Source organism: Actinoplanes lobatus (genome assembly GCF_014205215.1).
Classification (GTDB): Bacteria; Actinomycetota; Actinomycetes; order Mycobacteriales; family Micromonosporaceae; genus Actinoplanes; species Actinoplanes lobatus.
In genome coordinates, this window is record NZ_JACHNC010000001.1 from 6,522,825 (window position 1) to 6,577,905 (window position 55,081).

Consider the following 55,081-nt stretch of genomic DNA (forward strand, 5'->3'; position numbering starts at 1 on the left):
GGCGCGCTGACCCACCGGGAGCGGGGAGAACGGGGAGGATCGCTCATCTTTTATGGGTCTAAATTGGCGGGTTTCACCTTGACGAGTCCTTGAGGTCGGCTCACCGAGCTTGTATCGGGCCGCTAGGCTCGATCAGCATGGTGATGCCCATGCGCCAACCCGTTCCACCTCCGAGCCGCACGCTGCGGACGGTGGTGATCGTCGTCAGTGTTGTGCTGGTGCTGTGCTCATGTGTGGCAGCCGGGGGCTACTTCTTCATCAGTGGGATACGGCAGGCAACCGGACCGGCCAGTGAGGCCGTCGAAGAGTTCGTCGCCGATCTGGAATCGGGTGACGCTGATGCCGCTTATGGTCGGCTCTGTGCCAGTACGGCGAGCAATTTCACGCGCCAGGAATTTGCTCAGGGGATCAGCGGGCAGCCCGCCATTCGTAGCCACGAGATCGTGGGTGTGAACGTATCGAACGTCAATGGCCGGGTGTCGGCAACCGTTACCGCGAATCTCGCTCTCGATAGTGGGTTTGTCGACCGGCACACGTTCACGCTTGTCCAGCAGGATGGGCAGTGGAAGGTGTGTGGGCAGCCGTTCTGACTCCACTCGGCGGAAACGAGCGGTTGTCCAGGCGGACGTCGCCGATCTCGACCGTCCAGAGTAGGTCGGTCAGGTGGTCGAGCGCCTTCGCCAGGTAGCGCCGATAGGTGCTCAGCGGCAGCCCGAGGATCTGCGCGGCGGCCTCCTGGCTGGGCGCCGCCCGCAGGTACGTCCGGTCCAGCACCGCCCGCAACCGATCACCGCGGGGCTCCGCGCCCAGCCGTGCCACCCCGTCCTCGAGGACAGCCCGCAACCGGTCGACGTCCGGCCCGCCGGCGGTGGCGGCGAGCGCGGTGCCCAGCAACGGACTGCCGGCGAGACGGTCCGGCCGGTGCAGTATCGGCAGCGCCGCCCGCACCGCGGCGCCGAACCGCACACGGTCCAGCGGCGGCGGCCGCAGCAGCGCGGCGGGCGGCGGCCCGGTCGCTCCGGTGCGCCCACGCTCATGCATCAGGTCGAACCAGGTGTCGACCGGGATGCGCCGCCAGTCGATGCCGTAGACGACATGACGCCGGCCACCGAAGTCCACCTCGACCAGCCGGGCGAACGCCATGTAGTCGAAGAACGGCCCCCAGTGCTCAGCGTCGACGGTGACGATGAACGACCAGGCCAGCGGATGGGTCAACCATTCGACGATGCTGGAGACCGGACCGGCCAGCAGGGCGTACCGGTCACGTTGATGTTCGTCGGCGCCGGACAGGAAGCGGCAGATGTCGACGAGTTCGCCGGGCCGGGCGGGCGCCTCCCGTGCCACGTGGGCGAGCACCGCGCGTACCACCGGATCCCGTTCCTCCAGCCCGGATCCGGTGGGGCACAGCAGGTTGAGGGCCAGCCCGGTGACGCGGCCGGCGCTTCGTACCACGCTGAGCTGTTGGGGTTGCACCGTGAGCCACGCCCGGGCGAGGTCGGCGCTGGCCGGCCCCTCGAATCGTTCGATGACGTCGCACACCTGGTCGTGTTCGCCGGGCCGGGCGGTGACGACGCTGGTCGAGCCTTGCGCTCGTAGCCCGGCCAGCGTGCCGGCGAGAGGGCTGCTGCGCACCAGGAAGAACAGCTGTTGTGCGTGCAACTGCGCATCCGGGCCGGCGGCGGCGCGCAGCCGGGACACCGCCTCGACGTGGACCGTCCAGCGGGTCCGTCGCAACGGTTCCGGCGCGCGCCGTTCGAACTCGGCGTGCAGCACGTCCCGGACCAGGTCGTGGATGGACAGCCCGTGCGGGCCGCTGGTGATGAACGGCTGGCCCGCCAGCCATCGCCACACCGCGGGCGCGTCGTCGCCGACCAGGCGGCGCAGCAGATCCTCGGTGGTCAGCCAGGCCACCGCGCACGTGGCCAGGCCGGTCAGGTGCGTCTCACCGGGCACTTCACGCAGGAAGGACTCCAGCAACGCGGAGATCAGATCCGGGGCGTCGGCGAGGCTGCCGGGCACCCTTCCGGCAGCCGCCTGATCGGCCAGCAGCGCCATGGTCAGCGGATGTCCCCGCGCGAGTGTCAGCAGGTGCGGGCGCAGGTCCGGCGCCACTCCGGCGTGGGCGAGCAGATCGTCACCCTCGGCGGGGCCGAGCGGGCGGAGATGGTGCACCGCGGTCAGATCACCCCAGCCGGGGTCGGTCCGCCAGGGCGCGCTCGGCGGATCACGCCCGGCCAGCACCACGACGGCGTCCGCGCTCAGGGTGGGCAGCAGCGTGTCGCGCAGCCAGCCGTCGACCGGGCTCAACTGCTCATATCCGTCGACCAGCAGCACCACGCCCGCTGGAAGATCATCGCGATCACCGAGGGCGAGCCGGATCGCCGCGGCGACACCCGGCGGCGCCGCGTCGATGTCGCGACCGTCGATGTGTACGGGAGTGCGCCCGGCCACCCGCACCCGGGCCGCGAACTCGTGCAGCAGGGTCGTCTTGCCGATGCCGCCCTCGCCGTGCACGAACAGCACCCGGCACGCGCCGCGCCCGTGCAGGGCGTCGTCGAAGCAGGCGAGTTCCCGTTCCCGGCCGACGAATCGCCGCCGCCGCGCCGCCTCCAGCAGGTCACCGAGGTTCCCCGACATGCCCCCACTGTTCCCCCGTCGCACCGTTTTGGACAGCGTTTGACGCCGTTCTGACGTGGAAGGTGAGCGCCGATCCGGCCGACCCTCGGCACATCACTGCGACACGGAGGTGCCCGATGTCCCGGATCATCGTTCTCGGTGCCGGCCTGTGCGGCCTGTCCACCGCCCTGCTGCTGTCCCGCGACGGCCACCAGGTCACCGTTCTGGAACGGGACCCGGCGGAGCCGCCGCCCGCCGAGGAATGGGTGCGCTGGCAGCGGTCCGGCGTCAACCAGTTCCGGCTGCCGCACATCCTGCTGCCGCGCTGGCGCGACCTGATGGACCGCGAACTACCCGACGTCCTCGACCGTCTCGAAGCCGTCGGCGGGCTGCGGATCAACCTCCTCGACCTGCTGCCGGCGGCACAGCGCGGCCCGTGGCAGGCCGGCGACGAGCGCTTCACGACCGTCACGGCGCGCCGTTCCGTACTGGAGGGGGTTTTGGCCTCGATCGCCGCCGGCGCCGCCGGCATCCGGATCCGGCGCGGGGTCACCGTCACCGGTCTGCTCACCGATGATCAAACCTCGGATGTACGGATTCCGCGCGTGTCCGGTGTCCTAGCCGAGGGCGGGCGCACCTTCCGGGCCGACCTGGTGGTGGACTGCTGCGGCCGGCGCTCGCCGTTGAGCGCGTGGCTGTCCGCGGCCGGCGCCCGGCACCCGGCCGAGGAACGCGCCGACTGCGGTTTCGTCTACTTCAGCCGCGACTTCCGGACCCGCACCGGATCCCTGCCGCAGGGCCGTACCGGCGTCCTGCAACGCCACGAGTCGATGTCGATCCTGACCGTGCCCACCGACAACGGCACCTGGAGCATCGTCCTGATCGCGAGCAGCCGGGACCGGGCGATGCGGGCCCTGCGCGACCCGGCCCGCTGGGACGCCGCTCTCGCCCGGTATCCGCTGGCCGCGCACTGGCGCGACGGCGAACCGGGTCCCGGCGTGGACGTCATGGCCGGGATCGAGGACCGGCACCGGGATCTGGTCGTCGACGGTAACCCGGTGGCCACCGGCATTGTCGCCGTCGGCGACTCGTGGGCGTGCACCAATCCGTCGCTCGGGCGCGGCGCCACCATCGGCCTGCTGCACGCGGTCGGCCTGCGCGACGTGCTGCGCGACACGGGTACCGCCGACCACGACAAGCTGGCACGTCGCTTCCATGAGTGGACGGCGACGGTCGTCGAGCCGATGTACCGGGCGACGCTGTGGTACGACCGGCACCGGCTGGCCGAGCTCGACGCCGACGCCGCGGGAACGCCGTACCGGACCGACGATGTCCGTTGGGCGTTCAGCCTGGCCGTGTCCGCCGCGGCCGGCGCCGATCCGGAGATCGCCCGCGCCCACCAGTCCCTAGCGTCGCTGCTGGCCACTCCGGACGAGATCGTCGCCCGGCCCGGCCTGGCCGAGAAGGTCATGCGGCTGGGCGGCGGCAGCCCGCGCTACCCGCTGCCGGGTCCCGCCCGTCCGGAGCTGCTGGCCGCGATCAGCGCCTGACATCGATGGAAGAATCCGTCGCGAAAGGAGGTGGGCTCGTGCCACCCAGACTCACCGCGACCCTGGATTCGCTCGGTTGCCGGGCGGTGCCGGAGGTCCACATCGTCGTCGGCGAGTACCTCGGCGGATACGGGGTGCTCGACGATGCCTGGGAGATCGCCTCAGCAAGGCTCGGCGTCTCCGACCGCACCGACGACGAGGTCCGGGCCTGGTTGCGTTCCCTGCCCGTCGACGCCGACTCCGTGATCCGCATCGACTGGGCAAGGGACGGGATCGGCGCCGAACTCCCGTTCTCGGTGTTCGCCCAGCATTTCGACGACCTGTGGTATCCGTCCTCGGACGACGTGGTCGTCCTGACCCCCGACGGCGCCCTGCTCTACCTGGACCACGAGGAGAGATTCAGCTTCGTCCCGAGGCTTGAGGAGCGTCGCGAGGTGGCGTAGACAGAGACTGTCCTCAATGGGCTGTCGATGGGGGTGTCCGATGTGGCGCCGACTTCTGCTCGTGGCTCTCGCCGTGCTCGCCGGGGCGGCGCCGTCCAGTGCCGCCGTCGCCGCCGCTGATCAGTGGGTGGGTGAAGGGCTGCTGCCGTTTCCCAGCGACCGGTTCACGGTCGCCGACCGGAGCAGCCCGACCGGGCGGCGGGTGCACTTCCCGGCCGGGTCGCTTCCCGCGAACGTGGCCGGTACCCACATCGACCCGGCCGAGTGGAACCGGCAGGACGGGTTCAGCCCGGGCACGCCGATCCTGGTTCACGTGCCGGGTCTCGATCCGGTGGCCAGCGGCATCGCGCCGGTCACCGACATCGGGCGGTCACTGTGGCCGGACGCGCCGATCGTGCTGCTGAACACGCGGACCGGGCAGCGGACACCGTACTGGGCGGAACTCGACGCGCACGCCGCCGACGATCCGGCACGGCAGCTGCTCGTCATCCGGCCGGCGGTGGCGCTGAGCGAGGCGACCCGGTACGTGGTCGTGCTGCGGGGGCTGCGCGACCGTACCGGTGCGTGGATCCCCGCTCCTGGCCGGGGGATGTCACAGCACCTGGGACACCATCTCTACCTGGCGTGGGACTTCACCGTCGCGAGCGCGGCCGGGCTCACCGGGCGGGTGCTGCGGATGCGCGACGACGCGTTCGCCGCGCTCGGGCGGGCCGCTCCGGCGTACACGATCGGGCAGGTCACCGACTACACCGCCGAGCAGGACGCGCGGATCGCCCGCCAGGTGCGCGGCACGGTCACGGTGCCGAGCTATCTGACCGGCGCGGGCGGCCCCGGATCCCGGCTGAACTACCCGCCGGGCGGGGACCTGCCGGCCGCGTCGGGCGCCACCTACGCCGCCGGCTTCGTGTGCAACATCCCTCGTGGCGTGAGCGCGGAGAAGCCGGCTCACCTGTCGCTCTACGGTCACGGGCTGCTCGGCTCACCCACCGAGATCAACGCCGGAAACGTCAAACAGATGGCGTACGACCACGGCTTCCTGTTCTGCGCGACGAGCTGGATCGGACTGTCGTCGGCGGACATCCCGTTCGTGGCCGGCGTCTGGAGCGACCTGAGCGGCTTCCCCTCCGTACCCGATCGGTTGCAGCAAAGCTTTGTGAATTTTCTGTTCCTCGGACGGGCGATGGTGGCGAACGGCGGGTTCGCCGCGGATCCCGCCTTCCAGGACGGGCAGGGCCGCAGCCTGCTCGACCGGCGCGGTGGCCTGCACTACGACGGCAACTCCCAGGGCGGCATCAACGGGGGAGCGCTGACCGCGATCGCCCAGGACTGGACCCGTTCGGTCCTCGGCGTGCCCGGCATGAACTACAGCACGATGTTGCAGCGCAGCACCGCCTTCGCGCCGTTCCAGCAGCTGATGGACCGGTCCTACCCGGACAGGACCGACCAGCAGCTCATCTTCGGGCTGTTGCAGATGCTGTGGGATCGCGGCGAGGCCAACGGGTACGCCCAGCACCTCACCTCCCGGCCGCTGCCGGGCACACCGCCACATCAGGTGCTGATGCACGTCGCGTTCGGGGATCATCAGGTCTCCCCGGCGGCCGCGCAGGTGCAGGCCCGGACCATCGGGGCCCGCCTGCACCGGCCCGCGCTGGCTCCGGGCTGGTCCGACGAGGTGGTGCCGTTCTGGGGCATCGGCGCGATCCGGTCCTACCCGTACCGTGGCTCGGCGCTCGTGGTGTGGAACAGCGGCCAGGCCTACGCGCCGCCGCCGACCAACCTCGCACCCAGCGACCCCCGGTACGGGCCGGACCCGCACGAGTTCCCGCGCGCCCAGCCGGGCGCCCAGCAGCAGAAGGCGACGTTCCTGCTCACCGGCCGGGTGATCGACGTCTGCGGCGGGCCCTGCCCCTGACAACGACCCACCGAGCCGTGTCCGCAGATCAAGGACAGTACCGGCGACGCGGGCCGGAGCGGGCGGTATGACGAGGTGGAAGGAGGCGATGGAGATGACAGGCACATTGAGCCCGTGGCCCCAGGTCAGCCAGGGCGCCAAGGAGCATCCGGTTCCCACCCTGCAATACCTGCTGCGGGCGCGCGGCAAGACGGTGACGGTCGACGGCATCTTCGGGCCGCAGACCGACGCCGCGGTGCGGGCCTTCCAGCACGACCGGGGCCTCAAGGTCGATGGCATCGTCGGCCCGAATACCTGGGCCGCGCTGATCATCCAGGTCGAACAGGGCGCGCAGGGCGACGCCGTGCGCGGTGTGCAGGAGGAGTTCCAGTTCCGCAACCTCTCCGGTGATCCGTCGCAGGGCCTCGCGGTCGACGGCTTCTTCGGCCCGGAGACCGACGCGGCGGTACGCGGCTTCCAGTCCGCGATCCACGCCGACGTCCCGTCGATGGCGGTCGACGGCATCGTCGGCCCGATGACCTGGCAGGCGCTCGTCAGCGGAATGCTGTCGTTCTGACCAGGGCGGTCCGTGCCCGGCTCCGGGATCCTTGTCCGGAGTCGGGTGCCCGCCGGAAGATCACATCTTGTCCGATCAGGCGAAGTATGCTGCTGATCGGGCGATATCGGTAGCGCCGTCGGCGAGGGTGGCTCACGGTGAGGAAGGGAAGCAGACGGTCTTCGTGGAGCGGTCCGATGGCAGACGAACCCGGTTCACGGCGCCGCCCTGATCCGGCCGCCTATCGCTCACCGCTGAGAACGCCCACCCCGTACAAGGTGGCGATCGCGCTCGTCGTCTCCGGGGTCGTGGTGATCGCCCTGCTCGCGGCCGGGATCGTTGCGGAACGGGTGAGCCGGGGCCCGGTGGTGACCGCCGCGGACACGCCGGCGAGAACGGAAACGAACAAGACCAAGAAGCCGCCGGGAATCGGCGACCCGGTACGTGACGGCAAGTTCGAGTTCGTGATCTCCCGCGTCGATTGTTCACGCGACAGCATCGGGATCGAACATCTCCGGCGCACCGCACAGGGCCGGTACTGTGTGGTCACCCTGTCGGTGCGCAACATTGCCGACGAGCCGAAATACTTCCTCGGGCTCGCCCAGAAAGCACGGGACGTCAACGGCGCCGACTACGGATACGACGAGATCGCCGGCCTTTACGCCAACCGCGACACGAAGACGTTCCTGGAGAAGCTGGACCCCGGCGAACGGGTGACCGGCAAACTCGTCTTCGACATCCCGGACGGGGTCGGGCTCGCCGCCCTGGAACTGCACGACTCCCCGCTCTCCGGCGGCGTGATCGTCACCCTTTGAAGAAGAGGTATGTACGGTGAATGACTGGAATGCCAAGATCATTGACGAGTTCCGCGCCAACGACGGCCAGGTCGGCGGACCATTCACCGGGGCGCCCATGGTGCTGGTGCATCACCGCGGCCGCAAGACCGGCCGCGAACTCGTCAGCCCGATGATGTATCTGCCCCACGAATCCGACGACGGCGTCATCTACGTCTTCGCGTCGAAGGCCGGCGCACCGGAGAACCCCAGCTGGTACTACAACCTCGTCTCCGCCGGAGAGGCCACCGTCGAACGCGGCACGGAGAACTACCCGGTACGCGTCCGGGAACTGGCCGGCGAAGAGCGGGACCGGCGGTTCAACGAGCAGGCCGGCCGTTATCCCGGCTTCGCGGAGTACGAGGCGAAGACCGCCGGGATCCGTACGATCCCCGTCCTCGAACTCACTGCCGTGTGAGGTCAGCGGGGCCAGTCCGTGAAGCGTTTCCGCAGCTGGAGCACCTGCTCGGGGCCGACGCCGTAGGCGGCGAACGCCCGGTCGGGGGTCTCGTCCAGGCGGTGCCCGGCCGCGGCGACATCCTCGTCGAACAGGCCCGGATCCGCCGTTCGTGCCAGGTCCAGCAGTGCGCCGGGGGAGTGGTCCGCCAGGAACGCCGCCACATCGACGAAATCGCGGACCTCGGCCCGGTTGACCAGGGCGGCGACCTTCCACGCGATCAGATCGTCGACGGCCATCACCCGCCCGATGTCCAGCAGCACCGGCTCCCGGGTGCGCGACAGGTGCCCGAGGCTCAGCCGGACCATGCCGCCGTCCGGCCGGTACGCGACCAGCTCCGTCATCAGATAGTCCAGGCCGTCGACGACGTCGGAGGACGTGTGCACCTGGTCGACGCCGATCCCCGCCTCGGCCAGCGCCGCCGCTACCGCCGCGGTGGCGGCGGCCACGCTGCAGTGTTCCTCGCCGAACACGTCGACGTCCTCGGTGGGCCGGGACACGATGCCGTGCAGGATCAGCGCGAGGCCGCCGCCGAGGGCGAACCCGAACCGGTCGGCGACCGCCAGGGCGATCCGTGCCACCTGGAGGTGGAACGCGTCGACGGGGCCGGTCAAACGACGGCCACAGCGACAAGCACCGGATGAGCGGCTTCCCACGCCTGCCGTAGCCCGCGGGGCAGGTACAGGCGCGGCCACAGGGCCACCAGGAGTTCCCCGTTCAGCCAGGTCTGCAACTCGTCGTGACGGACCGCCTCGCGGAGCACGATCTCGTACATCCGCCTGCGGTCGAAACCGTCATCCAGGTCGAACCGGCCCGCGGGCGGGGGCGCCCACACCAGCCGGAACGGCAGGTCGACGATCCCGCTCACCGGGCCCCGCAGCGTGCTCAGATCGGCGGCGACGAGCGCGCGACGGCCCGGCCGGCTCTGCCAGCCCGCTGACGCCGTCGCACGGATACCCACGCCGACCAGGGTACGTGGTCCCGGGCGCCCTCGAACAGCGACGATGCGCGGAAGGCACGGCGTACCGGCCATTTCGGTAAACCCGGTCTTCTCGTGGTCGATTACCCGTGGCGAGTCGTTCGCCCCGGGGCCTGAGAACCCGCAACCGGGTGGCACCGGTACGGGCACTTGGTGTGCACCTGCCGCCCTGGAATCTCTTTCACATGCCCGGCCGACTTCGAGGCCGGACTAACGGGGGAGATTGTTTTGCGACGCGCCAAGCTGCCGATGATGCTGACAGCCTTGACCGCCGTATTCGCGGGTGGCACCGCTGTCGTGGCGCCGACTGCCGCTGTTGCGGCGCCGGCCAGCAAGTGTGTTACCGACGCCAACCTTGTCCCGTCCTGTGGCGTGTTGTGGGGTGGTGCGGCTGGTGGGTTCACCAGCAAGCCCCGCGACCTGGAGCACAAGAACTGGGAGAAGATGTCCGGGCGGACCGCGACGATCTTCCACACCTATCACAAGGGTGACGAGGAGTTCCCGACCAAGGCTGAGATCGCGATGACGCAGGACCCGGCGAACCCGCGGGTGCTGCTGCTGAACTGGAAGATCGCCTACGGCTCGTCGTGGGCGAAGGTCGCCAAGGGTGAGCAGGACGACCGGATCGACGCGTTCGCCAAGCGGATCAAGGCCTACGACAAGGACGTCTTCCTCGTGCTCAACCACGAGCCGGAGAACGACGTCAAGCCGAAGAAGGGCTCCGGCTGGGAGGCCAAGGACTTCAAGGCGATGTACCGGCACACGATCCAGCGGCTGGAGGCGCAGGGCGCCGACAACGTGGTGAACGTGATGGCCTACATGGGTAACGAGCGGTGGATGGCCCAGTCCTGGTGGAAGGACCTCTACCCCGGCGACGACGTCGTCGACTGGATCGGCCTGGACTCCTACGTGAGCGTGGAGAAGGGCTACTACCACTACGGCACGTTCGGTGATCTGCTGGACCGTAAGCCGAAGAACGGCGGCCCGGGCTTCTACGAGTGGGCGACCACCAAGCACCAGGGCAAGCCGATCATGATCGCCGAGTGGGGCGGGTACCACCGGATCGGTAAGAAGACCGACAAGTCGGCGGTGTACAACAGTGTGCTGCCGCAGCTGAAGAAGCGTCCCGCGATCAAGGCGATCGTGCACTTCGACACGAAGGCCGATGACCAGGGCAACCGGGACATCAGCATCAACAGCACCCCGGCCAGCCTCGCCGCGTTCAAGAAGCTTGCCGCCAACCCGATCTTCAACGTCAAGCTGAGCTGACCTGTCACAGACACCGAGCCGCCACCCCACCAGGGGTGGCGGCTCGTTCGTCTACGGGTCAGCCGGGCAACTGCACGGTGAAGACGGATCCGTGCCCGAGGGTGCTGGCGGCCGAGATGGTTCCGCCGTGCGCCTCGACGAGCCGGCGGGAGATGGCCAGGCCCAGGCCGGTTCCGCCGGTCGCCCGGTCGCGGGACTCGTCGGCCCGCCAGAAGCGGTCGAAGACCTTCGGCAGGTTCTCCTCGCTGATGCCGGCGCCGGTGTCGCGTACCTCGATGGTGTGTTCGTGGGCGGAGACCGTGACCACGCCGCCCGGCGGGGTGTGGCGCAGCGCGTTCGACACCAGGTTGCCGATCACCTGACGTAACCGGACCGGGTCGGCGGACACGGTCGGGTCGCCGGAGACGTGCGCCTCCAGACGTACCCCCGCGGTTTGTGCCGTGCCCCGATGGACGTCGGTGACCTGGTCGACGAGGTCTCGCAACCGGAGCGGCTCGGGGTGCACCCGAAGGGTGCCCGCATCGACGGCGGCGAGATCGGCGAGGTCCTCGATGAGGTGTTGCAGCAGCATCGCCTCCTCGTGCAGCAACGCCACCAGTTGGTCGTCGGTGGGCGCGAGGTCGTCCTGTGCGGCTTCCAGCCAGCTGCGGATGTTGGTGAGCGGCGTGCGCAGTTCGTGTGCCACGTCGCTGACCATGGCGCGCCGTTGCCGCGCCGAGGCGTTCAGGGCCCGGGCCAGGTGGGCGATCTCGTCACGGCCGGTGACGACCGCGGGTTCCGGTCCGCCCGCCGTCTCGGCCAGGGCGCGCAGTGGGCGGACCAGCCGGCGCCCGGCCAGGACGGTGACCACGATGGTGGCGAGCAGGACCGCGCCGGTGACGGTGACGATCCGGATGGTGTTCTCGCGGGTGAGGGTGAACGTGGTCCGGTCGGCGCCGGTGTCCGGGTCGGTGACGAACAGCAACGCCGGTGGGGCGACGTAGGGCTGGAGCTGGGTGCGGCGGGACTTCTCCAGGCAGGAGCGGGCGCGGGCGGTCGTCGCGGGGTCGGCGATCTGCTCGGCCGGGATCGGCGCGACCCGGAGGTCGGAGGCCTGCTTGGCGGACAGCACGTACGCCCGGAACTGCGGCGTCACCACGACGGTTGCGCTGTCGCGCCGGCCGAGGCAACCGGCCGTCATGGTGCCGAGCGTGCGCAGCGCCCTCTGTTCGGTGGCGGTCGGGTCCTCGTCCCAGCCGGCGCCGCACCTGATCATGGCGCCTTCGGTGTCGGTGCTGGTCAGCTCGATGGTGGGCCGGCCGCTCGGGGTGTCGACGATGCGGCCACTGACGCCGAGTTCGGACACGCAGTTCAGGGTCCTGCGGGCGGCGCTGCGCAGTGCGGCGCGTTCGGTGGCCGGCAGCAGGTAGGGGCCGACCGCCCGGGCGTCGATGCGGTCGGTGCCGCCGGTGAGCCCGAGGTCCAGGCCGAGCGGGTCGACGACGGCCGAGGGCCGGGCGGTCCGCAACGAGGGGCCGGGGCCGGAGTCGATGATCACCTGCCGGTCCTCGGTCATCAGCGTGATCCGGCGGCCGAGTTTCGCGGCCCGTTGCCGGATCAGTTCCGGAGCGCCCGACCAGTCCGGATGCCCGGCCGCGTAGGCGACGAGCATGTCGTAGACGCCCTTGTCGTCGGTGAGCGAGCGGCCCTGTTCCTGGGTGATCGCGCGGGTCGCGGTGCGGGTGGCCAGCCAGGCGGTGGCCGCGATCGCGGCGACGGCGATCAGCACCGAGGCGGCCAGCAGACGGGTCACCAGGCTGTGCCGCCACGGCACCCGGTTCACGCCGGTCCGGGGGAGAGGCGGTAGCCGACGCCGTAGACGGCGAGCAGGTGGACCGGCCGCTGCGGATCGGGTTCGATCTTGCGGCGCAGGTTCATCACGTGAACGTCGATGGTGCGCTCGGTCGAGCTGCGGTCGATGCCGCGGGTGTGGTGCAGCAGCTGGGCGCGGCTGAACACCCGGTCGGGCTGCTCGGACATGGCGGCCAGGATCGCGAACTCGCCCCGGGTGCACACGATCGGCTCACCGTCGACGGTCACCCGGTGCCGTACCGGATCCAGGGTCACCCGGCCGACCGTGCGCGCCTCGGACCCGGGCGTGGGCGCGGACCGGGTCGACCGGCGCAACAGCGTGCGCACCCGGGCCGTCAGCTCGCGGGGACTGTACGGCTTGGCCAGATAGTCGTCGGCGCCCAGCTCCAGGCCGAGCAGCAGGTCGTCCTCGCTGGTCCGGGCGGTGAGCATCAGCACCAGCACGTCCGACTCGGCGCGCAGTGTGCGGCACACGTGCAGGCCGTCCAGCTGCGGCATCATCACGTCCAGCACCAGCAGGTCCGGCCGTAGCCGGCGCGCCTGGTCGAGCGCGGTCCGGCCGTCGTGCGCCACGGTCACCTCGTGGCCGTCGGCGGCCAGATACCGGCGGACCACCTCGGCATGACGGGGATCGTCGTCGGCGATCAGAACGTGTGCGCACATGGCGGCGACTATAGGTGCCGGCGCAAGATCCGCCGGGTCGCCAGGAGATACCTGACAGCTTCCTAAAGATCTTCGCTGAGGCTGCCCGGCATGTCTGCTAACACTGACGCCCGGCCCTGGCGGTGGCTGGTCGCCGGAGCCGCTGTTCTGGTGGCCGTCGCCGTCGCCGTCCTGGTCCTCCGGCCGCGCGACCCCGGGACACCGACGCCGGCGGCCACCGGGGCGGTCACCACCACCGAGCTGCAACGGCGCGACCTGAGCACCTCGAAGAGCATTTCCGGGACCATCGGGTACGGGGGAACGCGTGCCGTGGACGGCCACAAGCAGGCGACCGTCACGTGGCTTCCGGCGCCCGGCACCACCGTGAAACGCGGACGGCAGCTGTACCGGGCCGACGACCTTCCGGTTCCGCTGTTCTACGGCGGCATGCCCCTGTACCGGACGATCACCGGCAAAGGCCTCGCCGGCCGGGACGTGCGGATCATCGCGGACAACCTGAAAGCGCTCGGCTATCCGATCGGCGTGCAGCCCGACACGAAGCCGGTCCAGGGGGCCGTGCTCACCCCGCAGCTCATCGCGGCCATCAAGAGATGGCAGCGTGACCAGGGTCTGCCGGAGACCGGTGCGATCGCGGTCGGTGACGTGGAGGTGCTCGCCGGGGCGGTTCGCGTCGAGTCGGTCGCCGTGCAACCGGGCGCCCCGGCCACCGGCCCGCTGATGTCGGTGACCGCCACCCGCAAGGTGATCACCGTGGCCGCCGACGTGTCGGAGGCCGCCTCGATCGAGCGCGGCGCCGCCGTCACGGTGGTGCTGCCCGACGAGCGTACGGTCCCGGGCCGGGTCCTGTCCGTGGGCCGTGTCCTGGCGGCGGCCGACGGCGCGGTCGCCGACGCCACCCCGAAACTGACGATCACCGTGACCCTGAAAGACCCGAAAGCCATCGCCAAGATCGACGCCGCGGAGGTGCGGGTCGACTTCGCCGGGAAGGTGCGCGAGAACGTGCTGGCCGCACCGGTCGAGGCGCTCGTCGCGCTGGCCGAGGGCGGCTACGCGGTCCAGACCACGACCGGTCTGGTCGCCGTCACCACCGGCATGTTCGCCCAGGGCTGGGTCGAGATCACCGGCGACGGCCTGACCGAGGGCACCAGCGTGGTGGTGGCGTCGTGACCGGCGAAGCGGTGCTGTCGATCCGCGGCGCCGGCATGGTCTACCCCGGCGGCGTGACCGCCCTGGCCGACGTCGACCTCGACATCCACGCCGGGGAGTTCGTCGCCATCGTCGGCCCGTCCGGGTCCGGCAAGTCGACGCTGCTCAACATCATGGGCACGCTGGACCGGCCTACCTCCGGCGCGGTCCGGATCGCCGGCCGGGACATCGCCGCCCTGCCCGACCGGCGGCTGTCGGCGCTGCGGGCCCGCGAGATCGGTTTCGTGTTCCAGCGGTTCCACCTGGCCGACGGCCTGAGCGCCACCGACAACGTCGCCACCGGCCTGCTCTACGCCGGTGTCGCCCGCCGCCACCGGGCCGCCCTCGCCCGGCAGGCCCTGGACCGGGTCGGCCTGGCCCACCGCGCCGGGCACCGCCCGGATCAGCTGTCCGGCGGTGAACGCCAGCGGGTCGCGATCGCCCGTGCCCTGGTCAACGGGCCGTCGCTGGTGCTCGCCGACGAGCCGACCGGCGCCCTGGACACCGCCAACGGCCAGGCCGTGCTCGCCCTGCTGCACCGGCTCAACGCCGAGGGCGCCACGATCGCGCTGATCACCCACGACCGGGAGATCGCCGCCGCCCTGCCCCGGCGCGTCGAGATCCGCGACGGGCGGCTGATCGCATGATCGACCTGCTTGCCCTCGGCGTGGTCGGGTTGCGTACCCGGCCGGTCCGGGCGGTGCTGTCCGGACTCGGCATCGCGATCGGCATCGCCACGATGATCGTGGTGACCGGCATCCCGGCCTCCAGCCAGGCCGCGCTCGTGCGCGAACTGTCGGCGCTCGGCACCGACACCCTCCAGGCGATGCCCGTTCCGGATCAGAATCCGCCGGCCCGGCTGCCGGAATCGGCGGTGGCGATGGTCCAGCGCATCGGCCCGGTCCGGGCGGTCAGTGCGATCGGCAACACCCACACTCTGGTACGGCGAAACGACCGCACCGACCGCAGTAACGGCAACGGCCTGACCGTCCTGGCCACCCGTCTCGACCTGCTTCCGGTGCTCGACGCCCGGATCGCGTCGGGCCAATGGCTGAACCCGGCCACCGCCGAGTTCCCCACCGTGGTCCTGGGCTCGGTCGCCGCCACCCGGCTCGGCATCACCACCCTGGTCCCCGGCGGGTCCGCGCCGCAGGTGATGATCGCCGACCGCTGGTTCACCGTGGTCGGCGTGCTCGCCCCGATCCCGCTGTCACCCGACATCGACCGGTCGGTGCTCGTCGGCTGGGAGGCGGCCCGTGCCGAGCTGCGTTTCGACGGCCGTCCCACGGTCGTCTACCTGCGCGCCGAGGAGAGCCAGCTGGAGACGGTACGGTCGGTGCTGGCCGAGTCGATCAACCCGGAGCGGCCCGGCCAGGTGCTGGTGACCCGCCCGTCCGACGCGCTCGCCGCCAAACGGGCCACCGAGAGCAGCTTCTCGGTGCTGTTCCTGGCGCTCGCCGCCGTCGCCCTGGTCATCGGCGGTATCGGCGTCGCCAACACGATGGTCGTCTCGGTCCTGGAACGCCGCTCCGAGATCGGCCTGCGACGGGCCCTGGGCGCCACCCGCGGTCAGATCCGGGGCCAGTTCCTCACCGAGTCGATCGTGCTGTCGGCCGCCGGTGGCCTGGCCGGAACCGTGCTCGGCCTGATCGCCACGATCGGTTACGCCCGCTGGCAGGACTGGCCGCTGGTGGTGCCGGCCGAATCGGCGGCGCTCGGCGTGGGCGGCGCCGTCGTCATCGGCGTCCTCGCCGGTGTCTATCCATGTGTGCGGGCCGCCCGTCTGCCCCCGGCGCAGGCCCTGACCAGCGCATGACGGAAGGCGGCGGCCGGGGAGTCCCGGCCGCCGCCTTCTCGTGGGTGCTATGACTTGGCCGCCACCTCACGTTCGCAGGCGGACATGTGCTCCATGCCGAGCCGGATCGACAGCGCGTCGTTGTGCTCGCCGCCCAGCGCGATCGAGATGCCGTCCTCGGACACCTCGACGAGCTTGACGCCCTTGCCCTTCAGGCACTTCACCACGCCGACCGCGAAGTCGCGCGCCTCCGGGTTGGCCGGGTCCTTCTCCCACGGCGGCAGCGGCAGGAACTGCGGCTCACAGATCCGGTTCGCCCGCACTGCCGCGTCGTCGTCGCCCGACTCGGCCACCACCGCCGCGTCGGCCGCCTTCTTCCTCGACTCCTGCGCGTCGAAACCCTGCTCCCGCATGCATTTGTTGTACGGCTCGAGCAGCGCCTCGTACTCCTCGGCGGTCATGCCGAGCTTCTCCCGGGGCCGTTCCGGCCGGGACGCGGCCGCCGACGGCCCGCCCTCCGGCGCGGCACTGCGCAACGTGGCCACCTTCGTCCCGCTGTCCGCCGTGGACGCGTCGCCGGGCGATCCGCAGGCCGACAGCACGAACACCGCGGCCACGGCACCCACCAGCACACACCGACGCATGGGAATCCTCCTGTCCGGGGTGGGGTCCGTCCCCACCGCGCCGGACAGCCTGACGGCCAATGATCAGAAACCGGTCAGGTTCGCGGGCGAATCCCGGATACGGAGGCCCACCCGCGGCTTACCACGGGAATGGCTCGTGCGCGGGGCCTTCGGTTCTCTTCGGAAGCGGACGTGACCCCGGCGCGTCGGCCGGCACTCGCTGTAGTCGCCGCTGATGACGCAGTGGACTGATCCGCGGCGACACGGGGGTGGAGCCGGAGGTTAGGCGGCAGGCTCAGACCCGGGGTGCGGCGGTGGTGTCGCGGACCAGTAGTTCGGTGGGGAGCACGATGTGCTGCGGGGTGATCTCGCCGGAGGTGCGGGTCTGCGCGATGGCCGCGGTCAGCGTGGCGGCGGCGGCACGGCCCTTGGCCGCCACATCCTGGCGTACGGTCGTCAGCGCGGGCTGGATCTGCACAGCCAGCGGGTTGTCGTCGAAACCGACCACCGACAGGTCCTGCGGGACGCGGATGCGCAGGTCGGTCGCGACCTGGAGGACCCCGTAGGCGACGACGTCGGAGAAGCAGAGGATCGCGGTCGGGCGGTCGGGGCGATCGAGCAGCAGGCGGGCGGCGTGGCGGGCGGGTTCGAGGCCGGTGCCGTCCTGGCGTACCGCCAGCGGGGTGATGCCGGCCGGGCGCAGGGCGTCCTGCCAGCCGAGCAGCCGCTCGCGGGAAGCGTGGCCGTCGAGCTTGATCGCCGACGGGTCGACGACGCCGTGTGGGCCGTGCAGGCCGGACAGCAGTAGTCCGATGTGGCGGTGGCCGAGGTCGAGCAGGTGCTGCGCGGCCGTCCGGCCACCGTTGCGGTCGTCGACGTTGATGCTGGAGATGTGCGCGACCGGGTCCTGGTCGACGTAGACCAGCGGCAGTCTGCGGCGGGTCAGGACGTCGACGACCGAGGACGTCGGGTCGCAGGAGTAGATCAGCGCGCCGTCCATGGCGACGTCCCGGGCGGGGATGATGGCGCCGCTGTCGGAGGAGGTGAGCAGGGTGATCGCCAGGCCGGTCGGGGCGAGCTGTTCGGCGATGGCGCCGAGGAAGCTGGTGGCGACCAGGTCGGTGAAGGCGTAGTTCAGCGACGAGGTCAGGACGATCCCGATGGTGCCGGTGGTGCCTTTGGCCAGGGCGCGGGCGGCGGGGTCGGGGCCGACGTAGCCGAGTTCCTCGGCGGCGGCGAGGATGCGCGAGCGCAGGGCGGCGGAGAGTTGGTCGGGTTTGGAGAAGGCGTTGGACACGGTCATCCGGCTCACGCCGACCTGATCGGCGATCGTCTGCAATGTCACGCGTGGCGCCACGTCACCGCCGGTTTCTCCCGCTGTCTGGCCGTCGAGGGCCACGATAGCGCCGTGCCGGCGGTGCGGGTCAGGTCGGGGCGATGGCATGGGCCGCCCGGATCAGGCCGCGGGCCAGGCCGGCGCGGATCCTCCGGGTGCGGCGGGGACGTTCCGTGTGCGGGACGATCGGGGCTTCGGGGCGGGCGCTTTCGGCTTCGTGGCGGGCGCTGGCGACGGCGGTGATGATCGCGACGGGGAAGTTCACGGCATCCTCCTCAATCGACCTCTGTACCGGTACAGTAACTCCGCCGTCTTTACCGGTCAAGAATCGCCAGATGTCATTCGCCTGTCCGCGGTTGGTGCCTGCGATCACCGGTCGTCGCCGACGGCGGTTCAACCGGTGATCGTGGTGGGCGCCGGGCCGGTCGGGCTCGGCGCGGCGCTCGAACTGGCCCGGTTCGGGGACCCGAGCGTCGTGCTGGAGCAGCGGCCGGTGCCGTCCGCACATCCGAAGACCCGCAACTTCGACACCCGGACCATGGAGATCGCCCGGGGCTGGGGTCTGCCGGCCTACCAGCGGTTCCGGTCCGTGGACACCCCGCCGGGCCGGAAGAGCCCGATCCGTACGGGCTCGACGCGGTCACCTGGCGCGGCCTGGCCCGGCGGCTCGGCGCCGACCCGATGAGCCTCTACCACCACCTCGACGGCCGCGACGCGCTGCTCGACGCGATCACCGAGTCCGTCCTGGCCGGCATCGACCCACCGCCGCCCACTGGCGTGTTCGCCGATGACGTGCGAGCCCTCGCGGTGGCCTTCCGAGCCGTAGCCCTGCGCCATCCGCGCTGTGCGCCCCTGGTCCTGACCCGGCAACTCGGGTCGTTCGCCGGGCTTCGGCCTGCGTGACATCGCCGAACCCGGCCGGCGTATCGGCGCGGCCCGGCACTTCATCCGGCCGGTCCTCGACGCCGGCGACGCCGCCTGGCCACCCGCCAGCCGCCTTCGCCACCGCGAGAACGCTGAGAGTCCTGCTCATGCGTATGAGCGCGTCACGTCAACCAATGAGGACGCGGATGTGGGAGTCCCAGGCGTCCTCGTCGACCGGGAACGCGGTGGCGGAGGCGCCGGCTGCCGGTGCGGCGAACTTGTAGCCGACCTGGCGGACGGTGCCGATCATCCGCTCGCAGCGTGGACCGAGTTTGGCCCGCAGGCGGCGGACATGGACGTCGACCGTGCGGGTTCCGCCGAAGTAGTCGTAGCCCCAGACCTCGCGCAGCAGCTGATCGCGGCTGAACACCCGGCCGGGCTGCTGGGCGAGGAACTTGAGGAGCTCGAACTCCTTGTACGTCAGTGACAGGGTTTCGCCGTTCAGTTTGGCGGTGTAGCTGTGGGGGTCGATGCTCAGGCCGCCGATGTGGATCGACTCGGTCCCGGTCGTGGTCTGCGACCCCTGCCGCGCCACCGCCATGGTCAGCCGGGCCGCCACCTCCGCCGGGCCCGCGGTCGTCAGCACGAAGTCGTCGACACACCAGTCGACCGCGACGGCGGCCAGGCCGGCTTCCCGGACCAGGGCGATCAGCGGTGCGCTCAGCCCTGCCGCACTTAGCGCGCGACAGGTCGTGCGGGCCTGGTTCAGCTGCTCGCAGGCGTCGACCAGGACCACGGCCACGTGCGGGTCCTTGGCCGCCTCGGCCCACTTGCCGCGGGGCGAGACCTGAACGGAGTACGGCAGCAGGTCCAGTGCCGGCAACACATCGGGTTGGTTGTCGGTCAGCAGGAGAAGTTTCATGGCAACCCTTCCGTGGCACCGCGAGAGCAGGAATGCCGTCCAAGATCCTGGAGCCGCCGGCGGATGTGGGCCGAGCTCGGCTGAACGCTAATCGCGGACTGTTACCAACGGATATCGTGCCGATGCGCTCCCGCTGGCCGGACGTTCGAAACGCCGCGACCTGCGTCACACCCCGTCACCTGGTGATGGGGTGTGACCGACCGGGTTCTCGCCGGCGACCACTTACACGTGTCAGTCTCGGTGATCGCTAGCATGTAGCGTGGCGGGACGGCGGTGCACCTGGTGCCGCGCCCGACGGAGCGGATTGTGGGGAGGCCACGGTGGCGGCGCGAGTGACCAGCTCGGATGTGGCCGCGCTGGCCGGAGTGTCCCGGGCCACGGTCAGCTACGTGTTGACGGGCAACAGTCGCCAGACCATTCCGACGGAGACCCGGGAACGTGTCCGGGCGGCCGCGGCCCAACTCGGCTATCGGGTGAACGCCCACGCCCGGGCCCTGGTGCGGGGCCGGTCCAGCCTGGTGCTGCTGATCCTGCCGGATCTTCCGGGCACGGATGTCCGCTCCCACTTCGTCGGCCGCGCCACCGCGCGGATTGCTGCGGATGGGTATTCCCTTGTGCTGTGGACTGCCGGGCAGGGCGAGTCGCTCGAGGCGTTGCTGGAGAATCTGACACCGGCGGCGGTGCTGACCCTGTTCGAGCCGCCGAAACAGGACACGGCGGTGCTCCGGGCAGCCGGCATCCCGTACTTCTGCGCCTCGACCGATGCAGAGACCTCAGCGAACGACGTCGATGCGGCCACCGGCCGGTTGCAGGTACGACATCTGGCGGGGGCCGGGCACCTGCGGATCGGTTTCCTCACCACGTCCGACCACCGGCTCCAGCGGTTCGCTGCCGGGCGTGTCGACGGCGCCCGGCGCATGGCAGCCGAGCTGGGCCTGCCCGAGCTGGTGGTGCACGCCGTGCCGGACGCCGGCCCGGCCCGGCTCGCCGAGACCCAGGCGGTGCTGCGGCGATGGCGGCAGGGGCCCGCCCCGGTGACCGCGCTGTGCTGTTACAACGACAACTACGCGGCTCTGGCCAACCGGGCGGCCCACCTCGAGAACATCGACATCCCCGGGGAACTGTCGTTGATCGGGGTGGACGACGACGAGATGTCGGCATTTCTCGATCCGCCCTTGACCACGGTGATCATCGATATCGAGGGTGTCGCCGATCACCTCGTCGCCGGTTTCAACCACCGGCTGGGGGCCGGGCCGGAACCCGGCCCGGCCCCCAGGCCACGTATCGAGGTACTGCCACGTGAGTCTGTCGCCCGGCTGTCGCCGGAACCCTGACTCCTTCCACCGCCTTCTCCGTCTACCCCTGGCCGAGCCGGTCGGCGAGGAAGGTCACCGAGCGGGCGACCAGTTCATCCACATTGTCGGCGCCGAGGAAGATGTGGTCGGCGCCGTCGACGAGCACGAGTTCGACCGGCACGCCGACTTCCTGCAGCGCATCGTCGAGGAGTTCGCTCTGGCTCGACGGCACAAGCCGGTCCGCGGTGCCGTGCAGGAGCAGGAACGGCGGCGCACCCGCGTGGACCAGGCTGATCGGGTCGGCGGTCACCCTGGTGGCTTCGTCGACGCCGTCGAGCAGCACTTTGATGGGCTCCTGCAACAGCTCCGGCGGGGCGAACGCGGCGGCCTCGGGCGGCATGGCGAGCGGTGGCATCGAGTCCAGGGCCGCCACGCCGTACCAGACCACCGCGGCGACGACCGGGATGGACGGCCCGGCGATGCCGTGCCGGCCTTCCAGTTCGGGCCGCCCGCAGGTCAGCGCGATCAGGGAGGTCAGGTGGCCGCCGGCCGACTCGCCCCACACGCCGATCCGGCTGGTGTCCACCCCGAGATCGGTGCCGAAGTGCCGTAGCCACCGCAGCGCCGCTTTGGCGTCGGTCAGCTGGGCCGGGAACTGCGCCTCGGACGCGTGCCGGTAGTCGATCGTCGCGACCGCCAGTCCCGCGGCGAGCAGCTCCTCGAAGAGCTGGTTGGGGCGTAGCGTCGGCGGGAAATAGCGCCGGTCACCCATCATCCAGCCGCCGCCGTGGGTCCACAGCACCAGGCCGGGGGTCCGGCCGCCGGGGTCCGGGGCCGGTACCCACAGGTCGAGTTGCAGGGGCCGGTATCCCGGAATGTTGGCGTACGAGATGCCCGCATGGTGGCGGCTGCCGTCGGGGCGGATCACCGGTTCGGTCGGGGGCAGGAATGCCGGTGGGAACGGCGGCTTCTCGGCAGTGGCAGTCATGCTGCCCTCCTCGGTTGTCGGAAAACTGGCGGACGCGTTTACCGAACCTTGCGGACCGGCAGGATCAGGAGAGCGCCGACGATCGCGATGGCGGCGGCGGTGAGGAACAGCGCGGCGAAGTTGGATTCGCCGCCGGTCGAGCCGATGGCGAGCAGCGCTGGCGCGGCCGCCGGCACGAGGGAACCGGGCAGCACGCTGGCGATGTTGAGGACGCCCAGGTCCTTGCCCATCGTCGCCGTGCTCGGCAGTACGCGCGTCACCAGCACCAGGTCGACGGCCAGGTATATGCCCTGCCCGAATCCGAGTACGGCGATGCCGGCGAGGAACGTTCCGAACGAGTCCACCACACTGATCCCCGCGAGACCGCCCGCGAAGATCACCGCGGACGCCCAGACGAACGGCTTGCGCCGGTCGAGCCGGTCCGAGACCTTGCCGGCCAGCAGCGCCCCGGCGGTCGAGGTGATCGCCAGGACGAGCGAGGCGACCGCCATCCTGGCGGGAATCTCCGCCGGATCGACGTTCAATTGCCCGATGAGAAAGAACACCTGGTACGTGTTGATCGCCGCGATACCGATGAACAGGGCGAAGCGGCTGAACCAGGCGAAACCGTAGTCGCGGTGCTTGACCGGGTTGACCCAGAAGGTGGTGACGATGCCGCCCAGAGTCAGTGGCGGGCGGTCCGCTCGGGACAGCCGCCGGTCCGGCAGCGCCACCGCGAAGAGGATCCCGGCTGCGGCGGCGAGAACCGCGGGGACCAGGAACATCGGGGTCAGCGCCGGGCTCAGGGCGCCGAGGACGACCGACACCACGACGATACCGAAGGTCTGGGCGCCGCCCACCACGCCGGAGATCAGTCCGCGGCGATCCGGCGCGAACTGGTCGGCAATGCTGGCTATCAGCGCCGACAGGACCAGGTTGCCGCCGAGTTGAGCGACGCAGAACCCGAGAGCGAGCGCGATCCCACTGGCCGCCTGACTGGTGAGGTAGTAGCCGAGCGTCGCGACGAGTGATCCCGCGATCACGTACGGCCGGCGCATGCCGATGCGAGCTACCGTGCGGTCGCTCAACTGGCCGGTGATCGGCCCGGTGACCAGGGCGACCAGGGTGCCGAGGGCGGAGACCAGCGAGACGATGCCAGTGGCGCCATCCGGGTCGATCTGCTGCGCTTTCAGAGGGATGGCGGTGATGGCGATCGCCAGGTTCGTACCGAAGCCGAAAAGTAGGGCCACCGCGTACGCGGCGACCAGCCGTCCTTCGTGCTTCTTCCGGCGCTGGCTGGGGAGAAGTAGATCGTCCGGGACGGCGACGGCCGGGTCCGAGGTGGTTGTCGGAGGGGCAAGGACGGACGCTGCGGGCAAATCGCCGGAGTCAGCAGGCATGACGTCTCCTCATCAGCACTTACTCGCGTCACTTACGCGAGTAAGTGACGGCGGACACGTTAACACCTCGGCCGATACTTGACCATCACCGGAAAGACACGGAGCCGAAATCGACCGCGACCCGGGCCGTGACCGCAGGGTGAGAACGCGTTCCAGGCGTTCACCACCCGGTCGGCGCAGTCTCCGGCCGGGGTGGCGACGGTGAGGGCGACCGCCTCGACGGTGACCGTCGCCCACCAGGCGCCCTGCGCGGTGAACACCTGCGTTAGGCGGGCGGCGGCGCGATCGCCGGATCATGAGCAGGGTGAGCAGCCCGGTCACCGCCGCGGCGGCGACCACCGTGGCGGCGGCGAACGACGATGCCACGGTGGCGCTGCCCGCCGTGGACAGGCCGGGTTCGTCGGCGGCCGACGGCACCGGGAGCGGGTCGCTGGACTTGCTGACTACCGTGGCGATCCAGGACCTCGCCTCCGGTACGTCGTAGTTCCCGGCGTGCGGCTGGTTCCAGGCGAGCCGGAAGTTGACGTCCTTGACCTGACGGTCCGCGGTGAGTGCCCGGTCCGGGTTTATCGAGACGGTGAACGCGGTGTCGCGGTCCCGGGTGCCGTTACGGACGTACCAGTACGGCGCGGTGTCGGCGCTGGCGCCGATGAAGTCCATCGGGTCGATCAGGTGCACCTGGTCGTCGACGTCGGTGTTCTTCCTGCGGTTGGTTTCGGCCCCGCTGGTGGTGTTCCCGTTGACGCCGAGCGGGTCGAAGGCCGGTGTGGTGTTCAGGGTCGCCTGGGTGGCCTCCGTATCAGCGGATCAGGGGGTGACCGAGCGACGCCGGTCCAGGAGCCAGGTCGCCACCGCGGCGGCCGCCAGTGGCACGGTGACCAGGAATGCCGCCCGTAGATCGGTGGTCACGGCGAGGCGTGCCAGCAGGTTCGGCGCGATCAGGATCGCGACTCCGGAGGCGAACGCGCCGAGACTGGCTCCGGCTGTCCGGTGCAGTCCCGGGGTGGCCATCAGGTCAGCGAGCCCCAGTGGGTAGAGCGGGGCCACGCCGAGCCCGGCTGCCAGCAGCGCGAGCGTCGTCGCCGTGCTCGATTCGGTGAGCGCGGTGACCAGTCCGGCCGCCGCGGCCAGGCCGGCGCCGAGCGGGATGGCGGGGATCCGCTGGATCAGCCGGCTGCCGAAGGTCCGGCCGAGCGCCATGCCGAGTGGGAAGGCGATGGCCAGTGCGGCGGCGGTGGCCATCGGCGCACCGGTGTTCCGGAGCCGGGTGACCGCGAAGACGGTGAAACAGAACTCGAGGCCGACCACGAGCACCAGCCGGCTCCAGCGCAGGGCGAGCACCCCGGTCGGCGGTCTGCCGGCGGCGGACGGGATCTCCGCCGGTTGGGCCGCCGCAGTTCCGGGCACCGGTCGTGTCACGACGACCAGCAGCAGCGGTAGCGTGGCCAGCAGGGCCAGGCGTCCGTCGAGGCCGAGCTGTTCGAGGCCGGCGTAGCCGGCCGGCGCCAGGATCGCGGCAGCGCTGGCGGCGCCGTTGACGCGAGTCAGCCGGAACCCGGCGGTGGGGCCGGTGAGCAGGGCCGGGGCGGCGAGCACGATGGTGGCCGTGCCCAGCCCGGTCAGGGTCGCGGCGGCGACCGCGGTGGCCAGGTTCGGCGCCAGCGCGAGCAGGGTCGCTCCGGCGGCTACGATCAGGGCCGCGGCTCGCAGTGCCAGGCCTGGGCCGCGGCGCAGGATCAGCCCGCCCAACGGCGCGACCACCAGCAGGCCGATCGCAAAGGCCGAGGAGATCCAGGTCAGGCTCTGCACGGGTACGGCCAGATCGCGGGCCAGTACGGCGATCAGGCCGCCGATGCCGGTCAGCAGGTATCCGACGACGGCCAGGGCGACACCGACACTCAGGTCGGGGCCGGATGCCCGGGCCGGGGTTTCGATGGCGACATCGCCGGAGTGCCGAGCTGTCCCGATCATGGCAGGTGCCCGGCGTCGGCGAGCGGTGCGGACCAGGCCCGCTCGACGGCGGCCCGCGAGTCCACCAGGGTACCGTCCATGTCCATTAGTACTGCTCTGACCTGTTCCACCCGCACCGCGAACTCCTCTCACCGAATAAACTCGTGGAACGAGCGTAATCCTGGAAGGTCGCCCGATGCCAGATCCGATGCCCGCCCCGCCGACCGTCACCGGCCGCGCCAGCACCGCCCGGCTGGCCCGCTGGCAAGGGGCGGTCGAGGTGCTGGCACACCTGCGCGGCACTCCCGGAGTCACCCGCGCCGCGCTGGCCCGCGACCTCGGGCTCGGCAGCGGCACCGCCACCGAGCTGCTCGGCCGGCTACGCGACGCCCACCTGCTGGCCGAGCAGCCGGCCCCGGCCACCGGCCGGGGCCGGCCCACCACGATCCTGCGAGCACACCCGGCCGGCCCACTCGTCCTTGTCATCGACGTCCGGCACGAGGAATGGAGGATTGCCGTCGCCGCACTCGACGGCACACTCACCGACGACACCCGCATGCGGCACGCCGCACGCGACCCCCGCCGGGTTCGTGACGCACTCACCGAGGCGGTCCGGACGACGGTGCGGCGGCTGCCCGGACGCATCCGCGCGGTGTCCCTGGCCATCGCCGGCACCGTCCAGGAGCAGCGGCTCGTGCAGGCCAGCGCGATGGGCTGGGGTCCGATCGACCTCGCCCCGATCGTCGCCGGCACCGGGCTTCCGCTCATCGCCGGCAACGACGCCACCCTCGCCGGCGTCGCCGAGGCCCGTACCGGCGCCGCCCACGGCCACCGCGCCGCACTGCATCTGCTGATCGAGGTCGGCATCGGTGGTGTCACCGTGGTGGACGGCCGGCCCATCACCGGTGCCCTCGGCGCCGGCGGCGAGTTCGGCCACCTGCCCTTCGGCGACCCCACCCGGCCCTGTCCGTGCGGCGCGTACGGCTGCTGGGACCTGGAGATCGACGGCCGGGCACTGGCCCGCCACCTCGGCGCGCCGCCGCCCGCCGACCCCCGCAGCTACGCCCGTGACCTGCTCACCGAGGTGGAACGCACCGCCGGGCAGTCGTCCCCGGCCGCCACCGCGCTGCATACCGTCGCGGCCGCGTTCGGCCGCGGCGTGGCCGGGCTGGTCAACGCCCACGATCCCGACGTGGTCACCATCGGCGGGCTGGCCATCAGGCTTCGTCAGGCCGCCCCCGAGGCGTTCGCCCGCGCCTACCACGCGGGACTGATGACCTTCCGCCGGGACCGGCCGCCGCCCGTGCGTGATGCCCAGCACGGCGACGACGGCGCTCTGCACGGTGCCGCGATGCTCGGGCTGGACGCGATCACCAACGTGGAGGCGCTCGCCGACTGGCACCGCCGCCGGTGAAGCCGCTCGCGAGGCCGGACGGCGAGGGCATTCTTCAGTCGCGGGCCGCCGGCCGGCATCAGTCGACCGCTGCTGCGGCCTCCCGTTCCCGGTAGTAGTCGCTGGCCAGCACTGGCGGATAGTCCGTGCCGCCACCGATCGGGGGCGCGAGTGGCATGACGACCCGGTCCATGTCCGATTCGCAGAAGACGATGAGGCTGATCAGTTCCTCGTTCGGGTCGGCCTGCGGCGGTGGCAGCACGCGGTGCCGGGTGGAACGCCATCGGTCGCCGGTCCACCGGGCGAGCAGGTCGGCGATGTTGACGGTGAAGGCGCCCGGCACGTACGGCGCGTCCGCCCACTCACCGTCGAGGGTCTGCACCTGGAGCCCGCCGTAGCCCGGCTGCCGGTCGAGGATGGTCAGGATCCCCCAGTCGGTGTGCGGTGCGACCCGGAATTGTCCCTCGAGCGGCGTACCGGTGACCGACAGCGCCGGATAGCGGTTGATGTTGAACGTGTATGGCGCATTTTTGGACCGCTCGACGAAGTAGCCGGGTTCCAGCCCGAGCGCGGTGGCCAGCACCTCCAGCAACTCCCGGTAGAGGTCCTGGACCTGCGCGGCGTATTCGGTCACCGGTTCTCGCAGGCCGGGCACTTCAGCCGGCCAGACATTCGCCACGAACCAGGCGGGGTCGCCGGCCGGCTCCTCACGCCCGAGCGTGAAGGTCTCCTTCAGGTCGGCCTTCTGCGCATCGGCGACCTCCCCGTAGAAGGCGTTCGCCTCCCGGCCACAAGCTATCCACCCCCGCCCACCGACGCCCGTCGCGTACGCCTGCTTGGCGGTGTCGGGCAGCGCGAAGAACACGCGGGACGACTCACGGATGCTCTCCTTGAGCGAATCGTCGATGCCGTGCCCGCTGACCAGGAAGAACCCGGAGTCCTGCATGGCACGGTCGAGCCGGGCGGCGAGTGCGGCGCGCTCCTCGATCCCGGCGGCCCGCCAAGCGCTGATGTCGAAGAGTGGAATGTCCGGCATGCTCATGAACCACATCCCCGTCGAAAAGCAAAACGTCCCAAAGATCCACCTCTACCGTACGTGGCGACTGTTACACAGCCGCGCACCCTGCGCGGCAACCCGTGGTGACGGGTCCGGTGATCGCCTCAGCTCTTGCCGCCCCCGCGCAGCATGCGCTCCCTGCGTGCCGATCGGGCCCGACGAGGTGCGGGCCAGGAAGGCGTCGCGGACCTGCCGGGCGGTGATCTCCCGGCGAAGCGCGTCGACGAGCCGGTGGACCACCGGCGGCGGCGCGAGCACGTAGTCCGGGGGGACACAGGTCTGACCGGTGTTGAGCAGCTTGCCCCAGGCCAGCCACTTGGCTGCGGTGTCGATGTCGGCGCTCTCGTCGACGTAGACCGGGGACTTGCCGCCCAGTTCCAGGGTGACCAGGGTGAGATGTCTGGCGGCCGCGGCCATCACGATGCGCCCGACCGTACCGTTGCCGGTGTAGAAGATGTGGTCCCAGCGCGACGTCAGCAACTCGGTGGTCTCCTCGACGCCGCCCTCGACAAGGGTGATCGCCCGCTGGTCGAGGTCCTTCGGGAAGAGCCGGCTCAGCAGCGCCGAGGTCTCGGGCGCGAGTTCGTTGGGTTTGGCCACGACGGCGTTGCCGGCCGCGATCGCGCCGATCATCGGGACGAGCAGCAGGTGAACCGGGTATTTCCAGGGCGCGATGATCAGTACGGTCCCGAGCGGCTGCCGCCGCCCGCTTCGCGAGAGCCTCGGCGTGCAGCTTGCGGGCGTTGGCGATCAGGTTGACCGCGTCGGGGCCCCCACATGACCCGGACGAAGTGGCGCTCCGCCCGTGGCCGCTGCATCAACCAGATCATCGGCAGCGAGAGCTTGCGGATGACGTACGCCCGCCTGCTCTGTCCGGGGCTGAGCCCGGCACACGCCCGCGCCTTGCCGGAAAGGGCTCCGTAGGCGGGTTTCTGCCAGGCCAGGTAGTTGATGATGATCTGCCAGACGGCGCCGACCAGCCGCAGGTACTCGCCCATCTCGGCCACGTAGCGGTCCCGCGGTTCGGGGGCGAGGCGGTGCGGGAATCGGCCGTCGCGAAAGGCGAAGGCCTCGTAGATCCAGAGCAGCGGATGCCGTTCGGTGATCGCCGCCCACATCGTTCGTCCTATTTGACCTTGACGGCATCGACCGCGGCAGCGGCGCTGCGCGCGGGACCGCCGGCATAGACGGCTTTCCAGACGCCGCTCCTGGTAGCGGTGAACTTCGTGCTGTAGAAGCCCTTGGAGTTCGTCCTGGTGGTGCCCTTGTAGGTGTAGGCCTTCGCCCCGTTGGCTTTGAAGTAGACCTGGACCGGAATGCCGGCGGCGACCCTGCCGTCGACCCTCAGGGCACCCTTGGTGGTGATCTTGCGACCCTTGACGACGGGCTCGGGAGTCGCGTTCAGCGTCAGGTTCGACGGCCGTTTGACGTACAGGAATGTGTTGATCCTGTTCGTGTACTGCGCCGCTTCCCGGAACGGCTGCACCATTCCGTAGGCGGTGACCGTGTACCTGCCCGCCGTGTATTTGCCGCAGATCGGAGCCGAACCACGGTAGGTGGCCGTCGAGCCGACCTGTGCGAGATAGCGGAAATCCCGGAAGCCACCGGAAACGGGCGGACCCGAGATGTCGACGACGACGGTGCTGACCTCGAAAGGACCGTCGACCTCGGTCGGGAGCGGGGCACTGAGCACCGCGGTGAAGATGGCGTTCGTGCAACCGGCCTTGGAACCGAGCACGAAGACGTTCCGGCTGACGGTGAACGAATTCAAGGTGATGTCGAGTTCTGCCGCTTGAGCCGGAGCGCCGGCGACGAGCACACCAGCGGCGGGAACGGCGGCCAGTAGAGCGGCAAGAGTTCGCGTACGCATGGCAGTCATGACGAAGAACGCTACGGATTCGCCGCTCCGCAGGTGATCCCGCTCGATGTACAGAATGCAAACATTCGGATTCCTAAATGCAAATGTCACCGCATGTCACCCGTCGTCGGCCGCAGCAGCGGACATCGAGCCGTCTCGGCCTTCGGCTCCCTGGGCGCGGTCACCGAGCAGGGCCTGACCGAGGCCGCCGACCTGAAGGCCGCTGCCGGCGCCGGCTGACCCGGCCGCCCGCCCCTGATGGGTCGTTACCGGTTCGTTATCGGCGATCGCGAACTGGCGGATGACCTTGCGCATCGCACTGGATGACAGCACGACAGACCCATGCTCGAGGAGAACCGAGAACCATGCGTGCCCTCATCCTTACCGGAACCATCGCCCTCGTCGCATTCGCCGGCGCCTGCTCGTCATCGGTCGAACACGTCGACGGCGCCGCGCAGCCGGTGGGTGGCGCAACGAAGACTGCCACGGCCGGCCCGTCCACCACGACGACGGCAAAGCCGTCCAGCCCGGCGGCGCCCTCCTCGCCGGGCGGAGTGAAGAGCCCGGCCAGTCCCTGCCCGGTCAAGGCCGCGACGCTGTACAGCGCGCTGCGCGACAGCGAGTTCTACGAGCCGGCGGGTCGGCCGGACGGCCTGGCCAAGCCGGCCTGCTATCAGGGGTACGCGTACGCGCTCTCCACCTTTGAAGCGCCGCCGCAGGGCGAAGTGGCCTCGGTCCTGTTCAAGTTCGACACCGGGGCCGGCAGTTGGGAGGCGCTGAACATCGGCACCGGCGGCGTCTGTGACGGCTTTGTCTCCCAGGCCGTCCAGGACCGCCTCGGCGCGGGCGGCGACAGCGGCTGCTGATCGCCCGCGCCGAGCCCGGGAAGCGGATCGGGGCCCTCAGGTGATGTCGGCACCAGACCGGACCGGGTGTCCGGCGCGTGCGCAGCTGACGATTCGCGCAGCATTCACGTCGCGGTCGGTGGACGTGGTATTCGTGATCATCACTGTCGCCGTAGGGTCTGCCCAACTTCCGAAAGGCGGACCCATGTCGATGTCACGTGTGCGTACCGGACTGGCCGGGCTCGTGAGCGCGGTCCTGGTCGTGACGCTTACCGCCGGTGTCCCGGCCGCCGGGGCGTCCCCGGCGGCAGTGCTGGTCGAGGATCCGGCGAGTTACGTGGACCCGTTCATCGGAACCTCCCGCGGCGGCAATACCTGGCCCGGTGCGACGCGGCCGTTCGGCATGATCGCGTGGAGCCCGACCAGCACCAACGGGGATCAGACCAGCACCGGCGCCGCCAACGGCTACGAGTACAACGTGACCAAGGTTCGTGGCTTCAGCCTGACCCACGTCAACGGGGCCGGCTGCAATCCGGGCGCCGCGGGGGACGTGCCGATCATGCCCTACGTGGGTGAGGTCACCAGCTCACCGACCGCGGACACCCGCGACCAGCGGTACGTCTCCACGTTCTCGCACACCAGCGAGTCGGCCAGCCCCGGCCGCTACACCGTCGGCCTCGACAACGGGGTACGCACCGATCTCGCCGTCAGCACCCGGGCCGGGATCGCCGGCTTCACGTTTCCGGCCGGCTCGGCGGCCAATCTGCTGTTCCGTACGTCCAACTCGCTCAACGGCAGCGAGGACGCCCGGATCACCATCGACCCCGCCACCCGTACGGTGACCGGATCCGTCCTGACCGGCGGCTTCTGCGGCCGGCGGGGCAACGGCGGAGGGGCCGCCAACCCGAATCGGCGGTCGTACTACCGCCTGTACTTCAGCGCCGTCTTCGACCGGGACTTCGCCGGCACCGGCACCTGGCAGAACGCGACCGTCACCCCGGGCGGCACCACCGCGACCGGAGGAGAGGGATACCTCACCGGCGCCGACCGGGCCGGAAAGGGATCCGGCGGCTGGGTCGGCTTCGACACCTCCACCGGCGGCGGCGACGTGCGGATGCGGATCGGCATCTCGTACGTGAGCGAGGCGGGCGCCGCGGCGAACCGTGACGCCGAGGTACCCGCCACCGCGACCGTCGACTCCGTCGCCGCGGCCGCCCGTGACGCCTGGAACACCGAGCTCGGGCGCGTCCAGGTCGCCGGTGGCACCGACGCCCGCACGCGGGCCTTCTACACGGCGGTCTACCACTCGCTGATGCAGCCGCAGACCATCAGCGACGTCGACGGCCGCTACCTCGGCGCGGACCTGCAGATCCACACCGTCCGGGCCGGCCGGCACCAGGCGTACGGAACGTTCTCCGGCTGGGACCAGTACCGCGCGCAGATCCAGTTGCTGGCCCTGCTGCGACCCGACGTCGCCGGCGACATGGCCCAGTCGATGCTGGACTTCGCCGGCCAGAACCGCGGCGTCTGGGACCGCTGGTTGCACCTGGGCGCGGGCACCCATGTCATGACCGGGGATCCGGCCGCGCCGACGCTGGCCACCTTCTCCGCCATGGGGGTGCGCGACTTCGACGCCGACGCCGCGCTCACCTCGCTGGTCCGGCAGGCCACCGTGCAGAACCCCGACGCACTCTCGGACATCGGCTGCCCGGGACAGTGCCTCGGCCAGCGGCCGACCCTCGACACCTACCTGGCACTGAGGTACGCCGCGAACGACATCTGCCACTGCTGGGGCGGAGCCGCCGAGACCCTGGAGAACTCGCTCGCCGACTTCTCGCTGGCGATGTGGGCGCGCCGGGCCGGGCGCGACGACCTGTACCGCCGGCTACTGCCGCGCGGCGACTACTGGAAGAACACCTACAACCCCGCGGTCGGTTACCAGGCGGCCCGCCGTGCCGACGGCAGCTGGCAGAGCGGTTTCACCCCGTCGACCGACGCCGGGTTCGCGCAGGGCTCCAGCGCCACGTACACCTGGATGGTGCCGCAGGACGTCTCCGGGCTGGCGGCGCTGATGGGCGGCCGGGAGGCCGCGGCGGCGCGGCTCGACGGGTTCTTCCACGACGAGAGCGGTAACTGGGCGGTGCTCGGCGGCAACGCCCTGCGCTACGACCCGACCAACGAGCCGGGCATCCACGCGCCCTGGCTCTACAACGGGCTCGGTCAGCCCTGGAAGACCCAGGAGACGGTGCGGCAGATCCTCGACACCGCGTACGGAACGGGGCCGGGCGGGCTGCCCGGCAACGACGACCTCGGCACGATGAGCGCCTGGTACGTGTTCGCGGCCATCGGTCTGTTCCCGCAGGTGCCGGGCCGCGCGGAAATGCTGCTGGGCAGCCCGGTCTTCACCCACATCGAGATCCGGCGCAGCAACGGGGTACGGCTCGTCGTCACCGCCGACACCACCGACACGTACGTGCAGAGCGTCCGGCTCGACGGGTCGGCGCTGCGCCGTTCGTGGCTGCCGGAGTCGTTCGTGCAGCGCGGCGGCACGGTCGCCGTCACGTCGGGCACGGTCGCGAACCGGACCTGGGCGACCGCGGCCGGGGACCTCCCGAGAGACCACTGAACCGACGGTCAGGCGGCCGGGAGCAGGTCGGCGAGCAGGACCTCGATGCGGGATCTGATCTCGTCGCGGATCGGGCGGACGGCGTCGACGCCCTTGCCGGCCGGGTCCTCCAGCTTCCAGTCCTCGTAGCGCTTGCCCGGGAAGACCGGGCAGGCGTCGCCGCAGCCCATGGTGATGATGACGTCGGATTCCTCGGCGGCGTCCCAGGTCAGTTTGGTGGGGGTCTGGTCGGTGATGTCGATGCCAACCTCTTTCATGGCGTCGACCGCGGCCGGGTTGATCGTGTCGGCGGGGGCGGAGCCTGCGGAGCGGACCTCGACGCGGTCGCCGGCGAGATGGCGCAGCCAGCCGGCGGCCATCTGGGAGCGGCCGGCGTTGTGGACGCAGACGAACAGGACGGTGGGCTTGGTGTCGCTCATGGCTTCGCTTTCTCGGAAGTACTTGTCAGAGGGTGCGGCTGGGTTCGACGACGATGTCGTACGCGGTGTCGCCGACGGTGGGGTAGAGGGCGAGCAGGGCGCCGACGCCGACGATCAGGCCGGCGATCTGGGCGAGGACGAAGCCGGGCACCGAGGCGGGGCTGATGCCGGCGAACGTGTCGGTGAAGGCGCGGCCGATCGTGACGGCCGGGTTGGCGAAGCTCGTCGACGAGGTGAACCAGTAGGCGGCCCCGATGTATGCGCCGACCGCGGCCGGGGCCACGGTGGCCCGCCCGGAGCGGCCCAAGGCGAAGATCAACAGCAGTAGGCCGGCGACGGCGACGATCTCGCCGAGCCACAGGTTGGCGGCGGTGCGGTCCTTCGCCGAGAACGTGACCGGGGCCAGATCGAACATGAGGTTGGCCAGGATCGAGCCGGTGATGGCTCCCAGGGTCTGCGCTCCGGCGTACCCGAAAAGGTCTTTGATCTTCAAACCGGTGCAGGAGCGGCGGCCGAGGAACCAGTCGGCGGCCGAGACCACCGGGTTGAAGTGGGCGCCGGAGACCGGGCCGAAGGTCAGGATGAGCGCGCCGAGGGCGAACGCGGTGGCGACCGAGTTCTCCAGGAGTTGGAGGCCGACGTCGTTCGGGGACAGCGTGGTGGCCATGATGCCGGAGCCGACGACCGCGGTGACCAGGAGCATCGTGCCGAGGAACTCGGCGAGGAGCCGCCGCCAGAGGGTGATCAAGAGGGTGACTCCGGTTCAGTCGGGAAGCCATAGTCGGCTCCGGAGTTGAGGACGGGGGCGATCCGGTCGATGCGGTCGGCGAGGTCGGTGTAGGCGGCTTCGAACGCGTCGTCGGTGTCGACGCGGGCGGGGTCGGGCACGGACCAGTGCAGCCGGGGCCGGACCGGGCCGGTGAGGTCTTCGTGGGCGTTGTCGCAGACGGCGATGATCAGGTCGCCGTCACCGAGGATGTCGTCGACGTGGTGGGTGCCGGCCGGGTCGAGGGCGAGGCCGTGCTCGTGCGCCACCCGGACGGCGCGAGGGTGTACCCGCTGGGCGGGGGCGGTGCCGGCGGAGGCGACCTGGCCGCCGATCCGGTCACGCCACAGGGCCGCGGCGAGCTGGGACCGCGCGGAGTTGTGGGTGCAGACGAACACCACCCGGTCGGCGGTGTCCAGCCGTGGCGCGGTGAGGCTGGAGAGCACGCCGGGGACCAGCCGTAGGTAGGTGCGGCGGCGGTCGCCTTCGGATCGGGTACGCACGAGCAGGCCCGCCTCCTGGAGGACCTTCACGTGGTGGGCGACCAGGTTGGTGGGCATGCCGAGGTCGGTGGCGATCTCGCCGGGGGAGGCGTCGCCGAGGGTGAGCGCGTCGACGATGGCCAGGCGGGCGGGGTCGCCGAGGGCGGCGTGCACCCGGGCCCGCGCCGTCAGCGACGAAGTGTCAGCGTTCATTGAGTCAAGAATGACTGAGCTTTAGCCGTGAGTGCAAGCGCCTGCCGGAGAACCCATCCGGGGCGCCCGTGAGGTTGCCGGCCACCCCTAGACTGCGCCGGTGAATGGTAGTGAGACGCGTTCTGCCCATGCGGGGTTCTGGCTGGTCGCGGTGTTGGCCGGGGCCGTGGTCGTCGTCGACCAGTTGACCAAGCTCTGGGCTGTGTCGGCGCTGGCCGGGCGGGCGCCCGTCGCCGTCATCGGTGAGCTGGTCCAGCTACACCTCACCTACAACGCCGGTGCCGCGTTCTCCTTCGCCGAGCGGTTCACCTGGGTTCTCACCGTCATCACCGCCGCCGCGGTGGTCGCCATCAGCATCGTCGCTGTTCGGGCCAGGTCCCGCGCCTGGATGGTGTCGTTGGGCCTGGTCCTCGGAGGAGCGGCTACACACCTGCTCGACCGCATGTTCCGTGAGCCTGGGCCGGCACGTGGCCATGTCGTCGACTTCATCGACTACTTCGGCTTCTTCGTCGGCAACGTCGCGGACATTTCCCTTGTGGTCGGTGTCGGCCTGGCCGTGCTGCTGAACCTGCGCGGAGTACGCCTGTCCGGCGCCGCCGAGCCCGCGAGGATGGCCCATCCGCGGGGTGAGTGAGACGTTGCAGCACCCGTCCGCGCATGCGCCGGACACCTCCGGCAGTGGCCCCGGAGCGCAACAATTGTCGCCGCGCCAGGCCTCCCGGCCCTCCTTCACAGCGAGCGCCGCGATCACCAGGGCGGCGGCCGGGTCCGCCCAGGACCAGCCGAACAGGCTGTTCAACGCGAGGCCGGCGAGCAGGACCGCGGACAGGTAGGTGCACAGCAGGGTCTGCTTCGAGTCGGCGACCGCGGTAGCAGAGGCGAGTTCCCGGCCGGCGCGGCGTTGGGCGTAGGACAGGCCGGGCATCACCGCGAGCGACACCGCCGCCAGGACCAGGCCGATCGTGGAGTGCCCGGCCTCGCCGTGGCCGAGCAGGGCGCGGACGGACTCGACGGTGACGTAGGCGGCGAGGGCGAAGAACGAGATCGCGATGATCCGCAGCGCGGTCCGCTCGCGGGTCTCGGGGTCACGGCCGGCGAACTGCCAGGCGACCGCTGTGGCGGAGGCGACCTCGATCACCGAGTCCAGCCCGAAGCCGATCAGCGCGGTCGACGAGGCGATCGTTCCGGCGGTGAGCGCGACGACGGCTTCGATGACGTTGTAGCCGATCGTGGCGGCGACCAGGAACCGGATCCGGCAGGTCAGAACAGCCCGGCGTGTGGTGTCGACCGTCATCAGCAGCACCCCTCGGTGGCGGTGTCCGGGCAGGCGTCCGGGTCGACGGCCAGCACCAGGTCGAGCAGATCGCCGAAACCTGTACCCGTTGGTGTCAGTTTTCGGCGTCGTCGACGGTGAGCAGCGTGGCGAGTTGCCGCATGATGCCGGGCCGGGGGCGGTAGTACACCCAGCTGCCGCGGCGTTCCGCGTCGACCAGGCCGGCCTCGCGCAGCGTCTTCAGGTGATGCGAGATGGTCGGCCCGGACAGCTCGAACGCCGGGGTCAGGTCACACACGCACACCTCGCCACCCGGTGCGGACGCGATCATCGACATCAGCTGTAGGCGGACCGGATCGCCGAGCGCCTTGAAAGCCGGCGCCAGGACCGCTGCGGTCTCCGCTGGGATACGGCTCTGGGCCAGGGGCGGGCAGCACGGCTCGTCCGCGGTGACATCGGTGAGCGTGAGCGACACGGCTGGTTTCGACATGTGTCTAGGTTGACAGCTGTCTAAGCCGTGTGCAAATCTCTGTTTCGAGAAACGTCGAATTCGACAGCCGTCGAGACGAGGTGCGAGAGGGCTCGCCACTGGCAGCCCGTTCGGCCTGCCCGCTGGCCCGCCTCGACCACGCCACTGATCAACGAAGGAGCACGACCATGAGCGACACCACCAGCACGACCCCCGCGGCCGGCGGCTTCACCGGTGACCCCGCCGACGCACTCACGGTCGCCGGCGCCGGCGGGTGCTGCGGCAACCCCGCCCAGACCACTCTCGCCCTGCCCGAGCCGGCCGCCGAGACCGCCGCCCCGTGTTGCGGCACCACCGCCGAGGCCGGGCAGGACGGCTCCTGCTGCGGAGCCGCCGCCAAGCGGCAGGCCGTGGACGCCGGGCAGGGCTGCTGCTCATGACCAGCTCCCCCGCCCCGCCGCTCGCCGGACTGGACGCCCTGCTCGACCAGGTCTCGGGCGAGCGGATGGCCGCCACTGTCGCCACCCTGGCCGGTGTCACGTTCACCGGCCGGCGGGTCGGCAGCCCCGGTGGCGCCGCCGCCGCGGACTGGCTGACGGACCTGCTGGCCGAGACCGGCGTGGCCGTCACCCGTGACAGCTTCGCCGTCGGCAACGTGCCCCAGGTCTACGCGCCGCCGGCGGTGTCGTGGCAGCACGCCGGGGGAGTGGTGCCGCTGGTGTTCGGCCGGGACGTCGCCGTGCACCTCGCCTCCGCCGACCGGGGACAGCCGGTACGGGCCGGGCTCGCGGTCGCCGGCTACGGCGACCCGGCCGGCCGCTGGCTGCTCGTGCCGGCCGGGATGAGCCTGTTCGACGCCTACGCGCACGCCGACGGTGCGGCCGGGCTGCTGCTGGCCCGGGGCGTGGATGCGGACGGCTGGCACTACACGATGCTGGCCGGACCGAACCCGGGCCCGCTGCCGGTGCTGTCGATCGAGCCGGGCCTGCACCAGCGGATGACCGCCTCGGCCCGGCGCGCCGACGGTGACGGTGACGCCATTCTGTCGGCCGCCACGCCGATCCGGCGGATCGAGGTCACCGCCACCAACCTGCACGCCCGCTACCGGACAGCCGTGCCCGGCGGGCTGGATCTGCTGCTCACCGCCCACTACGACGGTGTCGGCGACCATCCGGGGCTGCGCCAGCCCGCGGCGGCCGACAACGGCAGCGGCGTGGCCGTGATCTGCGAGGCCGCTCGGCTGCTGGCCGCGGCGATGCCGGACGGGACGGGGCTGTCGGTGGCACTGCTGGACGCGGAGGAGACCGGCGCGCTCGGCTCCGCCCGCCACGCCCGTCGGCTCACCGACGCCGGTGAACGGCCGGTGGTGGTCAACGTCGACGGCGCCGGCCACCTGAACACGGCCGCGGCGGTCGAGGCCGGCGGTCCCGCGTACGGCCTGCTCGCCGTGCTGGACCAGGCCGCTCGCCACGTCCGGCTGCCGCTGGCCGCCGGGCCGGTGGCCTCGGACAACCGGCGGTACGCCGCAGCCGGGCTCGCCGCGGTCGGCGTCGGCGCCGGGATGGCCGGCTACCACAGCCCCGCCGACACCGCGGAGCGCGTCGAGCGGGCCACCCTCTCGGCGGTGTGCCGCCTGATCATCGCGGCCGTGTGGCTGGCCGGTGCGGCGCCCGCTACGCTCTCATCGTTGATCGGCGATGAACGATGATGGGTGTGATGGCGAATGGCCGAACTGCTCGACAGAGCGACAGCGGAGCAGTACGCCTCCTGGTTCCGTGCCCTGGCCGATCCCTCGCGGGTGCAGATCGTGGAATACCTGGCTCGCCAGGACCGCCCGATGCCGGTCGGCGAGATCGTCACCGCCGTCGGCCTGGCCCAGTCGACCGTCTCCCAGCACTTGAAGATCCTCACCGAGGTGCGGTTCGTGCTGGTGGAACCGGCCGGCAACGCCCGCCACTACCGGATCAACGCCCGCTGCATCGCCTGCTTCCCCTCCGCCGCCGACGTCGTGATGGGCAAACCCGCACCCGATGCGACCGCAGACTGCGCATGACCACCTCAGGAGCTCTCCCATGAACAGCCACTTCCCGGAACTGCCCGTCGTCGTCATCGGCGCCGGGCCCGTCGGTCTCGCCGCCGCCGCGAATCTCGCCGAACGCGGCCTGCCGTTCCTCGTCCTCGAAGCCGGGGACGGCCCGGCCGCCGCCGTTTGCGACTGGGGCCATGTGCGGCTGTTCTCGCCGTGGCGTTACAACATCGACCCGGCCGCCGCGCGCCTGCTCGACGACTCCGGCTGGGTCCGCCCCGACGACGACAAGCTGCCCACCGGCGCCCAGCTCGCCGCCGACTACCTCCAGCCCTTCGCCGACCTGCCCGCCGTCAAGCCGCACGTCCGCTACGGAGCGCGCGTCGTCGCGGTGACCCGGCTCGGCCTCGACCGGGTCCGCAGCCTCGGCCGCGAGCAGGTCCCCTACCTGGTACGCCTCGACACCGGCGACGACATCCTGGCCCAGGCGGTCATCGACGCGTCCGGCACGTGGACCGTACCCAACGTCCTCGGCGCCTCCGGCATCCCCGCGCACGGCGAAGACCTTGCTTCGGCGTACGTCGACAGCGCTCTCCCGGACGTCTTGGGCCGCGACCGTGACCGATTCGCCGGAAAGCGCACCCTGGTCGTCGGCGCTGGGCATTCCGCCGCCAACACCCTGCTCGCCCTCGCCGAACTGGCGGAGCAGGCGCCCGGCACCACGATCGGCTGGGCGATCCGCGCGACCAGCCCGGCACGCACCTACGGCGGCGAGTCCGCCGACGCCCTGCCCGCCCGCGGCGCGATCGGCTCCCGCCTGCGCGCACATGTCGAGAACGGCACGATCACCCTGTACACCGGCTTCTCCGTGCAGAGCATCAACGTCGCCGGCGACGAGGTGCGCGTCTCCGACGGGAAGCGGACCGTCGCCGTGGACCGGATCGTGTCGGCGACCGGGTTCCGGCCGGACCACACGATCACCGGCGAGCTGCGCCTCGACCTCGACCCGATCCTCGGCTCCACCCGGGCACTCGCCCCGCTGATCGACCCCAACGAGCACTCCTGCGGCACCGTCCCGCCGCACGGCGTCGACGAACTCACCCACCCCGAGCCCGGCTACTTCGCCATCGGCGTCAAGAGCTACGGGCGTGCGCCGACGTTCCTGCTGGCCACCGGCTACGAACAGGCCCGCTCGGTGGTCGCCGCCCTCGCCGGGGACTGGGAGGCGGCCCGCGACGTGCAGTTGGACCTGCCGGAGACCGGCGTCTGCAACAGTGACCCGGTCGATGGCGGCTGCTGTGACACGCCCGCCCCGGCCGGCCTTGCCACCGGGATCTCCGGCGGACTGCTCACCGCGCCGATCCAGCTCATCAGCCTCGGCGAGAAGCCCGCCGACGGCGCGGCCGGCTCGTGCTGCTGACCTGATGCGGGCGACGAACCAGCTGCCGGCCACCCACGGCGGCCGGCAGCTGGTCGCGACGTTCGCCATCACCCAGACCATCGGGTACGGCTGCCTCTACTACTCGTTCGCGGTGCTGCTGCACGCGATCGCCGCCGACCTGCGAGCCACCCCTGCTGCGGTCACCGGGGCGCTCACCACCGCGATCCTGGTCCAGGCGGCCATGGCCGTACCGGTCGGAAGGTGGCTCGACCGGCGCGGCGTCCGTGCCCTCATGACCGGCGGAAGCGCCCTCGGCGCCGGGATGCTCGTCGCGTGGTCCCAGGTGGACCGGGTGTGGCAGCTGTACCCGGTGTTCGCCGGGCTCGGCGTGGCCATGGCCATGGCGCTCTACGAACCGGCCACCGCCGTTCTCGTCGCCCGGTTCGATGCGGCCCGGCGGCCACGGGCGATCCTCGGGATGATCGTTGTCGCCGGGTTCGCCAGCACGATCTTCATGCCGCTCACCGGCTGGCTGAACGACCGGCACGGCTGGCGTGCCACCTTGTTGACCCTCGCCATCCTTTACGCGGCTGTCGCGATCCCCCTGCACTGGCTGGTGATCCGCCACCCGAACCACCACGCGGAACCGGCGCCGCGACGGCGGGCCCCCGTCCGCGACCGCGGGTTCTGGCTCCTGGTCATCGCGTTCGTCGCCCACGCCGCCGCGATGAGCAGCATGACCGTGCACCTGGTCGGTTTTCTGACGAGTCGCGGACATCCCGCCACGTTCGCCGCCACCGTCGCCGGACTGCTCGGCGCCCTGTCCGTCACCGGGCGCCTGCTGCTCACCGCGGTCGGCGGCCGGATCCGCCTGCATCGGGTGGTGGCCGCCATCTTCGGCCTCCAGGCAGCCGCCGCGTTCAGTCTGCCGCTGGTGGCCGGCAGTACGGGCGGTGCTGTCGCCGGGGTGATCGCTTTCGGGCTCGGCTTCGGCATCGCCAGCCTGGCCACGCCGCAGTTGCTCGCCGAGCGTTACGGGACCACCGGCTACGCCACCATCGCGGGCACCCTCGCCGCCTTCGTCACCCTGGCCAAAGCCGGCGCGCCACTGGCTGCCGCCGGTCTTCTCGCCACACCGAGCGGCTACCTGACGGTCCTGCTCGCCGTCGGCAGCGCCTGCCTGGTCGCCGTCGCCGGCATCCTCACGCGAGGCTGATCCGCGCCGGTTCGCCAGCCGTCTCTTGTCAGCTCGTCCCGGTAGAAGGCGCGGATCTCGGATTCCGCCAACGTGCTGCGGTAGGTCTGAGCGGCGTGGGAGGCGTCACCGCAGCCGGAGAACGTGCCGGTTCTCGGTGCAGCCACCGAGCAGGCAGGCGGCGAGTGCGACGGCCGTCATGGGCCCGAGACGGGTGAACATGCCGGGCAGTATGTCCCACCCGGGATAGCTCGGCCGGGTGGGACTTTCTTGTCGTGAAGCCGGTGGTCCCGATGCATCTTGTCATTCGGCTATAGTCCGCTGTATGCCAGCGAAGCCGATCAGCCTCATGGGTGCGCACGAGATCCGTGTGCGCCTTGGCGGTGTCAGCCGCCAACGCGCCTACCAGATCACCACTCGGGCGGACTTCCCGAAGCCGGTCGCCGACCTGGCTCAGGGCAAGATCTGGCTGACCGACGACGTCGAGACGTGGATGAAGGCCCACCGGCCCGCCGCGGACGACGGCGACGAGATGTAGAAGGCCGCCGCGTTCATTCGCCGAGGAACTCGGTGACCGCTCGTCGCAGGGTTTCGACGTTGCCGATGAGGACGTGGCCGCCGTGGTCCAGTTCGAGTGTGCGGGCATCGGGTAGCCGGGCGCTGAACCGTTCGACGTCGTCGTGGGGCGCCAGCAGGGCGTGTGCGGCGTTGATGATGAGTGCCGGGGCGGCGATCCCGGACACGGGGATGCGGTCGGCGAGGGCGTGCTCGGCCACCGTGGCCCGGTCGTGGACGGTGCCCGCCCGGCGGGGAGCCAGCGGGAACATCGTTCCGTTGATCGCGTTCAGCTCGTCGAGGTCGTCCTTCGCGAGCTGTGCGGGAGGCGCCCCCGCGGCCAGTTTCACCACGGCGGGGATCTTCGTGGTGAGCCACAGCAGGAACTGTGCCCGGGCCAGGACGCGTACCGCCGGGACGGGAGGCAGTGGCGCCCGTCCCGCCAGCGGCAGCAGGGGTGATTCGAGGACCAGGCGCCGGACGCGCCCGGGATGGTCGGCGGCCAGCTGGAGCGCGATGACCGTGCCGGCGGAGAGGCCGACCACATCCACCTGGTCGACGCCGAGGTGGTCCAGCAGTTCGACGAGGGCAGCCGCCTGGTCGCTGACGGAGGCGCCGTCGGGGAGTGGGGAGCCGGGGTAGCCGAACCGGGACGGGCTGATCACGTCGTACCGGTCGGTGTGGTTCTGGGCCAGGCGGCGCTGTGCCCAGTCGATGCCCTGGTCCCAGCCGCCGCCGCTGCCGTGCAGGACGAGAACGGCCCGGCCGGTTCCGAACCTGGCGTAGCGGAGCATCCCGTGGGTGGACCGGAAGTCGGCCACCGGCACCGGCGGGTTCGCCAGGCGACGTTCTGCCACGACCATGTCGTCGTGATACCGCTTCCACCAGCCCATCCGGTGATCATCGCATCGCACCGCCGGAGAGTGTCGATCAAGGCCCCCCTGCGACGTGGCCCGGCGTCGATGGACGCCGTGCCTACCATCAACGCGATGGAACCCGTTCTGGTCCCGATCGACTCTCACCAGTTCTGGCTGCGCGACCCCGGCCGTCGACCACAAGCTGTCCGACCGGGCCGTCGACCTCCAGCAGGGGAGGTAGTGCCGGAAACCACGGCCCGGACGATGCCGTAGGGCGGCCTGCCCTACGGCATCGTCCGGCTGCTGTCAGCTGACGGTGAGCGCGGTGTCGTCGATGACGAACGACGTCTTCAGCGAGGAGTCCTCGACCCCGGTGAAGGTGAGGGTGACGGTCTGCCCGGCGAAAGCGGCCAGGTTGTACGAGCGCAGGGTGTACGCGCTGGCGTTGAGGTTGGAGAACACCTGCAACGTGGTGGTGCCGGCCTTCACGGTCAGTTTGTCGTACTGGGTGGTGGTGGTCGTCTCCGCTGTGATGATTTTCAGGTAGAACGACAGCGTGTAGGCGCTGCAACCGGTGGGAAGGGTCACCGACTGGGACAGGGTTTCGGTATTCGTCGAACCGTTGCCGTTGAGCCACGCGTCACGGGTGCCGGTTCGCGGCGCTCCGTCGCCGGTGTTCGCGCCGATGACTCCGGTCGAAGCGGTCCACGGTGTCGTTGCGGTTTCGAAGCCGGGATTGCCGAGCTTCTGGCCGGCGCCGGTACACCCGCCGGTCCCGGTGACCGTCAGCGTGTACGAAGCACTGTGGGTCGCCGAGCCCGTTCCCGTCACCGTGATGGTGTAGGAACCGGCCGCGGCGGCCGTGGTGGTCGCGACGGTCATGGTCGATGATCCACCGGAGGTGACCGACGCCGGGCTGAAGCTGACCGTGACACCGGCCGGAGCACCGGAGCTCGTCAGTGCGACGGTCTGCGCGCTGCCGGAGGTGGTGGCGGTGTTCACGGTGGCCGTGGCCGAGGAGCCCGGGGCCACCGAGCCCGTGTTCGGGCTGAGCGACACCGAGAAGTCGTTGGCCGTCGAGGTAGCCGTGGTGAGGGTCCACGCGGCGTACAGCTCGGCGTTGGCCCAGCGGCCCAGCGAGGTGGTGTTGATGTTCGACGGGTAGGTGTCGCAGGCCTTGTGGTAGCAGGGGTCGTAGGCCTGCCCGGCGGTGCCGCCCCACTTGGTCACCTGGGCGCTGGTCTTCGTGTAGCTGGCCCCGGTGGAGTTGATCGACGAGGGGATGCCGGCGTTGCGGAACGAGCCGTCGTCGCTGCAGCACTCGGTCGACGTCTCGGTGGGAACGCTGATCGAGGTGAAGTACTCGCGCAGCTTCACGGCGACGGCGTCGGTGCCGGTCACGAAGTAGCCGCCGTTGGTGGAGGCGATCATGTCGAAGGTGCCGTACGCCTTGATCGCGCTCTTCTGGGCCGTGGTCAGCGAGTTGACGTAGAACTTGGAGCCGATCAGTCCCTGCTCCTCACCGGCCCACCAGCCGAACCGGAGGTGGTTGGTCATGGTCGGGTTGTTCGCGGCCAGTTGGAGCGCGGCTTCGAGGAGTGTGGCCGTGCCGGAGCCGTCGTCGTTGATGCCCGGGCCGGCCGACACGCCGTCGGAATGGGCTCCGAACATGTAGGTGTTGCTGGTGTCGCCGCCCGGCCAGTCGGCGATGATGTTCTTCGCGGAGCCGCTGCAGGTGGTGCAGGTCTGCACGGTGACGGTGAAACCGGCCGCCTGCAGCTTCTGCTGCAGGTATGTCGTCGTCGCGGTGTGCCCCGCCGTGCCGGTGGCCCGGTTGCCGCCGTTGCTGGTGGCGAAGGTCTGCAGTTGTTGCAGGTGGGCGTTGACATTGGCGACGTTGACGGTCGGCGGAGCTGCCAGCAGGGAGGCGCTGATCGCCGGCACGGATGAGCCGGCCGATCGTGCGCCGGTCGAGGCCGGCGCCGGCAGGGCGCTGAGCGCCACCGTCGCCGCGACGAAAACAGCTAGGGCAGGTCCTGCCGTCACCGTTCTGAGTCTCATGGGTGCTCCTAGGGTCGAGGCCGATACACGGCCAGGCCGTAGGAGAACAGGAATATGCCACCAAGCACAAGATATCGAAACGCTTATATCTTTGACCGCCCCCGTGCGGTTCGAGTCGACTTGGTCACGCTGCCGACGGCAGATGGTCGATCATGGCGAGTCGGTGCTGGACGCGTACGACCGCGGCGCGCAGCAGCGGTGTGCGGAGCTGGCGTGCGGCCGCGTTCGGGGAGTCGGGTCCGTGCCGGCGGAGCATGTCGGCGAGGCGCTGCTCGAAGTTGATGACCCTGCCGTTCGGGGTGACCGTCTGGTCCGCGTAGGTCAGCGCGTCGGACACTCGTGACTGTTCGCGCGGGAATCGGGTGAGTTTTTCGGCCAGTCCGCGGGCCTGGGCCGTGTGCATCGCCGCGGAGTGGTGGGCGACCAGTGCGACGATCCGTGACGGCCACCCCGTCGTCTCCAGGTGGCGAGCGCCGTCGAGCGGGTGGAAGCCGGTGTCGTACAGGGTGGCGGCGTATCCGATGTCGTGCAGCCAGGCTGCCGCCAGCAGGATCTCGCCCTCGCTGCGTGACCCGACCGTGGCGGCCGCCATGTCGGCCCGTCGCGCCACCCCGATCGTGTGTAGCCAGCGCTCCGGTAGATCCACCAGCAATCGTTGCGCGAGATCGCGGGCACGGTGGACATCCCCGACGGAACGAAGAGCGTCGGTCATGAGATTCCTCCGTGGATGTTGCGGCGTTCAGGCGGGAGTGGAACGGATTGCCCGCGGAGCAGGGCGGTTCGCCGCCGGGGCGGATTCGGCGTCGGATCACGGCGGCGACGACCAGGACGGTCGCGCCGACGGAGATGGCGCGTCTCGCCCGTCTTGCAGTGGGCGAGACGCCGCACCGCTACTTCTTCTTGCTCTTCTTCTTGTCCTTTTTGCTCTTCTTGTCCTTCTTGGCCATGTCGTCCCCCTCTCGATCGATCCACGGCAAAGCTACCGAGTGTGATAGCCCTATGTGCCGTGGGTAACAGTGCTGGAGGCGCGTGACGTGAAGATGAACGAAAGGGAAACGCCGTTCTGCTCAGGTTACCGCCGGCTGACCCTGGGTGCGGCCGAAACACCACTGAGCAGCGTCGATGGCAGTGTCCGAAAATGCACAGTGCCTCTGAGATGTCCATCACACTAACGGCAGGCATCCGGAATCCGTCCTGGAGTCTTGCTGAGGCCGCGGCGCCGACCGGGCTCGGCACACTGCCAGGGCCTGCGGACGACGCGGCGGCTGTTCCTATGATCACCGGATGTTTGGACGCTTCCGCAGGACATTCGCCGTGGACACCGATTACGCACAGGCCGACCTGCATCTGCGCGATGCACGCGACCGGGTGGTGGCCGGTGACTGGACCGCGGCTCCGCAGCTGATGCACGCCACCGGCCACGACTGGGAACTACGTAGCCGGCGGCTCGCCGTTCTGGGCCTGGCGGCCGGGCACACCCCGGAGTGGGTGAAGGCTTGGGAGGCCGCGATGCCGGGCGACCCGACCGTCGCCATCCTGCATGCTGAGGGCCTGAACGTGCTGGCCGGCGAGGCTCGGGGCTGGGCGTCGGCGCGTAACACGAGCCCGGAGCAGTTTCGGGAGTTCCACCGGCTCTCCGAGGCAGCCGCTGCCGCCGGTCAGCGGGCGGTCGAGCTCAACCCGGAGGACCCGTACCCCTGGGTGACCCGGATGGGCGCGATGCTCGCGAACGGGCACCAGCACCATGAAGATTTCCGAATCGTCCTGGGCGAGGCGGTCGCCCGTGACCCGTACCATTTCGAGGCGCACCTGACGGCGGTGACGTTCCTCTGCCAGAAGTGGTACGGCTCGCATGAGCAGATGTTCGCGGCGGCCCGTGGGCCGGCTGCGGCAGCGCCCGCCGGCGCGTCGGTGGTCATGCTGCCGCTGCTGGCCCATTTCGAGTACGCGTTGCGCGAGTTCGGGTTCGAGACCCGCGCTGAGTCGTTGGCCGCGAAAATGGAGTACTTTCGCCGCCCCGAGGTGACCCAGGAGATCGCCTGGTGTGCGGCCAAATGGCGGGCGGCCGGCGAACCCCGGCTGATCGCCCGTGGGATCACCCTGCGCCATTGGCTGGCGTTGGCGAATTACCTGGCCGGTCATGACCGCCCGGGCACCAAGGCGGTGCTCTCCCAGATCGGCTCGTACCTGGGCAGCACCCCTGCGTACGGCTACTTCTGGATGCGGCAGGCGGAAGGCTTTCAAACCGTCTCGAAATGGGCCCGATAGCGGTAGCGAGCCGGCACGACCCCAACCGCCTTTCGCGGTTCATCAATTCGCATTACCCGAGTTCGGCGGCGAAGGCGGCGATCCAGGCCAGGGGCGCGTTCCAGTTGATCGTCAGTTCGTTTGTCGACCAGGAGTGGATGTCGTCGATGTAGCAGAACTGGCCCACTTGGCCGGTCAGCCGGGCCTGGGCCACCTCGTCCTGCAACCCTGAGTTGGGGCCGCCGGCGAGGGTGCCCTTCGGCGGGTGCGGCAGGGTGGGGTCGAGTTGGTGGGCGTACCAGCGGCTGTGCTGGTTCTTCGCGAAGTCGGTGCCGTAGCCGGTCACGTAGGACAGGCTCAGCGCGTTGCGGCCGAGGATGTAGTCCAGGCCCTCCAGGACGCCGTCCCGGTAACGGGTTTCGCCGGTCAGGTCGTGGGCCACGGCCAGGACCATCAGGTTGTTGAGCACCATGCTGTTGGAGCCCCAGTCCCACTGGTTTCCCGGTGGGGCATAGGCCACCGCGTACGGATGGGCCTGTTGGAGGGTGAGGTACTTCTCGGCGCCGGCGAGGACCGAGGCACGCACGTCCGCGAGGCCGGGCAGGTCGCTGGGTGTCAGGGCCAGGGCGAGGCGGGCGGCGGCCGCGGTGGCCGCCCAGTCGAAGGCGTACGGTCCGAAGACGTCCTCGGTGTGCAGCGGGGAGGCCAGCACCGCGTCGGCGTACTTGTGGTCGCCTGTGGTCAGGAACAGCTCGGCCGCCGCCCAGTAGAACTCGTCGCGTACGTCGTCGTCGTTGTAGGGGCCGCCGCCGATGGTGTCCGCGACCGGCGCGTACCGGATCGGGTTTGTCTCGGCCGCCGTGTAGGCGGTCCGCGCGGCAGTCAGCAGGCGTTCCGCGTAGTCCGCGTCGTACTTGCGGAAGATCCGTGCCCCCTGGGCCGCGACGGCGGCCAGGTTCAGGGTGGCCGCCGTGGATGTCGGGCGCAGCACGCGCGGTTGCGGGTCGAGGTGCGGCAGCGTCGGCAGGCCGGTCCACTCGCGGTCGTGCATCTTGTGGTGGACCAGGCCGCTGGGCGCCTGCATGCGCAGCAGGAAGTCCAGCTCCCAGCGCACCTCGTTGAGCAGGTCGGGGACCCCGTTGCCGCTTTCCGGCAGGTCGAGGGTCAGCCCGCCGAGGCCGCCACGGTGCTCGAAGGCGTACAGCAGCTGCCACACCGTGATGCCGCCGTTGACCACGTACTTGCCCTGGTCGCCAGCGTCGTACCAGCCGCCGCGCACGTCCAGGCGGTAGTCGCCGGCGTCCGGGGCGCAGGGGACGTCGCGGTCGCCGAGGTGCCCGGCCGGGCGGCCGTAGCCGGGCCGCAGGTCCTCGCGGATCTCGATGCCGCTGCGCTGGCAGTAGAAGAATCGCAGCGCGTCGGCGCGCAGCGTGCTGTAGAGGCCCGGGGCGATGGTGAACGGCCGGCTGGTCGCGCCGTCGGCGGTCAGGGTGAAGCCGGTGCCGGTCTGCCGGTGCTCGCCGAAGTCGACGGTGTGCACGTTCTGCTGGGAGGAGGTGTCGATGCCGCGCGGGTCGGTGGTCCCGGTCGCGACGACCCGGCCCGCGCTGTCGGCGAGTTCCCAGGGCAGTGCGCCGGTGGCGTCGGTGACCAGGGTTGCCCGTTTCGGTCCGGACGGAAGGTAACCCAACTGGTTGACCGCGACGTTGGACATGGTCGGGAACGCTCCCAGCCGGTGGGCCCGCTGTCAAACCCGCGCGATAGTGAGGTCGGTGGATCTAAAGTGGCGCGCATGCGAATGCGGCGATGGGTCACGGTGGCGGTCACCGCGGTCCTGATCAGCGGTCTTGCGTGGTTCACTGTGGAGCGGGCGGAGGTGGCGTCGGCCGACACCGTGCCGTTGAAGAAGCTGGCCGCGGCCGAGGGGATCACCTTCGGCACCGCGGTGAGCGCGTCCGCTCTGAAACAGGACACGGAGTACGCCAAGCGGCTGGACGCCGAGTTCGGCAGTGTCACGCCCGAGGACGCGATGAAGTGGGCGGTGGTCGAACCGGAGCAGGGCGAGTTCGACTGGCAGGGCGCCGACGACATCGTGAATGCGGCCGACCCGAACGGACCGGACGGACAGGAGGTTCGCGGACACACGCTGGTGTGGCACAGCTCGCTTCCCGGCTGGCTCACCACCGGGTCGTTCTCCGAAACCGAGGTGACAACGCTGCTGCGGGAGCACATCCAGACCACGGTCGGCCGGTACGCGGGCCGGGTCAAAACCTGGGACGTGGTGAACGAACCGCTGAACAACGACGGCACCCTGCGGTCGAGTCTCTGGCTGAACAGGCTGACCGACACGTACATCGCCGATTCGTTCCGCTGGGCGCACGCGGCGGATCCGTCGGCGGTGCTGTACCTCAACGAGTACGGCGCCGAGTGGAGCGGCCCGAAGGCCACCGCGCTGTACAACCTGGTGAAGAAGCTGCTCGCCGAGGGCGTACCGATCGGAGGAGTCGGCTTCCAGGCACACCTGACCGGGTCGAGCCGGCCGGACGGGTTCGCCGCGATGCTGCGCCGTTTCGCCGACCTGGGCGTCGACGTCGCCGTCACCGAACTCGACGTGCGGATCCCGACGTCGGACCCCGCGGGAACCGTGGCCACCACGGCCGACCTCGACAGCCAGGCCCGCGTCTACGGCCAGGTCGTCGCCGCCTGCCTCAGCGTGCCGCGGTGCCGTTCGGTCACCACATGGGGCTTCACCGACGCGTACTCCTGGATTCCCGGCGGATACCCCGGATGGGGTGCCGCCGATCTGTTCGACGCCGACCGTGTCGCCAAGCCCAAGCCCGCCCACACCACGGTGGCGAACACGCTGCTCGCGCACGGCCGGCCGGCCGGCGCGCCGGTCGGCCAGTGGCGGCTGGACGACCCCGAGGGCGCCACGGTCGCGGCCGACACCTCCGGTTACGGCCACGACGCGACGGCGCGCGGCGGGACGATGGGCAACACCGGCCGGGTACCCGACGTGACCGCCTTCGTCGGCAACGGCTCCACCTCGGAGGTGACCACCACGGCGCCGGTGGTGAACACCGGTGACAGCTTCACGGTCTCCGCCTGGGTGCGGATGACCAGCACGGGCATTCCCGGGGTGATCGCCGCTCAGGACGGTGCCGTCCGCAGCGCGTTCTACCTGATGTACCAGACCAGCACCAACCGCTGGGAGTTCACCGTCCCGTCGGTGGACGGCTCGACGGTCGAGTGGCTGACCGCCCGATCCGTGACGGTGCCGGCGCTGAACACCTGGACACATCTCACCGGCGTCTACGACAAGACCGCTCACCAGCTGCGGTTGTACGTCAACGGCGTGCTGGAAGGCAACCGGAACACGGTCACTGCCTGGGCGTCCAGCGGGCCGTTCCACATCGGGCGCAGCTTCTCCGGCGGCCGGTTCGCCGGTGCGATGAGTGACGTACGCGTGTGGAACCGGGCCCTTCCGGAGAGCGAGGTGCCCGCCGTGAGTGACCGCACGGTCGCCTGGTGGGGTTTCGACGGCACGGCGACCGACTCCTCGCCGTTCGGGCGGGCCACGTCGCTGACGAGCAGTGGCACGGGATACACGACCGACCGGAACGGGGCGTTGAGTCTCACCGGTACGGGAAGCGCGGACGGCTACGGGCCGAGCCTGCTCACGGAGCAGTCCTACACCGTCGCCGCCTGGGTGAAGCTGACCGCCAAGGACGGGAGCCGGGTGGTGATCAGCCAGGCGGGCGCCAAGGTGAACGCGTTCTACCTGCAATATCACCAGACGTACAACCGGTGGTCGGTGCTCGTGCCGGCCGCCGATGTCGTCGGCCCGACCTGGCAGTACGTACTCTCCACGGAAGAGCCGGCGCTGAACACCTGGACCCACCTCGCCGCGGCGTACGACGCGCAGGCCGAGAAGCTGTCCCTCTATGTCAACGGCGCACCGCAGGGGAACCCTGTCGCCGCGAAGTCCTGGTCATCCGCCGGACGGGTCCACATCGGCAGTTCCGGTACGGGCAGCCGGTTCATCGGCGCAATCGACGATGTCCGCGCCTACGCCTCGGCACTGTCGGTCTCCGAGATCAGGGCCCTGGCCACCGTGTAGTGCAGGTGGAGAACGCGGTCGCCCTGGACGACGGCGTCGGGATCGCCGAGGAGAACGGTGCCGGTGTGGCCGCCGAAGAAGCGCACCCCGGCACCGAACACCACCGGTACGACGTCCATCGCCACTTCGTCGACGAGGCCCGCCGAGAACGCCTGCCCGCCGACGTCACCCGCCGTCACACACACCAGGCCGTCCCCGGCGAGCTTCTTCGCGAGTTCGATTCCGGCTTCGACGGAGGCTGCCGTGTGGAACGGCGCGTCGGGGAATCTGGCGAGCCAGTCGCCGGGCAGCGGGCGGTGGGTGACGACGACGAGATTCTCACCGGCCGCCGGCACCCCCGCCCAGCCGTCGGTGATGTCGAACAGGTGCCGGCCGATCACCGTACATCTGACGTCGTCCCAGAACGGCTGCACGTAGGCCGCGGAGGCGCGGCTGACGTCGAACGACCATTTGTCGTTCGGGTGGACGGTCACGTCACCGTTGTTGTACCAGTCGAACAGCGGCCCGACCGAGCCGTCGGGGTAGGCGATGTATCCGTCCACCGAGACCACGGCCTGCATGACCACTCGTGCCATCGTGATCACTCCTTGATTGCGGTCTTGAAACTTCTTGCATCCGTCTCGGGTCACTGATCGATAGTGACGAGGCGCACGTTGTTCATGAATATACCTTTTTGAACGCCCGGGACCTCTATCGAATCGCTTGCGTTCATCACCTCGGGACCGTTACTGACTACCGAACGTGATGATCCGTCTTGACTGTTTCTGCAAGAACTTGCAGGCTCTGCTCGGGTGCCGCGGTGAGCGCGGCACACTCCACAGCAATCTGCGAGAGGGAAAGCGATGCGTCGCACCACTGTCACCCGGATCCTCGCGCTCAGCCTGGTGCTTCTGCCCGCCCTGGCGGCGCCGGCCGAAGCCGCGACCAACGCCGGCGCCACCCCCGTGCTGCACTTCGTGGCCGAGTGGACCGAGTGGACGGAGGGAACCCTGGAAGCCGGCCGGTCCGTCCTGGTCGACTACGACCTGACGAGACTTTCCCGGTGCCGCAGCCAGTACGCCGGCGGCGACGCCTGGAGCATCGGTGTCTACTACCGCGTCGACGGCGGCCCGATCCAGAGGCAGGTGGTCACCCGCCTCGACGAGACCCGCCACAACGTCAAGGTGCCGGCCAGCATCGATCTGCCGCTCGACGGCAAGGACCTGGAGTTGTGGTTCCAGGCCGCCGACCGGACCGGCTGCAACGAGTACGACTCACGGTTCGGCGCCAACTACCACTACACCATCTCGCCGGGGCGGTAGGGGCTGTCCGCCGAAGATGGCGGCCGGATCGCCGGTGTACCAGACGTTCTCGATGACCATCCGCCGCACGACCCATCGCTGCTGATCCCGCACGAGGCCGACGTCGTACCGGTTCTTGAGCAGCGCGTGTACGCGGTGGTCGGCGGTGAGAAGGTGCTGGGCCTCGACGAGTGCCGTCAGCGAGGCGCTGTCGCCGTCAACATGTACCCGCGGGTTCGTGACGACGTGCGTGGTGTCCACGCGGCCGGCGAAATTGGTGAGGATGGTGTCGACGATGGTGTCGCGGCCGACCATCACCGGGATGTCCTCGCCCCATCGCCGTGCGGCGGGCCGGAAGTCCAGTTCTGCGGACTCGGCGAACGCGGAGGCGAAAAGTTCACGGTCGGCGAGGTCCTGCCCGAGGCCGAAACGGTAGAGGGCGTCGACGATTTCGATCCGGTCACGCAGGTCGGCGTCGGTTTCGCCCGCGGACAGGGCGCGGTCTTCTGTGACGTACATGGTCTCCACGATCGCGAGTCGACGAGCTCGTAACAACGGCGATCCATGCAACGATCGTGAAGCGGAGCTTCACGATCGAGGGGCGGCAACCGTGGAACGGCACGAGATCGAGGTCTTCCTGGCCCTGGCCGAGGAGTTGCATTTCGGCGAGGCCGGGCGGCGGCTCGGCATCACGACGACGCGGGTCAGTCAGGTCGTGCGTGTGCTCGAACGGCGCGTCGGCGTCCGGCTGTTCGACCGCACCAGCCGCCGGGTGACGCTCACGCCGACCGGCCGTCAGCTCTACGAAGACCTCAAGCCGGCGTACGACGGAGTCCGCGAGGCAGTCGCACGAGCCGTCGCGCACGGCCGCGGGCTCACCGGCACGCTGCGGGTCGGCTACGTCGGCGCGGCGGCGGGACAGCTCGTCATGAACGCGGCGATCCGGTTCCGGCGGGGCCACCCGGACTGCGCGGTCGAGGCCCGGGAAGTTCAATCCGGCGGCGCCGTCGAGCGCCTGCACACCGACCAGATCGACGTGCTCGTCGGCTGCCTCCCACTGGATGGGCCGGGACTCACCGTCGGGCCCGTTCTGCTGACCGAGCAGCGGATGCTCGCCGTCCCGGCCGGTCACCCGTTCGCGCGGGCAGCGAACCTGTCGATCAAGGATCTTGGCCGTGTCCACCTCATCGCGGCCCCGTGCTCACTACCCACCAGGCCCGCCGACGGTGACGCTCCAACCGCCGAGACGTTCCAGGAGGTGTTGACGCTCGTGGGCGCGGGCCAGGGGGCGTTCGTCGTCGGCGAGCACGTCACCCGCTTCTACGCCCGTCCCGACGTGGTCTACGTCCCGCTGCGGGACGCGCCGCCGCTGTGCTGGGGTCCGGTGTGGCCCACCGGGCGGGAGACGGCGAAGGTCCGGGCCTTCACGGCCGCCGCGGACCGTTCGTCCCGGGCGGCATGACGGCGCCGCGCACCCGGTCGGGTGCGCGGCGTCCCTACCATCCTCAGGCCGTCGGCTGGTCGGTGCAGAACACCGCCTGGATCAGGCCGCCCAGTGCCTGGGGGAACACCTCTGCCGGGTCGAGGTCCCTGGTGGTCAGTGAAGCGGTGAGGGTCTTGCGGCCGTCGGGTGTGCTGATCATCAGTGCCCCGTAGCCGCCGGGGGCGCCGCCGTTGTGGTGAACGATGGTGCCGTTGCCCGGGCCCAGATCCTGCACCCACAAACCGAGGCCGAGGTTGAACTTGCCGTGCGGGGTGAGCATCTCGGCCAGCAGCGGGGCCGGCAGCAGCCTGCCGCCCAGCAGCGCGGCGATGAAGGTGCTGAGGTCGCCGGCGGTCGTGATCAGGTCACCGGCGCCGGCCAGCAGGGTCGGGTTCTGGCGGCTGACGTCGACCACCTTCCACTCGTCGCCGTCCTGGTAGCGGTAGTAGCCGTGGGCATGCGCCCCGGGCAGGTCCGGCGAGGTGGACGACACCACGGTGGCCTTCAACCCGAGCGGCCCGAGGATCCGCTGCTGCGTCTCCTCGGCGTACGAGCGCCCGGTGACCCTCTCGATCAGCAGCAGGGCCAGCGTGTAGTTGGTGTTGGCATAGCTCTGGTCGGTGCCCGGCTCGAACCGCGCCGGCTTGGTCAGCGCGAACCGCACCAGTTCCACGGGCCGGTAGGTGTGGAACCGGTTGTCCACCCAGTCCTTGCCCCCGGACGGGAGCCCCATCCGGAACGTTCCGTCGGCGTCGGGCTCGCCGGTGTAGTTGTACAGCCCGCTGGTGTGCCGCAGCAGCATCCGGACGGTGATCCGCTCGTCCAGCCCGAGCTCGGGAAGGTGGCCGGCCACCGCGTCGTCCAGTCCGAGCCTGCCCTCGGCCACCAGCTGGAGCACCAGGGTCGCGGTGAACGTCTTGATCACGCTGCCCGCCCAGACCTGTCCATCGGCCGGTGGCCCGGCGGTCTCGCCCAGCCTGTTCACTCCGGCGCGGCCGACCCAGTCGCCCTGGTCGTCGTGGATGCGCAT

At 70.5% G+C, this 55,081-nt stretch carries 57 protein-coding genes and 1 pseudogene (1 of these 58 running past the window's edge); 30 read left to right on the top strand and 28 right to left on the bottom strand.

Annotation, left to right across the window (positions count from 1 at the left end; all coding sequences use genetic code 11):
• Positions 1-191 precede the first annotated feature (191 nt).
• Positions 192-590, top strand: coding sequence for an Rv0361 family membrane protein (locus BJ964_RS29935; protein ID WP_188123801.1), 399 nt, complete (start codon positions 192-194; stop codon positions 588-590).
• Here the strand turns inward: BJ964_RS29935 and BJ964_RS29940 are convergent.
• Complete coding sequence (locus tag BJ964_RS29940) at positions 538-2,637, bottom strand: AAA family ATPase (RefSeq protein ID WP_188123802.1); 2,100 nt, start codon at positions 2,635-2,637, stop codon at positions 538-540. The genes BJ964_RS29935 and BJ964_RS29940 overlap by 53 nt on opposite strands.
• Positions 2,638-2,753: 116 nt before the next feature.
• Between BJ964_RS29940 and BJ964_RS29945 the strand changes: the two genes are divergently transcribed.
• The 6 genes from BJ964_RS29945 (at position 2,754) to BJ964_RS29970 (ending at position 8,307) form a co-directional block, all read left to right on the top strand.
• Positions 2,754-4,166 carry an FAD-dependent oxidoreductase gene (locus tag BJ964_RS29945; protein WP_188123803.1) on the top strand — a complete coding sequence of 471 codons (1,413 nt, stop codon included), beginning with the start codon at positions 2,754-2,756 and terminating at the stop codon, positions 4,164-4,166.
• Between the two features lie 38 nt (positions 4,167-4,204).
• On the top strand, positions 4,205-4,609 hold the full coding sequence (locus tag BJ964_RS29950) for a hypothetical protein (protein WP_188123804.1): 405 nt from the start codon (positions 4,205-4,207) through the stop codon (positions 4,607-4,609).
• A 40-nt stretch (positions 4,610-4,649) separates the two neighbouring features.
• Positions 4,650-6,521 carry a hypothetical protein gene (locus tag BJ964_RS29955; protein ID WP_188123805.1) on the top strand — a complete coding sequence of 624 codons (1,872 nt, stop codon included), beginning with the start codon at positions 4,650-4,652 and terminating at the stop codon, positions 6,519-6,521.
• Positions 6,522-6,615: 94 nt separating this feature from the next.
• The gene (locus BJ964_RS29960; protein WP_188123806.1) at positions 6,616-7,077 is read left to right on the top strand and encodes a peptidoglycan-binding domain-containing protein; all 462 of its coding nucleotides are present in this window, start codon (positions 6,616-6,618) and stop codon (positions 7,075-7,077) included.
• Between the two features lie 176 nt (positions 7,078-7,253).
• Positions 7,254-7,871, top strand: coding sequence for a DUF4352 domain-containing protein (locus BJ964_RS29965; RefSeq protein ID WP_188123807.1), 618 nt, complete (start codon positions 7,254-7,256; stop codon positions 7,869-7,871).
• Positions 7,872-7,887: 16 nt separating this feature from the next.
• On the top strand, positions 7,888-8,307 hold the full coding sequence (locus BJ964_RS29970) for a nitroreductase family deazaflavin-dependent oxidoreductase (protein ID WP_188123808.1): 420 nt from the start codon (positions 7,888-7,890) through the stop codon (positions 8,305-8,307).
• Positions 8,308-8,309: 2 nt separating this feature from the next.
• On the opposite strand, the gene BJ964_RS29975 is transcribed toward BJ964_RS29970, so the two are convergent.
• Together BJ964_RS29975 and BJ964_RS29980 are read right to left on the bottom strand one after the other, a co-directional pair.
• Positions 8,310-8,960, bottom strand: coding sequence for a nucleotidyl transferase AbiEii/AbiGii toxin family protein (locus tag BJ964_RS29975; RefSeq protein WP_223149632.1), 651 nt, complete (start codon positions 8,958-8,960; stop codon positions 8,310-8,312).
• Positions 8,957-9,307, bottom strand: coding sequence for a hypothetical protein (locus tag BJ964_RS29980; protein ID WP_229807480.1), 351 nt, complete (start codon positions 9,305-9,307; stop codon positions 8,957-8,959). The genes BJ964_RS29975 and BJ964_RS29980 overlap by 4 nt, the downstream gene beginning before the upstream one ends.
• Positions 9,308-9,589: 282 nt before the next feature.
• Between BJ964_RS29980 and BJ964_RS29985 the strand changes: the two genes are divergently transcribed.
• Positions 9,590-10,594, top strand: coding sequence for a glycoside hydrolase family 26 protein (locus BJ964_RS29985; protein ID WP_262479372.1), 1,005 nt, complete (start codon positions 9,590-9,592; stop codon positions 10,592-10,594).
• Positions 10,595-10,652: 58 nt separating this feature from the next.
• On the opposite strand, the gene BJ964_RS29990 is transcribed toward BJ964_RS29985, so the two are convergent.
• Both BJ964_RS29990 and BJ964_RS29995 read right to left on the bottom strand, forming a co-directional pair.
• The gene (locus BJ964_RS29990; protein ID WP_188123809.1) at positions 10,653-12,416 is read right to left on the bottom strand and encodes a sensor histidine kinase; all 1,764 of its coding nucleotides are present in this window, start codon (positions 12,414-12,416) and stop codon (positions 10,653-10,655) included.
• On the bottom strand, positions 12,413-13,108 hold the full coding sequence (locus BJ964_RS29995) for a response regulator transcription factor (protein ID WP_188123810.1): 696 nt from the start codon (positions 13,106-13,108) through the stop codon (positions 12,413-12,415). The genes BJ964_RS29990 and BJ964_RS29995 overlap by 4 nt, the downstream gene beginning before the upstream one ends.
• 90 nt (positions 13,109-13,198) lie before the next feature.
• Between BJ964_RS29995 and BJ964_RS30000 the strand changes: the two genes are divergently transcribed.
• From BJ964_RS30000 to BJ964_RS30010, 3 genes are read left to right on the top strand one after another with little or no spacing between them, the layout of a single operon-like run.
• The gene (locus BJ964_RS30000; protein ID WP_188123811.1) at positions 13,199-14,275 is read left to right on the top strand and encodes a peptidoglycan-binding protein; all 1,077 of its coding nucleotides are present in this window, start codon (positions 13,199-13,201) and stop codon (positions 14,273-14,275) included.
• A gap of 11 nt (positions 14,276-14,286) precedes the next feature.
• A complete protein-coding gene (locus BJ964_RS30005) occupies positions 14,287-14,940 on the top strand; it encodes an ABC transporter ATP-binding protein (RefSeq protein WP_407650856.1) in 654 nt (217 codons plus the stop codon).
• On the top strand, positions 14,937-16,109 hold the full coding sequence (locus BJ964_RS30010; RefSeq protein ID WP_188123812.1) for an ABC transporter permease: 1,173 nt from the start codon (positions 14,937-14,939) through the stop codon (positions 16,107-16,109). Before BJ964_RS30005 ends, BJ964_RS30010 begins: the two co-directional genes overlap by 4 nt.
• A 47-nt stretch (positions 16,110-16,156) precedes the next feature.
• Here the strand turns inward: BJ964_RS30010 and BJ964_RS30015 are convergent, their stop codons facing one another.
• From BJ964_RS30015 to BJ964_RS49210, 3 genes are all read right to left on the bottom strand, one after another.
• Positions 16,157-16,732, bottom strand: coding sequence for a hypothetical protein (locus BJ964_RS30015; RefSeq protein ID WP_188123813.1), 576 nt, complete (start codon positions 16,730-16,732; stop codon positions 16,157-16,159).
• Between the two features lie 274 nt (positions 16,733-17,006).
• Positions 17,007-18,056, bottom strand: coding sequence for a LacI family DNA-binding transcriptional regulator (locus BJ964_RS30020; RefSeq protein ID WP_229807433.1), 1,050 nt, complete (start codon positions 18,054-18,056; stop codon positions 17,007-17,009).
• Between the two features lie 79 nt (positions 18,057-18,135).
• Complete coding sequence (locus tag BJ964_RS49210) at positions 18,136-18,312, bottom strand: hypothetical protein (RefSeq protein WP_188123815.1); 177 nt, start codon at positions 18,310-18,312, stop codon at positions 18,136-18,138.
• A gap of 135 nt (positions 18,313-18,447) precedes the next feature.
• Between BJ964_RS49210 and BJ964_RS49215 the strand changes: the two genes are divergently transcribed.
• Together BJ964_RS49215 and BJ964_RS47445 are read left to right on the top strand one after the other, a co-directional pair.
• Entirely contained in the window at positions 18,448-18,732 is a 285-nt protein-coding gene (locus BJ964_RS49215; RefSeq protein ID WP_203832895.1) for an FAD-dependent monooxygenase, read from the top strand.
• Positions 18,729-18,950: a hypothetical protein gene (locus BJ964_RS47445; RefSeq protein WP_203832894.1), complete on the top strand. Its 222-nt coding sequence runs from the start codon at positions 18,729-18,731 to the stop codon at positions 18,948-18,950. The genes BJ964_RS49215 and BJ964_RS47445 overlap by 4 nt, the downstream gene beginning before the upstream one ends.
• A 148-nt stretch (positions 18,951-19,098) precedes the next feature.
• Here BJ964_RS47445 and BJ964_RS30035 read toward each other — a convergent pair whose 3' ends face one another.
• Complete coding sequence (locus tag BJ964_RS30035) at positions 19,099-19,833, bottom strand: winged helix-turn-helix transcriptional regulator (RefSeq protein WP_188123816.1); 735 nt, start codon at positions 19,831-19,833, stop codon at positions 19,099-19,101.
• Between the two features lie 320 nt (positions 19,834-20,153).
• Here BJ964_RS30035 and BJ964_RS30040 point away from each other — a divergent pair, with 320 nt between their 5' ends.
• Complete coding sequence (locus BJ964_RS30040; protein WP_188123817.1) at positions 20,154-21,167, top strand: LacI family DNA-binding transcriptional regulator; 1,014 nt, start codon at positions 20,154-20,156, stop codon at positions 21,165-21,167.
• 22 nt (positions 21,168-21,189) lie between these two features.
• Here BJ964_RS30040 and BJ964_RS30045 read toward each other — a convergent pair whose 3' ends face one another.
• Positions 21,190-22,116: an alpha/beta hydrolase gene (locus BJ964_RS30045; protein ID WP_188123818.1), complete on the bottom strand. Its 927-nt coding sequence runs from the start codon at positions 22,114-22,116 to the stop codon at positions 21,190-21,192.
• A 38-nt stretch (positions 22,117-22,154) separates the two neighbouring features.
• Complete coding sequence (locus tag BJ964_RS30050; RefSeq protein WP_188123819.1) at positions 22,155-23,495, bottom strand: MFS transporter; 1,341 nt, start codon at positions 23,493-23,495, stop codon at positions 22,155-22,157.
• Positions 23,496-23,799: 304 nt separating this feature from the next.
• Between BJ964_RS30050 and BJ964_RS30055 the strand changes: the two genes are divergently transcribed.
• The gene (locus tag BJ964_RS30055) at positions 23,800-23,979 is read left to right on the top strand and encodes a hypothetical protein (protein ID WP_188123820.1); all 180 of its coding nucleotides are present in this window, start codon (positions 23,800-23,802) and stop codon (positions 23,977-23,979) included.
• A gap of 323 nt (positions 23,980-24,302) precedes the next feature.
• Here the strand turns inward: BJ964_RS30055 and BJ964_RS30060 are convergent, their stop codons facing one another.
• Positions 24,303-25,466 carry an MFS transporter gene (locus BJ964_RS30060; protein WP_188123821.1) on the bottom strand — a complete coding sequence of 388 codons (1,164 nt, stop codon included), beginning with the start codon at positions 25,464-25,466 and terminating at the stop codon, positions 24,303-24,305.
• Between the two features lie 175 nt (positions 25,467-25,641).
• Here BJ964_RS30060 and BJ964_RS30070 point away from each other — a divergent pair, with 175 nt between their 5' ends.
• Positions 25,642-26,859, top strand: a complete 1,218-nt coding sequence (locus tag BJ964_RS30070) for an ROK family transcriptional regulator (protein ID WP_229807434.1) — start codon at positions 25,642-25,644, stop codon at positions 26,857-26,859.
• A 58-nt stretch (positions 26,860-26,917) separates the two neighbouring features.
• Here the strand turns inward: BJ964_RS30070 and BJ964_RS30075 are convergent, their stop codons facing one another.
• Genes BJ964_RS30075 through BJ964_RS30090 form a run of 4 tightly spaced genes read right to left on the bottom strand, consistent with a single transcriptional unit; the run spans position 26,918 to position 29,774 of the window.
• Positions 26,918-27,880 (bottom strand): isopenicillin N synthase family dioxygenase, encoded by a 963-nt coding sequence (locus BJ964_RS30075; protein ID WP_188123822.1) that lies wholly within the window; start codon positions 27,878-27,880, stop codon positions 26,918-26,920.
• A gap of 45 nt (positions 27,881-27,925) precedes the next feature.
• On the bottom strand, positions 27,926-28,576 hold the full coding sequence (locus tag BJ964_RS30080) for an aldehyde dehydrogenase family protein (RefSeq protein WP_188127255.1): 651 nt from the start codon (positions 28,574-28,576) through the stop codon (positions 27,926-27,928).
• Positions 28,573-29,013 carry a hypothetical protein gene (locus BJ964_RS30085; RefSeq protein ID WP_188123823.1) on the bottom strand — a complete coding sequence of 147 codons (441 nt, stop codon included), beginning with the start codon at positions 29,011-29,013 and terminating at the stop codon, positions 28,573-28,575. The genes BJ964_RS30080 and BJ964_RS30085 overlap by 4 nt, the downstream gene beginning before the upstream one ends.
• An 8-nt stretch (positions 29,014-29,021) precedes the next feature.
• Positions 29,022-29,774, bottom strand: a complete 753-nt coding sequence (locus BJ964_RS30090; RefSeq protein WP_188123824.1) for a hypothetical protein — start codon at positions 29,772-29,774, stop codon at positions 29,022-29,024.
• Positions 29,775-29,867: 93 nt separating this feature from the next.
• Between BJ964_RS30090 and BJ964_RS48250 the strand changes: the two genes are divergently transcribed.
• The 3 genes from BJ964_RS48250 to BJ964_RS30100 all read left to right on the top strand — a co-directional run bounded on the left by BJ964_RS48250 (position 29,868) and on the right by BJ964_RS30100 (position 33,224).
• Positions 29,868-29,993, top strand: a complete 126-nt coding sequence (locus BJ964_RS48250; RefSeq protein ID WP_262479374.1) for a hypothetical protein — start codon at positions 29,868-29,870, stop codon at positions 29,991-29,993.
• 125 nt (positions 29,994-30,118) lie between these two features.
• Positions 30,119-30,619, top strand: a complete 501-nt coding sequence (locus tag BJ964_RS30095; protein ID WP_188123825.1) for a hypothetical protein — start codon at positions 30,119-30,121, stop codon at positions 30,617-30,619.
• 184 nt (positions 30,620-30,803) lie between these two features.
• Entirely contained in the window at positions 30,804-33,224 is a 2,421-nt protein-coding gene (locus BJ964_RS30100; protein ID WP_188123826.1) for a GH92 family glycosyl hydrolase, read from the top strand.
• Positions 33,225-33,232: 8 nt separating this feature from the next.
• On the opposite strand, the gene BJ964_RS30105 is transcribed toward BJ964_RS30100, so the two are convergent.
• Genes BJ964_RS30105 through BJ964_RS30115 form a run of 3 tightly spaced genes read right to left on the bottom strand, consistent with a single transcriptional unit; the run spans position 33,233 to position 35,104 of the window.
• Positions 33,233-33,643 (bottom strand): arsenate reductase ArsC, encoded by a 411-nt coding sequence (locus tag BJ964_RS30105; RefSeq protein ID WP_188123827.1) that lies wholly within the window; start codon positions 33,641-33,643, stop codon positions 33,233-33,235.
• A gap of 25 nt (positions 33,644-33,668) precedes the next feature.
• Positions 33,669-34,391: an aquaporin gene (locus BJ964_RS30110; RefSeq protein ID WP_229807435.1), complete on the bottom strand. Its 723-nt coding sequence runs from the start codon at positions 34,389-34,391 to the stop codon at positions 33,669-33,671.
• Positions 34,388-35,104, bottom strand: coding sequence for an arsenate reductase/protein-tyrosine-phosphatase family protein (locus BJ964_RS30115; RefSeq protein ID WP_188123828.1), 717 nt, complete (start codon positions 35,102-35,104; stop codon positions 34,388-34,390). Before BJ964_RS30115 ends, BJ964_RS30110 begins: the two co-directional genes overlap by 4 nt.
• 202 nt (positions 35,105-35,306) lie before the next feature.
• Here BJ964_RS30115 and BJ964_RS30120 point away from each other — a divergent pair, with 202 nt between their 5' ends.
• Complete coding sequence (locus BJ964_RS30120; protein ID WP_229807437.1) at positions 35,307-35,738, top strand: signal peptidase II; 432 nt, start codon at positions 35,307-35,309, stop codon at positions 35,736-35,738.
• Here the strand turns inward: BJ964_RS30120 and BJ964_RS30125 are convergent.
• Positions 35,736-36,398 (bottom strand): annotated as a pseudogene (locus tag BJ964_RS30125) (cation transporter); the annotation flags it as partial. The gene BJ964_RS30120 and the pseudogene BJ964_RS30125 overlap by 3 nt on opposite strands.
• Before the next feature lie 94 nt (positions 36,399-36,492).
• Positions 36,493-36,867, bottom strand: coding sequence for an ArsR/SmtB family transcription factor (locus BJ964_RS30130; RefSeq protein WP_188123829.1), 375 nt, complete (start codon positions 36,865-36,867; stop codon positions 36,493-36,495).
• Between the two features lie 167 nt (positions 36,868-37,034).
• Here BJ964_RS30130 and BJ964_RS30135 point away from each other — a divergent pair, with 167 nt between their 5' ends.
• The 6 genes from BJ964_RS30135 to BJ964_RS30160 all read left to right on the top strand — a co-directional run bounded on the left by BJ964_RS30135 (position 37,035) and on the right by BJ964_RS30160 (position 41,986).
• Positions 37,035-37,286: a hypothetical protein gene (locus tag BJ964_RS30135; RefSeq protein ID WP_188123830.1), complete on the top strand. Its 252-nt coding sequence runs from the start codon at positions 37,035-37,037 to the stop codon at positions 37,284-37,286.
• Positions 37,283-38,554: a M28 family metallopeptidase gene (locus tag BJ964_RS30140; RefSeq protein WP_188123831.1), complete on the top strand. Its 1,272-nt coding sequence runs from the start codon at positions 37,283-37,285 to the stop codon at positions 38,552-38,554. Before BJ964_RS30135 ends, BJ964_RS30140 begins: the two co-directional genes overlap by 4 nt.
• 15 nt (positions 38,555-38,569) lie before the next feature.
• A complete protein-coding gene (locus tag BJ964_RS30145; protein WP_188123832.1) occupies positions 38,570-38,899 on the top strand; it encodes an ArsR/SmtB family transcription factor in 330 nt (109 codons plus the stop codon).
• 19 nt (positions 38,900-38,918) lie between these two features.
• A complete protein-coding gene (locus BJ964_RS30150; RefSeq protein WP_188123833.1) occupies positions 38,919-40,292 on the top strand; it encodes an FAD-dependent oxidoreductase in 1,374 nt (457 codons plus the stop codon).
• A gap of 4 nt (positions 40,293-40,296) precedes the next feature.
• Positions 40,297-41,469 carry an MFS transporter gene (locus BJ964_RS30155; RefSeq protein ID WP_188123834.1) on the top strand — a complete coding sequence of 391 codons (1,173 nt, stop codon included), beginning with the start codon at positions 40,297-40,299 and terminating at the stop codon, positions 41,467-41,469.
• Positions 41,470-41,773: 304 nt separating this feature from the next.
• Positions 41,774-41,986: a helix-turn-helix transcriptional regulator gene (locus BJ964_RS30160; protein WP_188123835.1), complete on the top strand. Its 213-nt coding sequence runs from the start codon at positions 41,774-41,776 to the stop codon at positions 41,984-41,986.
• Between the two features lie 13 nt (positions 41,987-41,999).
• Here BJ964_RS30160 and BJ964_RS30165 read toward each other — a convergent pair whose 3' ends face one another.
• The 3 genes from BJ964_RS30165 to BJ964_RS30175 form a co-directional block, all read right to left on the bottom strand.
• Positions 42,000-42,917, bottom strand: a complete 918-nt coding sequence (locus BJ964_RS30165) for an alpha/beta fold hydrolase (protein WP_188123836.1) — start codon at positions 42,915-42,917, stop codon at positions 42,000-42,002.
• Positions 42,918-43,166: 249 nt separating this feature from the next.
• Positions 43,167-44,921, bottom strand: a complete 1,755-nt coding sequence (locus BJ964_RS30170) for a M20/M25/M40 family metallo-hydrolase (protein WP_188123837.1) — start codon at positions 44,919-44,921, stop codon at positions 43,167-43,169.
• Between the two features lie 124 nt (positions 44,922-45,045).
• Positions 45,046-45,633, bottom strand: a complete 588-nt coding sequence (locus BJ964_RS30175) for an HDIG domain-containing metalloprotein (protein ID WP_188123838.1) — start codon at positions 45,631-45,633, stop codon at positions 45,046-45,048.
• A 572-nt stretch (positions 45,634-46,205) separates the two neighbouring features.
• Here BJ964_RS30175 and BJ964_RS30180 point away from each other — a divergent pair.
• Positions 46,206-47,189 carry a hypothetical protein gene (locus BJ964_RS30180; protein WP_188123839.1) on the top strand — a complete coding sequence of 328 codons (984 nt, stop codon included), beginning with the start codon at positions 46,206-46,208 and terminating at the stop codon, positions 47,187-47,189.
• A gap of 52 nt (positions 47,190-47,241) precedes the next feature.
• Here BJ964_RS30180 and BJ964_RS30185 read toward each other — a convergent pair whose 3' ends face one another.
• The gene (locus BJ964_RS30185; protein ID WP_188123840.1) at positions 47,242-48,882 is read right to left on the bottom strand and encodes a glycoside hydrolase family 9 protein; all 1,641 of its coding nucleotides are present in this window, start codon (positions 48,880-48,882) and stop codon (positions 47,242-47,244) included.
• Between the two features lie 78 nt (positions 48,883-48,960).
• On the opposite strand from BJ964_RS30185, the gene BJ964_RS30190 reads away from it, so the two are divergent.
• Positions 48,961-51,288 (top strand): endo-1,4-beta-xylanase, encoded by a 2,328-nt coding sequence (locus BJ964_RS30190; RefSeq protein WP_188123841.1) that lies wholly within the window; start codon positions 48,961-48,963, stop codon positions 51,286-51,288.
• On the opposite strand, the gene BJ964_RS30195 is transcribed toward BJ964_RS30190, so the two are convergent.
• Entirely contained in the window at positions 51,237-51,863 is a 627-nt protein-coding gene (locus BJ964_RS30195; protein WP_188123842.1) for a dihydrofolate reductase family protein, read from the bottom strand. The genes BJ964_RS30190 and BJ964_RS30195 overlap by 52 nt on opposite strands.
• A gap of 267 nt (positions 51,864-52,130) precedes the next feature.
• Between BJ964_RS30195 and BJ964_RS30200 the strand changes: the two genes are divergently transcribed.
• Positions 52,131-52,589: a DUF6209 family protein gene (locus BJ964_RS30200; RefSeq protein ID WP_188123843.1), complete on the top strand. Its 459-nt coding sequence runs from the start codon at positions 52,131-52,133 to the stop codon at positions 52,587-52,589.
• Here BJ964_RS30200 and BJ964_RS30205 read toward each other — a convergent pair.
• Entirely contained in the window at positions 52,542-53,087 is a 546-nt protein-coding gene (locus BJ964_RS30205; RefSeq protein ID WP_188123844.1) for a nuclear transport factor 2 family protein, read from the bottom strand. The genes BJ964_RS30200 and BJ964_RS30205 overlap by 48 nt on opposite strands.
• A 91-nt stretch (positions 53,088-53,178) precedes the next feature.
• Between BJ964_RS30205 and BJ964_RS30210 the strand changes: the two genes are divergently transcribed.
• Positions 53,179-54,030, top strand: coding sequence for a LysR family transcriptional regulator (locus tag BJ964_RS30210; protein WP_229807470.1), 852 nt, complete (start codon positions 53,179-53,181; stop codon positions 54,028-54,030).
• 43 nt (positions 54,031-54,073) lie between these two features.
• On the opposite strand, the gene BJ964_RS30215 is transcribed toward BJ964_RS30210, so the two are convergent.
• On the bottom strand, positions 54,074-55,081 hold the 3' portion of the coding sequence (locus BJ964_RS30215) for a serine hydrolase domain-containing protein (protein WP_188123846.1). 90 nt of this gene lie beyond the right edge of the window; only the last 1,008 of its 1,098 coding nucleotides appear in the window; its start codon lies beyond the right edge, outside the window; its stop codon occupies positions 54,074-54,076.

Excerpts from the sequence above, each read along its gene's own strand:
- BJ964_RS30200 (WP_188123843.1), top strand. The coding sequence starts at position 52,131 with ATGCGTCGCACCACTGTCACCCGGATCCTCGCGCTCAGCCTGGTGCTT.
- BJ964_RS30160 (WP_188123835.1), top strand. The coding sequence starts at position 41,774 with ATGCCAGCGAAGCCGATCAGCCTCATGGGTGCGCACGAGATCCGTGTG.
- BJ964_RS30170 (WP_188123837.1), bottom strand. The coding sequence starts at position 44,921 with ATGAGACTCAGAACGGTGACGGCAGGACCTGCCCTAGCTGTTTTCGTC.
- BJ964_RS30175 (WP_188123838.1), bottom strand. The coding sequence starts at position 45,633 with ATGACCGACGCTCTTCGTTCCGTCGGGGATGTCCACCGTGCCCGCGAT.
- BJ964_RS30150 (WP_188123833.1), top strand. The coding sequence starts at position 38,919 with ATGAACAGCCACTTCCCGGAACTGCCCGTCGTCGTCATCGGCGCCGGG.
- BJ964_RS29965 (WP_188123807.1), top strand. The coding sequence starts at position 7,254 with ATGGCAGACGAACCCGGTTCACGGCGCCGCCCTGATCCGGCCGCCTAT.
- BJ964_RS30000 (WP_188123811.1), top strand. The coding sequence starts at position 13,199 with ATGTCTGCTAACACTGACGCCCGGCCCTGGCGGTGGCTGGTCGCCGGA.
- BJ964_RS48250 (WP_262479374.1), top strand. The coding sequence starts at position 29,868 with ATGTCACCCGTCGTCGGCCGCAGCAGCGGACATCGAGCCGTCTCGGCC.
- BJ964_RS30100 (WP_188123826.1), top strand. The coding sequence starts at position 30,804 with ATGTCGATGTCACGTGTGCGTACCGGACTGGCCGGGCTCGTGAGCGCG.
- BJ964_RS30060 (WP_188123821.1), bottom strand. The coding sequence starts at position 25,466 with ATGATCGGGACAGCTCGGCACTCCGGCGATGTCGCCATCGAAACCCCG.
- BJ964_RS30205 (WP_188123844.1), bottom strand. The coding sequence starts at position 53,087 with ATGTACGTCACAGAAGACCGCGCCCTGTCCGCGGGCGAAACCGACGCC.
- BJ964_RS29940 (WP_188123802.1), bottom strand. The coding sequence starts at position 2,637 with ATGTCGGGGAACCTCGGTGACCTGCTGGAGGCGGCGCGGCGGCGGCGA.
- BJ964_RS30140 (WP_188123831.1), top strand. The coding sequence starts at position 37,283 with ATGACCAGCTCCCCCGCCCCGCCGCTCGCCGGACTGGACGCCCTGCTC.
- BJ964_RS30135 (WP_188123830.1), top strand. The coding sequence starts at position 37,035 with ATGAGCGACACCACCAGCACGACCCCCGCGGCCGGCGGCTTCACCGGT.
- BJ964_RS30095 (WP_188123825.1), top strand. The coding sequence starts at position 30,119 with ATGCGTGCCCTCATCCTTACCGGAACCATCGCCCTCGTCGCATTCGCC.
- BJ964_RS29945 (WP_188123803.1), top strand. The coding sequence starts at position 2,754 with ATGTCCCGGATCATCGTTCTCGGTGCCGGCCTGTGCGGCCTGTCCACC.
- BJ964_RS30015 (WP_188123813.1), bottom strand. The coding sequence starts at position 16,732 with ATGCGTCGGTGTGTGCTGGTGGGTGCCGTGGCCGCGGTGTTCGTGCTG.
- BJ964_RS30155 (WP_188123834.1), top strand. The coding sequence starts at position 40,297 with ATGCGGGCGACGAACCAGCTGCCGGCCACCCACGGCGGCCGGCAGCTG.
- BJ964_RS30180 (WP_188123839.1), top strand. The coding sequence starts at position 46,206 with ATGTTTGGACGCTTCCGCAGGACATTCGCCGTGGACACCGATTACGCA.
- BJ964_RS30190 (WP_188123841.1), top strand. The coding sequence starts at position 48,961 with ATGCGAATGCGGCGATGGGTCACGGTGGCGGTCACCGCGGTCCTGATC.
- BJ964_RS30045 (WP_188123818.1), bottom strand. The coding sequence starts at position 22,116 with ATGACTGCCACTGCCGAGAAGCCGCCGTTCCCACCGGCATTCCTGCCC.
- BJ964_RS30130 (WP_188123829.1), bottom strand. The coding sequence starts at position 36,867 with ATGTCGAAACCAGCCGTGTCGCTCACGCTCACCGATGTCACCGCGGAC.
- BJ964_RS29960 (WP_188123806.1), top strand. The coding sequence starts at position 6,616 with ATGACAGGCACATTGAGCCCGTGGCCCCAGGTCAGCCAGGGCGCCAAG.
- BJ964_RS30010 (WP_188123812.1), top strand. The coding sequence starts at position 14,937 with ATGATCGACCTGCTTGCCCTCGGCGTGGTCGGGTTGCGTACCCGGCCG.
- BJ964_RS30105 (WP_188123827.1), bottom strand. The coding sequence starts at position 33,643 with ATGAGCGACACCAAGCCCACCGTCCTGTTCGTCTGCGTCCACAACGCC.
- BJ964_RS30050 (WP_188123819.1), bottom strand. The coding sequence starts at position 23,495 with ATGCCTGCTGACTCCGGCGATTTGCCCGCAGCGTCCGTCCTTGCCCCT.
- BJ964_RS29955 (WP_188123805.1), top strand. The coding sequence starts at position 4,650 with ATGTGGCGCCGACTTCTGCTCGTGGCTCTCGCCGTGCTCGCCGGGGCG.
- BJ964_RS30070 (WP_229807434.1), top strand. The coding sequence starts at position 25,642 with ATGCCAGATCCGATGCCCGCCCCGCCGACCGTCACCGGCCGCGCCAGC.
- BJ964_RS30185 (WP_188123840.1), bottom strand. The coding sequence starts at position 48,882 with ATGTCCAACGTCGCGGTCAACCAGTTGGGTTACCTTCCGTCCGGACCG.
- BJ964_RS30090 (WP_188123824.1), bottom strand. The coding sequence starts at position 29,774 with ATGACTGCCATGCGTACGCGAACTCTTGCCGCTCTACTGGCCGCCGTT.
- BJ964_RS30145 (WP_188123832.1), top strand. The coding sequence starts at position 38,570 with ATGGCCGAACTGCTCGACAGAGCGACAGCGGAGCAGTACGCCTCCTGG.
- BJ964_RS30195 (WP_188123842.1), bottom strand. The coding sequence starts at position 51,863 with ATGGCACGAGTGGTCATGCAGGCCGTGGTCTCGGTGGACGGATACATC.
- BJ964_RS30085 (WP_188123823.1), bottom strand. The coding sequence starts at position 29,013 with ATGTGGGCGGCGATCACCGAACGGCATCCGCTGCTCTGGATCTACGAG.
- BJ964_RS30035 (WP_188123816.1), bottom strand. The coding sequence starts at position 19,833 with ATGAAACTTCTCCTGCTGACCGACAACCAACCCGATGTGTTGCCGGCA.
- BJ964_RS29995 (WP_188123810.1), bottom strand. The coding sequence starts at position 13,108 with ATGTGCGCACACGTTCTGATCGCCGACGACGATCCCCGTCATGCCGAG.
- BJ964_RS47445 (WP_203832894.1), top strand. The coding sequence starts at position 18,729 with ATGAGCCTCTACCACCACCTCGACGGCCGCGACGCGCTGCTCGACGCG.
- BJ964_RS30075 (WP_188123822.1), bottom strand. The coding sequence starts at position 27,880 with ATGAGCATGCCGGACATTCCACTCTTCGACATCAGCGCTTGGCGGGCC.
- BJ964_RS30115 (WP_188123828.1), bottom strand. The coding sequence starts at position 35,104 with ATGAACGCTGACACTTCGTCGCTGACGGCGCGGGCCCGGGTGCACGCC.